Genomic DNA, 56461 nt, shown 5'->3' with positions numbered 1-56461 from the left:
GCCGCCGCGCGCAGCGCCGAGCTGCTTGGCCGCATCGGGCTCGAAGAGCGCGCCGGCAGCAAGGTGCGCGATCTCTCCGGCGGCCAGATGCGGCGGCTGGAGATCGCACGCGCGCTGCTGCACCGGCCGCGGCTGTTGCTGCTGGACGAGCCGACCGTCGGCCTCGACGTCAAGGCGCGCGCCGACATCATCAGCCACGTCCGCCAGCTCGTCACCGAGCAAGGCATCGGCGTGCTCTGGGCCACGCATCTGTTCGACGAGATCATGGCCGGGGACGATCTCGTGGTGCTGCACCAGGGCAAGGTGCTGGCGCAGGGGCCGATGAGCCGCGTCGTCACCGAAGCCGGCGCACAGGACGTCAACACCGCCTTCATGCGCCTGACCGGCGCGCAAGTGATGCCGGGAGGCGGCGCATGAGCAGCATCACCACCCGCGAGTCGCCGCGCGGCTTCTCGTTCCAGGAGTACATGACCTGCCTCACCGGCATCGTCTGGCGCGAGGGTCTGCGCTTCCTGCACCAGCGCGAACGCTTCGTCTCCGCGCTGGTGCGCCCCCTGGTGTGGCTGTTCATCTTCGCCGCCGGCTTCCGCCAGGTGCTCGGCATCTCCATCATCCCGCCCTACGAGACCTACATCCTCTACGAGGTCTATATCGCGCCGGGGCTGATGGCGATGATCCAGCTCTTCAACGGCATGCAGTCCTCGCTCTCGATGGTCTATGACCGCGAGATGGGCAATATGCGGACGCTGCTGGTGAGCCCGCTGCCGCGCGGCTTCCTGCTGTTCTGCAAGCTGCTCGCGGGCACCGCGGTGTCGCTGCTCCAGGTCTATGCGTTCCTCCTGATCGCCTGGTTCTGGGACATCACCCCGCCATCATCCGGCTACCTCACCGTGCTGCCCGCGCTGATCCTGTCCGGACTGATGCTGGGCTCGCTCGGCATGCTGATCTCCTCCGGCATCAAGCAGCTGGAAAACTTCGCCGGCGTGATGAACTTCGTGATCTTCCCGATGTTCTTTGCATCGTCGGCGCTCTACCCGCTCTGGCGGGTGCAGGAGGGCAGCCCTTATCTGTACTATCTCTGCGAGGCCAATCCGTTCACCCATGCGGTCGAGCTGATCCGTTTCGCGCTGTACGGACAGGTCAACTGGATCTCGCTGGCGGTGGTTGCGAGCTGCACAATCGTCTTCATGATCGGTGCGATTCTGGCCTATGATCCCTCGCGCGGGCTGGCGCGACGGGGCCCTGCGGGAGGCGAAGGATGAAGGTTCGGATCGTGACCATGGCCGTTCTGGCGCTCGCCGCCACGGGCGCGGCCGTGCACGCGGCCGATCCGCGCTATCCGGACTGGCCGTGCACGCAGGCGAAAGTGCCGGAGATCTCGCTCGCCGCGGTCTGGGCTGGGCCTGCGCTCGACGATGTCCAGACCAAGTGGAAGGACGATGCCAAGGTCAGCGCGCTGGTCTCAAAACTGTCGGCGCGCAAGACGCCGCTGGACGAGGCCGAGAAATCGGTGAAGGAATTCCTGGCCGGCTCCGCCACCGACAAGACCACGAACGCAAAGCTCCTCTTCGCCGGCCTGTTCGAGACCCTGAATGCCCAGCGCGCCCAGGTCATGATCGGGCTCGAACGTGTCAGCCGCAAGCAGCGCGACGCCGCCGACAAGATCCGCGAGGAGACGCTGGCGCTCCAGGCCCTCCAGGGGGTGACACCGCGCGACGAGGCCAAGGTCGAGGCGCTCAGCAACGAGCTGATCTGGAAGACGCGCATTTTCGAGGACCGCCACAAGGTGGTACGGTTCGTGTGCGAGGTTCCGACCTCGATCGACCAGCGCCTGTTCGCGCTCGGCCGCGTGATCCAGCAGGAAATGGAATAGCGTCAACCTCGCTGACGGCTCCGCAGAAGTTCCCGCGATCTCATTGCAACTATTAACCTTTGCCGCGCTATGTGCCGGAACCAAATCGCTCTAGGATGTCTTGTCGATGTGAATCTCGAAATGCCGGGAGGCCTCGATGGGAACCACCAGATTTATCCTCGCAGGCGCTGCGGTCCTCAGCATGCTCGGATCCAGCGCTTTTGCTGACGACATGACCGGAATGGTCACCAGGATCGACCGTCTCAACGGCACGATCTCGATCCAGCAGACGCAGAAGGGAACGGTCGGCGGCAGCGCAGGCGGCGCCGGCGCGCTCCAGGAGTACAAGACCAAGGACGCCGCGATGCTGGATTCCGTCCACGCCGGCGACAGGGTGAGCTACTCCGCGACCGACAATAACGGCACCGGGACGCTGACCAAGCTGCAGAAGCAGTAGTGTCACCTTCACCTCTCCCCGCTTGCGGGGAGAGGTCGGGTTGCATCGAAGATGCAATCCGGGTGAGGGGAGCCTTCGCGAGTCCGTCCAGTTGACGCCCGGAAAGCTCCACCCACATCGTCATTGCGAGCGGAGCGAAGCAATCCAGAGTCCCTCCGCGGAAACATTCTGGATTGCTTCGCTCCGCTCGCAATGACGAGGACGAGGCAAAGTGTCTCGCTCTGACACCACTCCCGCGGAGACTCCCCCTCACCCCAACCCTGTCAGCGCGAGCGAAGCTCGTCGCGCCCCCGCTTGCGGGGAGAGGGAGAACACCTTCATTGATCCGGCCGCGGCTGCGGCTGCGCTTCTTCGGTCGGCAATGCCGCGCGCTCCCAGCCGTCGGTGCCATCGGGATACCAGGCGATGTTGGAATAGCCGTACGCCAATGCACGCTTGGCGGCGTTCCAGGACATCCAGCAGTCGGCCAGGCAATAGATCACGAGCAGCGCGGCCTTGTCGCCGCGCGACGCTTGCGCGAGGCCGCGCTGCAAATAATCGTCCATAGCTGGCGGCAAATTCCCGTAGCCGGTATCCGGCAGCCACAGGCTGCCGGGAATGTTTCTGCGCGGCGCATCGCGCCAGACGGTGCCTTGGGGAAGATTCTTCGGCTTCGGCGCGCGCGGCATCACGTCGATGAACGCGCCGCTCTTCGCGCGCCAGATCGCCTCGACTTCGGCTGTGGTGAGCACGCGGGCGCCGGCAAGCGTCGCCGGCACCGGCGCGCGGTAATTGTCGGTGCGGTAGCCCTCGGGCTCGAACGGCTCCTGCTGCTGCGCCCATGCCGGCGCCGCCAGAACGGCGGCGACCAGCGTAGCGGCAACGCGCCGCCTCATGGCGCCTTCTTGGCCGTCTCCGCGCCGAGTGGCCGGTCGCTCTCGTCCAGCAAGGGCACGCCGAAGTCGAGCAGGATCTTGTTGATCTCGCCCTGGTTCTCCTGGATCAGCTTGTTGAGCTGCCGCTTCCAGTTCTGGTCGGCGGGACGCACGCCCATGCCGATGCGATAGACCAGCTTCGGACCGGTGGTTTCCTTCACCAGCGGCGTGACGTGGAGCGAGCCGGCCTTCTTGGCATAGAAGCCCGCCATCGGTCCCCATAGCACGCCGGCGTCGATCTTGCCGGCCGAGAGGTCATCGATCATCGCCTGCGCGGAATTGTCGAAGCGCGTATCGATCATCAGCGGATAGGGTTTTGCGGCGCCCATCAGGCCGGCGATCGCCATGTTGGTCGCAGGCGGCGTGCCGGCGACGATGCCGACATGCTTGCCCTTCAACTTCGGGTCCTCAAGCGTGTCGACGTCCTCGAGCCCGCTGCCGGCCTTTGCGACCAACGCATAGGTCGTGCGGTAATAGGGATTGGTGCCCTGCACGAGGTCGTCGCCTTGCGGGAAGCCCATGATGACGTCGCAGCGATGCGCGCCCAGCGTCATCCGCACGAAGCCCGTGGCCTGCGGGAAGAAGACGTAGTCGAGCTTCTTCCCGAGCTTGTCGGCGAACAACTCGGCGAGCTTGTTCTCGAACCCCTCGCCCTTCTCGTTGGAGAACGGCAGATTGCGCGGATCGGCGCAGACCCGCAGCACCTTCGGGTCGACCAGCTCGAACGAGAGATCTCCGGTCTCGCTGGTCTGCGCCATGGCGACGTCGCCCAGCGCACAGGACGCAACCAGACCCCACAGCAAGAACAACCAGCGACGATGTCGTCCGGCCTCCGTCATCGCGCTTCCTCCTCGTTTTGTTTGAATGTTATCCATGCAACGCATGACGCGCCATGTTTTGCCAAACTTTGTGCTGGCTTCCCTTTGTTACAGTGCAATGCAGCAAACCCTTTGAACTGAGGCGGAAAAGTGTCTCACATCGCTTCAAGGATCGCCGCCCTGACCCTGCTCGGGATAGCGACGCTAGCACGCACGGAAGCAGCCGAATTGCCTGTAAGCGAAGTCGCGCCGGGAATCTTCGTACACTCCGGGACCATCGCTTTGATGACGCGCGAGAACGAGGGCGACATCGCCAATGTCGGCTTCATCGTGGGCGCTGATGCGGTCGCAGTGATCGACACCGGCGGCAGCCTCCGCGAGGGCGAGGCGCTGCTGGCGGCCGTGCGGGCCCGTACTGAGAAGCCGATCCGCTACATCATCAACACCCACGGCCATCCCGACCATGTCTTCGGCAATGCGGCCTTCGTGGCGGAAGGAACCAGCTTCGTTGGCCACAGCAAGCTGCCGCAGGCCCTGGCAACGCGCGGGCCCTACTATCTCGACAATTTTAGACGCATCATGGGCGACGAGCTGATCGATCCCGTGAAGATCGTACCGCCCACCCTGCTCGTGTCGGACACGATGACGCTCGATCTTGGATCGCGCCACCTGATCTTGCGGGCCTGGCCCGCCGCACACAGCGACAGCGATCTGACGGTGTTCGACGAGACGACCAACACGCTGTTCACGGGCGACCTCGTCTTTCTCCGCCACATTCCGGTCATGGACGGCAGCATTCGCGGCTGGCTTGCCCTGCTCAAGGAGCTTGAAACGGTTCCGGCAACCCGCGTCGTTCCCGGTCACGGCCCCGTGAGCGATTGGCCTGCGGCGCTCGCCGATGAACGACGTTATCTCACGACGATGCTGTCCGACGTCCGCACACTCAACAAGAAGGGCGCGCCGATCCGAACCGCCGCGGACAAGGCAGCTGAATCGGAACGGACGCACTGGCAGCTGTTCGACGACTACAACGCCCGCAACGCAACCGCAGCATTTTCGGAAATTGAATGGGAGTAGCGGGCGCGCTACGCTATGCCACGATCAGCTTCGCGGACCCTGACTGCTTCGTCCGCACGGGACCACGACCATGACGGGATGCATACGCCGCCTGCCCCTGATCGCCCTGCTTCTCGGCATCGCCTTCGCTGTGCCGGCGCAGGCCGAAGAGGCCTACGATCCCTGGCCGGGCCTGGTGCAGGACATCTTCAGCAACCGTCCCATGAACGACGGCGCCGACGTGATCGGCATCGAGATGCCGTATCGCGCCGAGGATGCCGCCATCGTGCCGGTGACCCTGCGCAGCAAGCTCTCGCCGGGCGATGCCCGCCGCATCCGTTCGATCACGCTGGTCATCGACCGCAACCCGGCGCCGATGGCGGCGAAGTTCGAGCTCGGGCCGGATGCCAATGTCAGCGAGATCTCCACGCGCGTGCGGGTCAACAACTACACCGACGTCCACGCGGTGGCCGAGCTCAGCGACGGCCAGCTCTACGTGTCGAAGACATATGTGAAGGCCTCCGGCGGCTGCTCTGCGCCGGCGGGAAAGAATGTCGAGGAAGCGAAGAACCGGCTTGGGCAGATGCGCTACCGGCAATTCGCGCGCGAGGACGCGCCGGCGAGCCGCGTCCGCGAGGCGCAGATCATGATCGGCCATCCCAACAATTCCGGCCTGCAAATGGACCAGGTCACGCAGCTCTATATTCCCGCCTTCTTCGTCAACCAGTTGAAGCTGACGCAGGACGACAGCCCCGTTCTGTCGATGGAAGGCGGCATCTCGATCTCCGAAGATCCCAATCTGCGCTTCATCTACGTGTCGAACGGCGCGAAGCGCTTCCGCGCGGAAGCCAAGGACACGGATGGGCACGTGTTCCGCAATGAGTGGGATGTGGAGAAGCCGGGGACTTAGTCGCGAGGCTTGCGCTGACTTACCCTCTCCCCTTGTGGGAGAGGGTGGATCGCCGCGTAGCGGCGAGACGGGTGAGGGGTATGCTTCCGCGAGCGACACTCTCAAACGACTGAGCGTGAGGAGAGATACCCCTCATCCGGCGCTTCGCGCCACCTTCTCCCACAAGGGGGGAAGGGATTGCACCGTCTATGCGGCGCTAAATCAGAAACACCTCACCTCGGCCTCGGCCTGCGCCCGCCTCAAATCATTCACCGCCGAATTCGCCTGCTCCGAGGTGCGAAACTGGACGCCGAGATTGCCGCGGACCTGGGACATGCTGAGCGCGGTCTCGGCGGTGACGTAGCGCTCATAGGTGACGATCGAGGCGACCACGTCGATCGAGCAGGAACATTGCTCGATCGCGGCCCGCGTCTCGCCATTGGCCTTCATGCAGCCATAGACGTACTCCGCACGCGCCGACGTCGGATAGTCGTTGGCCTCCTCGGCGCGCGCCGTGGACACGGCCGCCACCAGCACCGCCAATGCGGCGACAATCGGTCGTAGCTGTCCCGCCAGATTCATGAGCGTCCTCCCGCTGGTTGCGACGAAAGCTATGCTATGCGTATTGTCCTGAAAAGCACTCCCTTCGAGGAAACGGCTCACAAGGTGATGAGAGCACTTGGTCGAACATTGGCGCTCGCGGTGACGCTGGCGCTGACACAGGTCGCAAGCGGCCGCGCCGCGGATACCATCCGCCTTGCGGTGCAGAAGACCGGAACATTCTCCTGGGAGCTGGCCGCGATCCGGGCCGGCGGCCTCGACAAGGACGCCGACCTGTCGCTGGAGGTCACCGAGCTTGCGAGCCCCGAAGCCGGCAAGATCGCGCTCCGCGCCGGCAGCGCCGACATCATCCTGTCGGACTGGCTGTGGGTGTCGCGCGAGCGCGCCCTCGGCGCCAAGCTCACCTTCTACCCCTATTCCAGCGCACTCGGCGCGGTAATGGTGCCCGCGGCCTCGCCGATCAAGACGCTCGCCGACCTCAAGGGCCGCAAGCTCGCCGTCGGTGGCGGCCCGATCGACAAGAGCTGGCTGCTGCTGCAGGCGCGGATGAAGCAGGACGGCATCGACCTGAAGTCGGAAGCGACCATCGTTTATGGCGCGCCGCCTTTGATCGCCGCCAAGGCGCTCGACGGCGAGATGGATGCCAGCCTCAATTTCTGGAATTTCTGCGCCCAGCTCGAGGCCAAGGGCTTTCGCCGCCTCGCCGGCATCGAGGACATCCTTCCCAAGCTGGGCGCCAAGGGAGCTGTCTCCGCGGTCGGCTATGTCTTCGACGAGAGCTGGGCGTCAAGCCATCGCGAGGCGGTGGCGCGCTTCATCGCGATGACCCGCAAGGCCAAGCAATTGCTGGTCACCTCCGACGCGGCCTGGGAGAAGATCGCGCCGCTCACCGGCACAAGCGATGCCGTCATGCTCAAGACCTACCGTGACCGTTATCGCGACGGCATTCCGCGCCGGAGCATCGCCGACGAGGAGACGGATGCGCGCGTGCTCTACCGCGTGCTGGCCGAGACCGGCGGCCGCGACCTGGTCGGGCCGGCGGCCGAGCTCGATCCCGGCACCTTCTATCACGCAGTCCCCGGAGACTGAGGTGCTGCGTCTTCTCTCGTTTTCCCTGTTCCTGGCGACCTGGTGGATCGCGGCGCTGTTCGTCGGCGGCGCAAAGCTGCCCTCCCCGCCTGCCGTGCTCAACGTCATCATCGCGGAAGCCTCGAGTGGCGCGCTGTTCCTGCATCTCGGCGCCACGCTGGCGCGCGTCGCACTCGCCTTCGTGCTGGCGATGTCGCTCGGCAGCGCCATCGGTTACCTGATGGGGCGGGTGAAACTCGCCGACCGGCTCGGCGATCCCTGGCTGATCCTGCTGCTCAACCTGCCGGCGCTGGTCGTGATCGTGCTGGCCTATATCTGGGCCGGCCTGACTGAGGCGGCCGCGATCGCCGCAATCGCCATCAACAAGCTGCCGACCGCCATCGTCACCTTGCGCGAGGGCACGCGCGCGCTCGACCGCTCGCTGGACGAGATGGCGAGCGTGTTCGCGATGCCGCGCTGGCGCGCCTTCCGCCATGTCGTGCTGCCGCAGCTTGCGCCCTATATCGCAGCCTCGGCCCGCTCCGGCTTGTCGCTGGTGTGGAAGATCGTGCTGGTCGCCGAACTCTTGGGACGGCCGAACGGCGTCGGCTTCGAGATCGGGGTCGCCTTCCAGCTGTTCGACACGCCGCGCCTGCTCGCCTACTCCCTGACATTCGCGGCCGTCGTGCTCGTGATCGAGACGGTGCTGGTGCAGCCGTTCGAGGCCCGTGCAACAAGGTGGCGACCCCGTGCGGCTTGAGGTCGACATCACAGGCAAGGCGTTCAGGAACGCGGCGGGTGGCACGCAGGACGTGCTGGCGCCGATCAAGTTCGCGCTTCAATCCGGCGAGGTCGGCGTGCTGATCGGACCCTCCGGCTGCGGCAAGAGCACGATGCTGCGTATCCTCCTCGGCCTCGACCGCGACTTTCAGGGGACCATCGCGCGGCCACCGGAGGCGCGGATCGGCATGGTGTTCCAGGAACCGCGGCTGCTGCCGTGGCGCTCGGTCGAGCAGAATGTGCGGTTGGCTGCGCCCGGCATTTCCGATGCGAAGTTGTCGGAGCTGTTCAGGATCCTGGAGCTGGAGGCCCATCGCAGCCACTTTCCCGGCGAATTGTCGCTGGGCCTTGCCCGCCGCGTCGCGCTCGCCCGCGCCTTCGCGGTCGAGCCCGACCTGCTCGTGCTCGACGAGCCCCTCGCCTCGCTCGACGACGCGCTCGCAGGCCGCCTGCGCGACGAGATCGCCACGCTGGTGGCAAGCCGCCCCGTGATGACGCTGCTCGTCACCCACAGTATCGACGACGCGATCCGCCTCGGCGACCGCCTGTTCTTCCTGTCGCCGCGGCCGGCGCGCATCGTGGCCGAGGTGCCTATCGGCATCCCGCGCGACACACGCGGCGAAGCCGAGATTGCGGCGATCAAGGCCGATCTCGCCCGACGAACTCAAGGCGACCGCGCCGAGCGAGATGTCTCATAGCCGGTCGCCCGGCGGACGTGCTAGACAGGCCGGCGGCGGAGTTGATGATGACGCGGACGGTCGCCCTCGCAACGCTTGGTCTTGCGACGCTTGGCCTCGCACTCGTCGCGATGACAGCGCGCGCGCAGGACATGATGCGTGACGTCGACCTCACCTCCCCCGCGATGGTCTCGGCCGAAATGACCAGGCCGGAGGTCGAGGCGGTGCTGGCCAAAGCGAGCGCCGCGCAGCCTGCCGATTTCACCGGCAAACGCCTGTCGGGCCTCGATCTCTCGGGGCTGGACCTGTCCAACGCGATTTTCCGCGCCGCACGGCTCAACAAGACAATACTCCGAGACGCCAGGCTCGACCGTGCGATCCTCGATCAGGCCTGGCTGCTGGATGCGGATCTTACCGGCGCAAGCCTGAAGGGCGCCAATCTGTTCGCGTCGCAAATGGCCCGCGCGCGCCTCGACGGCGCGAACCTGTCGGGAGCGCGCATCGCTGCCGACCTCACCGGCGCAAGCCTGGTCGGCGCCTCGGTCGCGGACGCGCATCTTGGCGCCGATATGCGCAACCAGTCGATGGGGCTGATGCGCGCGGTACTGAGATCCGCCAATCTGGAACGGCTGAACGCGCGCAACGCCGATTTGTCGCGCGTCGATCTTGAATTTGCCTCCCTCAAGGGAGCCGACCTGACCGGTGCGTCGCTCAAAAATGCTCAGCTCGGCGGCGCCGACCTGACCGGAGCCACCGTCACCGACACCGATTTCGATGGCGCTGATCTTACCTCAGCGAAGCTGATCGCACCGAACGGCCTTGACCGCGCCCGGAATTTCGACAAGGCAAAGAACCGCGAGCGCCTGATCAGACAATAACGGCGTCGCCTTGGGTGGACGATCTTTGGGAGGACGATTTGATGCGTTGGGGTCTGGTGTTGATCGCGTTGCTGGCGCTTGCCGGCGAAGCCGCCGCACAAAGCAAGGGCAAGGGCATCCGGCTCTGGAATCTGACCACGGAGACGATCACCGGCTTCCAGCTATCGCCGGTTGGCAAGCCCGAGTTCGGCCCTAACCAGACCTTGAACGACAAGGACAAGGAGGTCGATCACGACGAGCGGCTGCGCATCACCGGCATCGAGCCTGGCCGCTATGACGCCAAGGTCACCTTTCCCAATGCGCGCCAGTGCTTCGTCCTCGGTATCGAGATCAAGGCGGATGCTGTGTTCTCGATCGCCGACAAGGACCTGAAGGACTGCACAAAATAGGACGGCCGCGTCACGCCTTGTCGTTCGGGTGCGGATATTCGCAGCGCCACCGCACCGCCTGCCACTTCGGATGCTCGCCGACCCATTGCGCGATGTAGGGCGGCGCGGCCATCACGCATTGGCGGGGCGACCCCGCATAGTTGAACACCAGATGCTGTTCCTCGCAGGTCGCAGGCGCGAGCACCGCACACACAGTCACCACCAGGTCGATCGGGTTCATGCCGGAATCCTCTCGCGGGACGATGGAATTTAGCACGAAAGGTTACGTTTCAAGGAGAGGGAAGTTTCAAACGGGCGTGAGGGATGGATGGAACAGCCGATCTCTCTGCTGCGCGAGGTCCTGACATGCGAGGCTAGTGCTTAAGGCCTTGACGCTTCCACACCGTCATGGCCGGGCATAGCCGTCCGAAGGACGGCGTCGCTTCCGCTCGCCTATGTCCCGGCCATCCACGCCTTGCTCCCCGGCACAAAGAACGTGGATGCCCGGGACAAGCCCGGGCATGACGACCCCTGCATTAGAAATTCACCCCGAACACCAGCCGCGCCTGATGGCGCTCGAAATTGACGAGGTCGAGATTGGCGCCCGATCCGGCCGGACGGCCCCAGGCCTGCATGCTCCAGCTTAGGGTGAGGCGCGAGCGCTCGGAGAGCTGGAAATAGGCGGTCGGGCCGACGAACAGGGCCTGGCCCGAAAACTCGCCGAGGCCGATGCCCTCGTATTGCCGGAAGTAGCGCAGCTCGCCGCCGAGCAGCATGTTGGGCCGCACCCGCACGAGGCCGGCGAAGGCCGCGCCGATCGTGGAGCTTTTCTCGGACAGTCCCGCCACCTCGAAGCGCGCCCATTCCGGCTGATAGATCAGGTTGAGCGCGCCGATAGCGAAGTTCGGGATCAGTTCGCGGTCGAAGGCGAGCGTGAAGTCGGTGCCGTACATCCGCCCCTTCGCGCCGCTGGTCTCGTCGATCCGGTCGCCGTGGAGCTCGGCGGCGACGGTCAGGCCAAACGGCGCGTGCTCGCGGTCGAGCAGGCGATAGCGCAGGTCGAGCGAGGCGCCCTGGAAATTGAATTGACGGCGATCGTCGATATCGGGGACGCCGGTGATGTCGTGCAAGCTTGCGGTGCCACCGACCTCGATGCGGAAGTTCGGCAACGGCACCACCTCGATCTCGACCTCCTGCGCGAGGGCGCGATAGGTGCCGCCGCCCTTGCCGAATCGCCCCGTGGTCTGGCTCTGAAATTCGCGCTCGCCGGGGTTGCCGACATCGGTGCCGATCATGAAGCCGAAGATGTGCTCGGTATCGAAGCCCTCCTCGGCGCTGGCATATGCCGGTGCGAGCGCGATCGTGCACGCAATCGCCACCCCAAATTTGCGAGCTCCGCCGTGCATCCCGTGTCCTGAAGGCCGCACCGCGTCAAAGCGGCAGCAGCGCTGACCGAGCGCCAGCGTAACACACTGCGGCAAGAGCACGACCGAGATTTTGGACAGAGCGTGTCGAAGCCAGCCCAGGTGTGACTTTTTAGGTGTGACTTTTCAGGTATGAAGTTGCATCGACGACAAAGCGCGAGGCGCAGCCACGAGGGTGCCGAACACTACCACGGCTTCGATAGCATTCGCCACCGAAGCCGTGGCAGGTTCGTCGGTCTTACTTGCGCGCAGCGCAGGCGTACATGTTGATTTCCATGCCGACCGGCACTTCCACGATCTTCGGAGCTTTCCAAGCCATCCGGGGTCTCCCAAGGTATTGAGCGCGACATCGCGCGGGGCAAAACCTAGGGCTGCGTCAGATGCAGCGCAAGCCTGGAAATGAACGGCAGATACAGCGAACTGTCGCATTTAGCCCGCGAATTTCCCTCTCGGGCAAATCACCTTCGCTCCCAGTCAAGCACTGCCGCTCTCAGCGCAACAAGCGCAGCAGTGCGCGGCCGGCGCGCGAGTTCAATTCCTTCGCATCCAGCGTCCCGTCCTTGTCCGGATTGGCGGCATTGAAGCGCTGCTCCACCACGGACAGATATTCGTCGAGCGTGAGAGTCCCGTCGCGGTCGGGATCGGCGGCGGCGAGTTCTTTCGCCGTCAGCCGTCCGCGCAATTCGCGCGCATCCAGCGTGCCGTCGTGATCGGGATCGAGCTTTGCGAACAATGCAGTCGCGGCCTTCTTCACCTCGGCAAGGTCGAGCGTGCCGTCATTGTCGGTATCGAACATCTTGATCGCGTTGCCGGAGGCCGACCACGCCGGACCGGACAGCAGTGCAATCGTGAGCGCAAGCGCAACAGAGCGACGCGAAATCATCAAAACCTCCCTGACCAAGAGCCCCGATTCGAGCGGGATCGAAACAACATAAGTCCACAAGCAAGCCCCGGTTCAAGTCCGGAATTGCAACCTGCGCGCCGCACAACTCGCGGAACCAGACTGCCCGAACCCGGCGGCCTGCGCTCGGCACCGATTCATGCCACGGAATTTTTCCAGCGCCTGCGCACAAGTGAGAGGCGACTGTAAGGTTTCCGTCAGGTGACCGGCACCTGCCGTCTAACATATCGGCGTCTCGATTACGACTTTCGTATTGACGCGTTTTGCATTCCGGCGGAGTGTTGCTGTCGCAGCGTCAAAAGGCGCGCATATTGGGAGGAACGGATGAAACGCTTTGCGATGGCCGCGAGCCTCGTCATGCTTGCATCAACGTATGCAAGCGCCCAGACCACCGAGCAATTGGTCAAGGGTGCGACCGATACATCGAACGTTCTCAACTACGGGATGGGCTACAATCTCCAGCGCTTCTCGACCCTGAAGCAGATCAACAAGGACACCGTCAAGAACCTCGTCCCGGTCTGGAACTACTCCTTCAACGACGATCGCAGCGAGGAATCGCAGCCGCTGGTGTACCAGGGCGTGATCTACGTGACCTCGCACAACGCGACCATGGCGGTCGATGCCAAGACCGGCAAGCAGATCTGGAAGAGCAAGATCGAGTATCCCGCCGAGACGCCGCGCATCGTCTGCTGCGGCATCATCAACCGCGGCGCCGCGCTCTACGACGGCAAGGTGTTCCGCACCACCCTCGACGCCAACGTGATCGCGCTCGACGCCAAGGACGGCAAGGAGCTGTGGCGGCAGAAGGCGGCCGACATCAAGGAAGGCTATTCGATGACGGTGGCCCCGCTGGTCGCCGACGGCGTCGTCATCACCGGCATCTCCGGCGCCGAGTTCGGCACCCGCGGCTTCATCGACGGCTGGGATCCGGCGACGGGCAAGCATCTGTGGCGCACCCATTCGATCCCCTCGCCTGACGAGCCCGGTGGCGACACCTGGAAGGGCGACACCTGGAAGCTCGGCGGCGGCTCGACCTGGATCACCGGCTCCTACGATCCCGTGCTGAACACGGTCTATTGGGGCATCGGCAATCCCGGCCCGTTCAACTCGGCGGTGCGCCCCGGCGACAACCTCTACACCTGCTCCGTGCTGGCGATGGATCCCAAGACCGGCAAGATCAAGTGGCACTACCAGTTCTCGCCGAACAATCCGTTCGACTATGACAGCGTGGCCGAGATGGTCCTCGCCGACATGAATGTCGAGGGCAAGCCGACCAAGGTGCTGATGGATGCCAACCGCAACGGCTTCTTCTACGTGCTCGACCGCACCAACGGAAAGCTGCTCGCGGCCAATCCTTACGTGAAGGTGAATTGGGCAACCGGCATCGACATGAAGACAGGCCGCCCCATCGAGACCGACGTTTCGAAGGACGCGCGCGAGGGCAAGAAGGTCACCGTCTATCCCTCGATCCTCGGCGGCAAGAACTGGGAGCCGATGTCGTTCAATCCGCAGACCGGCCTTGCCTACGCCAACACGCTCGCCTTCGGCGGCAGGTACAAGACCGAGCCCGTCACCTTCAAGCAGGGCGAATGGTATCTCGGCATGGACCTCACCGATCTCTGGGAATGGGGTGACGGCCCGCGCGGTCATCTGAAGGCGATCGATCCCATGACCGGCAAGGCCAAGTGGGAAGCGCCAAGCGACATCCCGCGCTTCTCGGGCGTGCTGTCGACCGCGGGCGGCGTCGTGTTCTCGGGCGCGCTGACCGGCGAGTTCGAGGCCTTCGACGCCGACACCGGCAAGAAGCTCTGGCAGTTCCAGACCGGCTCCGGCATCGAGGGGCAGCCGGTGACGTGGCAGCAGGACGGCGTGCAGTATGTTGCCGTCACCAGCGGCTATGGCGGCGTCTACTCGCTGTTCTCCGGCGACGAGCGGCTTGCCAAGGTGCCGCCCGGCGGCTCGCTGTGGGTCTTTGCAGTCAAGCAGTAACCACGGCACGATGCTGAAGGACGTAGCTCACAAGACGGTGGCGGCCATCGCCACCGTCGCGGTGCTGACGGTCGCGCTTGCTGCGACCGTTCGTGCCGCGGACGACGCAACCGGCAATCCCGTGCAGGCGCAGATCGACCATGGCAAGTCGACCTATGCTTCAAAGTGCTCGCACTGCCACGGTCCCAACATGTTGAACTCCGGCACCATCACGCCGGACCTGCGCGCCTTTCCCGACGACAAGACGCGCTTCATCACCACCGTGAAGAACGGCAAGAACAACAAGATGCCGCCGTGGGGCGATATCCTCAGCGACGACGAGATCGGCGATCTCTGGGCCTTCATCTCGAGCCGGAGGAAGCCATGAGGCGCTGGCTAGCCGCCTGGAGCCTCGCCGCGATCCTCGCGGCCAATGCTGCGCATGCGGCCGATGATCTCTTGAATGTCTGTCTCGACGAGGACCGCCCGCCGCTGTCGGTGCATCACAAGGGCAAGCCGGACTCCGGCTTCGATGTGCTGCTGGCGCAGGCGATCGCGGAGCGGATGGGGCGACCGCTGAAGATCCAGTGGTTCGAGAGCAAGCTGGACGAGGATTCCAGCCCGCAGCTCGAGGCCAATGCGCTGCTCTCCGACGGGCGCTGCTCGCTGGTCGGCGGCTACGCGCTGACGACGGATTCCCTCGTCAAGCCAGGCATGAAGACGGCGCGCCTGCCGGATTTCGCTGGCGCCACGCGCGAGGACCGGCGGCGCCGCGTCGCACTCGGCGTGCTCGCGCCGAGCCAGCCTTACGTCTATTCGCCGATGACGGTGGTGCTCGGGCCGAAGGCGAAGGGGCGCAAGATCGCCGACATCGGCGATCTTGCCGGACTCCGCCTCGCCATCGAGAGCGGATCGCTGGGCGATGCGATCCTGATGACCTTCGACAAGGGACGCCTGATCGACAACGTCACGCATCGCGTCCCCGGCCGCGACGATCTCCTCGGCGCGCTGGCACGTGGCGACTACGACGCGACACTGATCGACCTCGGCCGCTTCGATGCCCATCGCGCCGCGCATCCGGATGCGCCGATCACCGCGTCCGGCTACTATTATCCGATCGGCGCCAATCGCGGCTATGTCGGGCTCGCCGGCGATCCCGCATTGATCGACGCCGTCAACAAGGCGCTGACCGAGCTCGCCGCTGAAGGCAAGATCGCCGAATTCGGCAAGCAGGCCGGCCTCACCTATTTGCCGCCGCGCGAGCCCGCGATCCTCGGCGATGTCTGGATGAAGATCATTCAGCGGTGACGCCTGTTCAGCGAGAGCGGTCGCGCCTCGTTCTCTGCCGTCATGCCCCGCGAAGGCGGGGCATCCAGTACGCCGCCACCCATCGGTCCGAACACAACCGTCTCGGAGTACTGGATCGCCCGGTCAAGCCGGGCGATGACAGCGAGAATGTGGCGAGACTGTCGTCCCACGCCAAAGCACTGATTTCGTTTCCGTGTTATGTGTCGTGCTTCATTTCGACGCGCTGGTGTCATCGTGAACTCCCCGACCATCCCGTCTGCGACCGGTCTGCGCGCCGCCGTCTCCCGGGAAATCAAGACCGGCGAGCTGCTGCGCGCGTTGATCGTCGTCGGTCCGATGGTGGCCGCCTATTTCATCGCGCGCGAGACGGCGCTGCTGAACCTGGGGCTGGTCGCGGTCTCGTTGCTCATTCCCGCGCTGAGGCTGCACCTGCCGCCAAAAGTGATCGCGTGGCACTATCTCGCGATCCTCGTCACCTTTGCCGCGCTTTTCCTTGCAGCGCCCGTCAAACCGCTATTCGTGGTGCTGACGGCGCTTGCCGGCTTCCTTGCAGTGGCGGTGACGCGCAATGGTGAACATTTCCGCACGCTCGGCAATTGGGTGTTTATCCCCGCCGTCTATCTCGCCTGCGAGGTGCGGGAGGGCGTCAGCGCCTCGGAGGCCCTCCGCCATGCCGGCGTGATCATCGTCTCCTCTCCGATCGCACTGGCGCTCGTCTGCGCGATCCAGGTTTACGACCAGCGGCGACGTGACGCTGGCGCGGCGACCTCGTTCGGACCGCCCGCGGCCGAATGGTTTCTGCCCGCGGCGGCGACCGCCATGGCGGTGTTCGCCGCGGCGGCGCTGGTCGAGATCCTCGACCTTGCGCAGGGGCAATGGGTGATGTGGTCGGCTGCAAGCGTCGTGGTCGGCGATCTCTCGGCGTCCACTGGCAAGCTGAAGCAGCGGGCGATCGGCGCGCTCGTCGGCGTGCCACTCGGCTTCCTCGCCGGAATCGTGCTGCCGCAAAGCCGGATCGGCTATGCACTCGCGGTGCTCGCAGCCACCCTCACGCTGATCTCCTTCTCCCGCTACATCGTCGGCTTCGGCCTGCGCTGCTTCTTCATTGCGCTCGCCGCGTCCTTTGCCGGCGGCGCCAGCGGCATTGCGGAGGAGCGCATCGTCAACGTGCTGATCGGCGGCACGTTCGGCCTCGTTGCGGTGGCCCTGACCGAGATCGTCTGGCTGCGCGTCATACGGAAGGCCCGATCGTCCGGGTGACGCGAGGACCGGCGACATTCGAATGCGCCAATCTGTCTCGCCTGTCGCCCATGGCAGCGGCGGCACGATGCAGTACTTTCGGCAAAAATCCGGGAGAGAATCATGTCCGAAAAACTCGATCGCCGCCATTTCATCGCCGCCGGTACCAGCGCACTCGCGATGCCTTTCGTCTCGCGCAGCGCCTCCGCACAAGCTGCGTGGCCGTCGCGGCAGATCCGCATGATTTGCAGCTATCCCGCCGGCGGACAGACCGACCTCCTCGCGCGCGCCTATGGCGAATTCATCTCCAAGCAGGTCGGCAAGACCGTCGTCGTCGAGAACAAGCCCGGCGCCTCCGGCGCGATCGGCACGGCTGAGGTCGCCCGCGCCGAGCCCGACGGCCACACCGTGCTGTGCTCGATCTCGACCACCTACATCATGAACCGGGTGGTGATGAAGAATCCGGGCTACGACATGGACAAGGATCTGGCGCTCGTCAGCGTCATTCCCGGTGCCGGCCTCCTGCTGGTCGCGAACCCCAAGACCGGCGTCAAGACGCTGGAGGATTTCGTCGCGTTCGCGCGCAAGAGCGGCAAGGTCAACTTCGGCACCTACAGTGCGGGCTCGGCCCCACACATGACGATCAACGAGCTCAACAAGCAGTATGGCCTCAACATCGAGCCGGTCCATTACCGCGGCGAAGCGCCGATGTGGACGGGCATGCTGGAAGGCACGCTCGATGCCGCGATGGGCAGTTACACGGCCGCGCAATCCGTCCTGCAAAGCGACCGCGGCACCGTCTTCGCGGTGCATTCGAAGAAGGTCGACGCGATTCCCGCGATCAAGACCCTCCCCGAGCAGGGAGCGACGTCGAAATTCTTTACCGTCAGCGGATTCTCCGGCTGGGCGGTGCCGAAGGCGACGCCGCAGCCGGTCGTCGACCGCCTGGCCGAGCTCTGCGTCGCCGCCAACAGCGACCCCAAGGTGAAGGAGGTTCTCGCGACCTTCGTGCTCGAACCGGCGATCGGCTTCAAGGAGAGCAACGCCCTTTATCAGCGCGAGCTGCCGATCTGGATCGAGAGCGCGCAGTCGCTCGGCCTCGAGCCGGCCTGAACCTTCGAGGCATGACGCAGCGGGCGAGCATCCGCTGTGCGGCCCGGCGTCCGACCAAAGCCTAGTGTCGGAAGCGCATTTTCCCGCTATGATTGTGCGCGCTGCCGGAAGCCCTCACCGGGGCCGACAAGAAGGGCCGATCGTATGACACCGGATGGAGTCGCAGTTGGCGTTATGGTCATCCTGCTCTTTCCGATGGGCTATTTCACCCTGGCCTCGCCCGCCTTCCTGCTGGTGAAGCTCGATATCCAGCCCGTCGCCCAGCTATTGCGTGGGATGTTCAACGCTCACTTTCTGGTCATGCGCGTTGCCGGCGTGATCGGGGCGCTGGCTTTCCTGCTCGACGGTCGCCTGATCGCCGCGATGGGCGTTGGCCTGATCGCAGCCTTGGCCATCTGGGGGCGCCGCTGGTTCATGCAACGGATCGACGACCAGCTCCGCGCGAGGGACGCGGGCGACGCTGAAGCCCCGCACCGGCTGCGCCGGCTGCATTGGAGCGGAATGCTGGGCAACGCGGTGCTGCTCGTCGCTCTCGTGACCAGCATTCCCTACGTCGCCATATCGGCCTGAGAGATATCGCCGCGCGGCCTGCGTCGGCTGCGGCGCTCGCCTAATGCTCGTTCGCGGCCGCGGTGCCGTGCTGCGCCTTGTGGATCGAGGACGGCACCACGCCAAAATATTTCCGGAACACCCGGCTGAAATGCGACGAGCTAGAGAAGCCCCAGGAGAAAGCGACGTCGGTGATGGTCTTGCCGGCGTGGGCCTCGAGCTCCTGGCGACAGTTCTGCAAGCGCGCCTGCCAGATGTAATCGCTCACCGTGGTGCCGCGTTCGGAGAACAGCATGTGCAGATAACGCTTGGAGCAGCCGAGCTCGGCGGAGATCTGGTCGATGCACAGATCCGGATCGCGCAGGTGCTCGCGGATGAAGAACTGCGCGCGCACATACATCGCTTCGGGCCCGACCCGATCGAACATCGTGTCGGCTTCGCGCAGCGGCAGCAGCAAGAGGTCGATCAGCGAATCGGCGACGCCGACCGCGCTGTTCGCCGACAGCTTGGCCGCCTCGTCGAAGGTCGCGTGGACGAAATCGTGGGCGATCCGTCCCGTACCCGTCTTCGCCGACAATTTGCAGGCCGGCATCCGCTGCGATGGGAAGCCGCGGTCGCGCAGCAGCGCCTTCGGCACGATCACCACGTCGTGACGCGTGAAGGCGGGGCTGATGATCGAATGCGGGCAGGAGACGTCATAGGCGATGATGTCGCCCGGATTCAATTCGATGTGGCGGCCTTCCTGCTCGAAATAGGACACGCCGTAGGTCTGGAAGTGGATCTTGATGTACGGGTGCTCGTTGGCCTTGGCGCGCGCGAGCGTGTGCGCGATGCGATGCTGGCTGACCTCGATCTGGCACAGCTTCAGGCGGGAGACCGAGGTGTAGTCGATGCGGCCTTCGAGCGAGGAGGCCTCCAGCGGATCGACGTCGAAATGCCCACACAGGCTGGTCAGCCCGTCGATCCAGCTCTGGATCTGGCGCTTCGGCGTCATTCCAGTCGTCGAGAGCGTATGAATTGTGTCGGACATTAATCCAGCCACTGGTTTGATTCGGAAATTCGACGCGAATCGCGACCAGCGCTGCCGGAGCCCTCAGCCGAGATTGCGTGACGTTCACCTCGAATTTGAGCGGTCTTTTGCAACGAGCGCCATCGTTTCATTGCCACCCTTGAACGTTAATCCTCCGCCTTAGTTGCAGCGCCGTCAAGGGGAACCTGAGCGCTGAACGTGATCCCGACGCGGTGCGGAAGCCGCTGAATTCGCTACTGCAAAATCAAAATCTTCGCGTCCGTGCGCTGTCAAGCAAACCGGCTTCTCTCTTGGGCAAGTTTCCCGTTGACGAAGTCGTTAGGGATTGCGGCAGGAACAAAAAGAACGGGCCGCTCCTGCACGTGGACCCGTGGCTCTCATCAGGAGGAGGAAACACCGCACCATCGTTTCTGGTCCCAATCGCGACCGCCCTGCACGAGCAGACGCCGGACGAGAAGCCCGGTGAATGAGCAACGCTTCGGAAACAATAAACGATACCAACGGAGGAAATGACTATGCGCAAGGTGCTACTGGCGACCTATCTTGGCTCCGCCGCGGCTCTCGCCGTCGGCAGCGCTTCAGCCAATGACGAGCTGATCAAGATGTCGCAGAACCCGAAAGACTGGGTGATGCCGGCGGGCGACTACGCCAATACCCGGTATTCCAAGCTGAACCAGATCAACGCACAAAACGTGGGCAAGCTCCAGGTCGCCTGGACCTTCTCGACCGGCGTGCTGCGCGGCCATGAAGGCGGACCGCTGATCATCGGCAACATGATGTACGTCCACACCCCGTTCCCGAACAAGGTCTACGCTATTGACCTTTCAAACGAGAACAAGATCGTCTGGAAGTACGAGCCGAAGCAGGATCCGAACGTCATCCCGGTGATGTGCTGCGACACGGTCAACCGCGGCCTGTCCTATGGCGACGGCAAGATCATCCTGCATCAGGCCGACACCAACCTCGTCGCGCTCGACGCCAAGACCGGCCAGGTGGCGTGGTCGGCGACGAACGGCGATCCGAGCAAGGGCCAGACCGGCACCTCGGCGGCGCTGGTCGTCAAGGACAAGGTCCTGGTCGGCATCTCCGGCGGCGAATTCGGCGTGCAGTGCCACGTCACCGCTTACGATCTCAAGAGCGGCAAGCAGGTCTGGCGCGCCTTCTCCGAAGGTCCGGACGACCAGATCAAGGTCGACCCGGCCAAGACGACGTCGCTCGGCAAGCCGGTTGGAGCCGACTCCTCGCTGAAGACCTGGCAAGGCGATCAGTGGAAGATCGGCGGCGGCTGCACCTGGGGCTGGATGTCCTACGATCCGGCTCTGAACCTCGTCTATTACGGGTCGGGCAACCCCTCGACCTGGAATCCGAAGCAGCGTCCGGGCGACAACAAGTGGTCGATGACCATCTTCGCTCGCGACGCGGATTCCGGCAACGCCAAGTGGGTCTATCAGATGACGCCCCATGACGAGTGGGACTATGACGGCGTCAACGAGATGATCCTCTCGGATCAGCAGATCAACGGCCAGCCGCGCAAGCTGCTGACCCATTTCGACCGCAACGGCCTCGCCTACACGATGGACCGTGAGAACGGCGAACTGCTGGTTGCCGAAAAGTACGATCCGAAGGTGAACTGGACCTCCGGCGTCGACATGGACAAGAACTCGCCGACCTATGGCCGTCCGAAGGTGCTCGACGCAGCTTCGACCGACAAGGCCGGCGAAGACCACAACGTGAAGGGCATCTGCCCGGCCGCGCTCGGCACCAAGGACGAGCAGCCGGCAGCCTACTCGCCGGACACGCAGCTGTTCTACGTTCCGACCAACCACGTCTGCATGGACTACGAGCCGTTCAAGGTGAGCTACACCGCGGGCCAGCCCTATGTGGGTGCGACGCTCTCGATGTATCCGCCGCAGGGTGAAAGCCACATGGGCAACTTCATCGCCTGGGACGGCAAGACCGGCAAGATCGTCTGGTCGAACAAGGAGCAGTTCTCGGTCTGGTCGGGTGCGCTCGCAACCGCCGGCGGCGTGGTGTTCTACGGCACGCTCGAAGGCTACCTGAAGGCGGTCGACGCCAAGTCCGGCAAGGAGCTCTACAAGTTCAAGACTCCCTCCGGCATCATCGGCAACGTCACGACCTATGAGAACGGCGGCAAGCAGTATGTCGCAGTGCTCTCCGGCGTGGGCGGCTGGGCCGGCATCGGTCTGGCAGCTGGTCTGACCGATCCGACCGCCGGTCTCGGCGCAGTCGGTGGCTACGCGGCTCTCAGCAACTACACGGCACTCGGCGGTACGCTGACCGTGTTCTCGCTGCCGGCGGCGAACTAGCCTCACCTTCGTGTCGCTCCGGCGCGTGGATCAACTCCACGCGCCGGCTCGTCTCCACCTGATGCCTTCGAGGATAATCTCTTGCGTAAAATCTGCTTTGTCATTGCTGCGATAATCTTCGTAACCTCGGGGGGAATTGCTGTTGCGGACGGTCCGGGCGACCCGACCGCGGTCAAGAAGGAAGACGACGGAAAGTGGCTCGATAAGGAAGGAAACCCGACCTACAAGATTTCGGCCGACGGCACCGTGGACTGGTTCACCTATTCCGGATATCGCCGCTATCACTCCGACTGCCACGTCTGCCATGGCCCCGACGGCATGGGATCCACCTACGCACCGGCGTTGAAGGATTCGGTCAAGAGCATGAGCTATGGCGACTTCCTCGGCGTCGTCGCCTCCGGTCGCAAGAACATCTCGACAGCGCAGGAGAACGTCATGCCTGCCTTCGGCGACAACCCGAACGTCGCCTGCTACATGGACGATCTCTATGTCTATCTGCGCGCCCGCTCCGACGAGGCCTGGGGCCGGCAGCGTCCCTCCAAGAAGGAGGAGAAGAACGAGACCTACACCAAGGCGGAAGACGCCTGCATGGGCAAGAAATGAACGCTACGAGGACTGCCGAGACTACTTCTTGGCGTCCTGCGAGAATCTGAGGAGTTTACGATGAAGACACGTGCCGCCGTCGCTTTCGAAGCGAAGAAGCCGCTTGAGATCGTCGAGGTCGATCTGGAAGGACCGAAGGCCGGCGAGGTCCTGGTCGAGATCAAGGCGACGGGCATCTGCCATACCGACGCCTACACGCTCGACGGCTTCGACAGCGAGGGAATCTTCCCATCGATCCTGGGCCATGAGGGCGCCGGCATCATCCGCGAGATCGGCCCTGGCGTGACCTCGGTGAAGCCGGGCGACCACGTCATCCCGCTCTACACGCCGGAATGCCGGCAGTGCAAAAGCTGCCTGAGCCAGAAGACCAATCTCTGCACCGCGATCCGCGCGACGCAGGGCAAGGGCGTGATGCCCGATGGCACCAGCCGCTTCTCCTACAAGGGCAAGCCGATCTACCACTACATGGGCTGCTCGACCTTCTCGAACTTCACCGTGCTGCCGGAGATCGCCGTCGCCAAGATCCGCGAGGACGCGCCGTTCGACAAGAGTTGCTACATCGGCTGCGGCGTCACCACCGGCGTCGGCGCCGTCGTCAACACCGCCAAGGTCGAGCCGGGCGCCAACGTGGTCGTGTTCGGCCTCGGCGGCATCGGATTGAACGTGATCCAGGGCGCCAAGATGGCCGGCGCCGACAAGATCATCGGCGTCGACGTCAACGATTCCAAGGAAGATTGGGGCCGCCGGTTCGGCATGACCCACTTCGTCAACCCGAAGAAGATCACCGGCGACATCGTCCCGCATCTCGTCAACCTCACCGACGGCGGTGCCGACTACACCTTCGACTGCACCGGCAACACCACCGTGATGCGCCAGGCGCTGGAAGCCTGCCATCGCGGCTGGGGCACCTCGATCATCATCGGCGTCGCCGAAGCCGGCAAGGAGATCGCCACCCGCCCGTTCCAGCTCGTCACCGGCCGCAACTGGCGCGGCACGGCCTTCGGCGGCGCGCGCGGCCGCACCGACGTGCCGAAGATCGTCGACTGGTACATGAACGGAAAGATCCAGATCGATCCGATGATCACCCACGTGCTCAAGCTCGAAGAGATCAACAAGGGCTTTGACCTCATGCATGAGGGCAAATCCATCCGTTCCGTCGTCGTCTACTAGCTCACCGCCATCACCCCAAGGAGGATCGACCCATGACTGTTGCACTCCACCCATCGATCGACAACGGCCTCAAACAGGGCAGCGGCAGCTTCGCCGGTGGCACGCTCGCCTGCAAATGCAAGGACCATCAGGTCAAGGTCGGCATCAAGGGCGACGTCGCCCACAACCACGCCTGTGGCTGCACCAAGTGCTGGAAGCCGCAGGGCGCGACGTTCTCCGTCGTGGCCGTGGTGCCGCGCCAGAACGTCACCGTGCTCGAGAACGGCGACAAGCTCCAGATTGTCGACGCCTCCGCGGTGATCCAGCGTCACGCCTGCAAGGCCTGCGGCACGCACATGTACGGCCGCATCGAGAACAAGAACCATCCGTTCTATGGCCTCGACTTCATCCATCCCGAACTGTTCCAGGAGCAGGGCTCGCAGGCGCCGCAATTCGCCGCCTTCGTCTCCTCGGTGATCGAATCCGGCGTGAAGCCGGAGCAGATGGCCGGCATCCGTTCGCGGCTGAAGGAAATCGGGCTCGAGCCCTACGACTGCCTGTCGCCGGCGCTGATGGACGCGATCGCGACCCACGTGGCGAAAGCCAAAGCAGCCTGACGAAGGCCGCCTGAACGAGGCGGCCCGAGCAGGGCCGCCAGACCCACGCCACGTCCGCTCGCTGGTCCCGACCAGCACCAGCGAGCCGGACGGAGGTGGCTTCCCACGATCGCAGCGAAGCCGCCGCTTCTGCACTCTGCTTCTACGAGGGCTATGCGCTCCCTCAGTCCTGGTCTCTGAATGACTGCGCAGTGCCGCCCGCTTCCCGCTTGAAGCCCGCGGTACCTGCGTTTCTCCCTCCCTCGACTGAGGCATCCTGCTTCGTCCGTACAGTCTTTCTGGCGGACGAAGCTTTTTTATTGCGACCTGCTTTGCAGTTGCACAATGCGCGCGGCGCAATGCCGCGCCCTGCTTTTGACAAACCCCAGATGCAATCTCTGCATGCTGAGAACACCCGGCTGTGAACGCCGGGGCCGGCCGATCGCTGCTGCGATCGCGCCGTGACGATGCCGCGCGAAGTTCAATCAAACAAGAACAAAACGGGAGGTATCGAGCACATCCAGACATCGCTAGGCGTTCCTGCCTCCCTCCGGGATTTGCCCGCGCGGGATGACGGCGGGACGTTGCGACGACGCACGAGCCCCGCCGGCGCATGCCGGCGTATTTCAATTCATGCTTATGAAGAGCGAGGGACGATCATGATCAAGGTGAAGATCAACGGCCAGGAACAGAGCTGGGACGGCGACCCGAATCTCCCGCTACTCTGGTTCCTGCGCGACGAGGCCGGGCTGACCGGGACCAAGTTCGGCTGTGGCCAGGCCCTGTGCGGCGCCTGCACCGTCATCGTCGACAAGGAGGCGGTGCGCTCCTGCATCACGTCGGTCAACGACGTCGCCGGACGCGAGGTCACGACGATCGAGGGATTGCATCCGAACGGCGATCACCCGGTTCAAAAAGCCTGGCGCCAGGTCAACGTGCCCCAATGCGGCTTCTGCCAGGCCGGCCAGATCATGCAGGCCGCAGCGCTCTTGATGGACAACCCGAAGCCCTCGCACGACCAGATCCGCGAGGCCATGTCCGGCAACATCTGCCGCTGCGGCTGCTACCAGCGCATCGAGAACGCGGTCCATCTCGCATCCACGGGAGTGTGACATGAATTTCATCGACAATCCCCGGAAGCTCCACAGCTTCGAAAAGAACATCCGTGTCGAGAAGGTCTCGCGCCGCAGCATCCTGAAGGGGCTCGGCATCACCGGCGGCTTCGTGCTCGCCGCGCCCGTGATGTCGCGCCAGGCGTTTGCCTATGAGACCGGCGCCGGAAAGATGCCGCACGGCGTCGTGGTCGATCCGCGCGTGTTCGTCGCGGTCGCGCCCGACGGCATCGTCAGCATCGTCGCCCACCGCTCCGAGATGGGCACCGGCGTGCGCACCAGCCTGCCGCTGATCGTGGCCGAGGAGATGGAGGCCGACTGGTCCAGGGTCAAGGTGCAGCAGGCCCATGGCGACGAGGTCAAGTTCGGCAACCAGGACACCGACGGCTCCCGCAGCACGCGGCATTACCTGATCCCGATGCGCCAGATCGGCGCTGCCGCCCGCACCATGCTGGAGCAGGCCGCCGCCAAGCGCTGGGGCGTACCCGCAACCGAGGTGAAGGCCGTCAATCACGAGGTCGTCCACAGCGCCAGCGGACGCAAGCTCGGCTTCGGCGAGCTCGCCGCCGACGCCGCCAAGGAATCGGTGCCGAGCATCGAAGGCCTCAAGCTGAAGGACCCCAAGGACTTCCGCTACCTGACCAAGGGCCAGATCGGCATCGTCGATCTCCACGACATCACCACCGGCAAGGCGCAATACGGCGCCGACGTACGCCTGCCGGGGATGAAATATGCCGTGATCGCGCGCCCGCCGGTGACCGGCGGCAAGCTTACCTCGTTCGATCCGGACGCGGCGTTGAAGGTGCCCGGCGTCGAGAAGGTGATGCAGGCGCGCGGCTGGCCGTGGCCGTCGAAATTCCAGCCGCTCGGCGGCGTCGCGGTGATCGCGCGCAACACCGGCGCGGCGATCAAGGGCCGCGACGCGCTGAAACTGGTCTGGGACGACGGCGCCAACGGCAAATACGACTCCGTCGCCTACCGCAAGGAACTCGAGGAGGCCTCGCGCAAGCCCGGCCTCGTCGTGCGCAAGGAGGGCGATGCGGACGCCGCCCTGAAAGGCGCCGACAAGGTGATCGTCGGCGAGTACTACGTCCCGCATCTCGCCCATGTCGCCATGGAACCGCCGGTGGCGGTCGCCGACGTCAAGGGCGACAAGGCGGAGATCTGGGCGCCGGTGCAGAGCCCGGGCGGCACCCGCGAGGACGTCGCCAAGACTCTCGGCATCCCCGAGGAGAACGTCACCGTCAATGTCACGCTGCTCGGCGGCGGTTTCGGCCGCAAGTCGAAATGCGATTATGCGCTCGAAGCCGCGCTGCTATCGAAGGAGCTCGGCGCGCCGGTGAAGGTGCAGTGGACGCGGGAGGACGACATCCACAACGGCTTCCTGCACACCGTCTCGGTCGAGCGGATCGAGGCCGGCCTCGACAAGAGCGGCAAGGTGATCGCCTGGCGCCACCGCAGCGTGGCGCCCAGCATCGCCTCGACCTTTGCGGCCGGCACGGTGCACCAGGCGCCCTTCGAGCTCGGCATGGGCCTCGTCGACATGCCGTTCGAGATCGCCAACATCTCCTGCGAGAACCCGGAGGCTGCGGCGTTCACCCGCATCGGCTGGTTCCGCTCGGTGTCGAACATCCCGCGGGCCTTCGCGGTGCAGTCGATGGTCGGCGAGATCGCGAACGCGACCGGCCGCGACCAGAAGGAGACGCTGCTCGCGCTGATCGGCAGCCCGCGGATCGTCAAGCCCGCGGTGAAGGATCTGTGGAACTATGGCGAGCCCCTGGACAGCTACCCGATCGACACCGCGCGCCTGCGCAAGGTGGTCGAGCTGGTGGCCGAGAAGGGCGAATGGGGCCGTCAGGTGCCGAAGGGCCACGGTCTCGGCATCGCGGTACACCGCAGCTTCGTCAGCTACATCGCGACCATCGTCGAGGTGGCCGTCGACGACAAGGGCAAGCTGACGGTGCCGCGGGTCGACACCGCGATCGACTGCGGCACCTATGTCAACCCCGAGCGCATCGCCTCGCAGATCGAGGGCGCGGCGATCATGGGCCTCAGCCTCGCCAAATATGGCGAGATCACCTTCAAGGACGGCAAGGTGCAGCAGAAGAACTTTGACGACTTCCAGCTCGTCAGGATCGACGAGTCTCCCTTGGTGACCAACGTCTACATCGTGCCGCCCGCGTCAGGCACGCCACCGAGCGGCGTCGGCGAGCCCGGCGTTCCGCCGTTCGCACCGGCGCTGATGAATGCCATCTTCGCCGCGACCGGAAAACGCATCCGCGCGCTGCCGATCGGCAAGCAATTGGAGGCGTGAGCGCATGGATGCGCGATTGCGCGGAGATCGTGCTCAAGCAAGAAGGCGCGCGATAGAGGTCTATCGCGCTTAGGAACATCAGGCGGCCTTGCGCCGTTTGCATCGATCTGACTGGAGCAGATCGATGATCAACATCACGAAGGCGCTCGCAGTCTCGTTGCTGTCGGGCGCCTTTCTTTTGACCGCCGGCGGCGCCTTCGCCCAGAGCAACACGACGTCGCCGACCACGGCCACCCGCCCCACCGCGCCGGACCAGAGCTCACCGCCCAATACCACCGCCCCGCCCGCCTCGACCACCCAGACCACCGGGCAGAGCAGCACCGATCCAAAGGTTCAGGAGATGAACCAGAAGGAAAGGGACAAGGTGGATCGCCAGGGGAAGTAGTCGGCTCGCGTCTGCACATCGATGTGCCCTCTCCCCTTGCGGGAGAGGGCGGCGACGCCAGTTGCTACAACCTCGCTTGGGTGAGGGGTCTGTCTCCGCGAATCTCTCACATTATGATGCGCGGATAGAACCCCTCATCCGTCGCGCGCAAAGCGCGCGCCACCTTCTCCCACAAGGGGAGAAGGGAAGACGCCCACGCAAAATGCGGCGGACGTTTCCGTCCGCCGCATTCGCCACCCCCCTTGCTGCTCCGCTTCTTTCGATCCGCCCGCGGAGCTATTTCTTCAGCGCGAACACCCAGACCACGCCGCCCTGCGGCACGTTGGCCTCGATGCCGATGTTGTTGGTCACGAGCGCATCCTGGATCCGCTGCGCGTCCACACCCCATCCCGACTGGATCGCGATGTATTGGGTGCCGTCGATCTCATAGGACACCGGCATGCCCATGATGCCGGAGTTGGTCTTCTGCTCCCACAACAGCTCGCCGGTCTTGGCGTTGAAGGCGCGGAAGTTGCGATCGTTGGTGCCGCCGGCAAAGATGAGATCGCCCGCGGTCGCCGTCACCGAGCCGAACAGCTGCGACTTCGGGAAGTTGTGCTGCCACACCTTCTTGCCGGTGACGGGATCCCAGGCCTGCAGCTCGCCAAAATGATCCGCTCCCGGCTTTGTCTTCAGCCCAATGTCTTCCGGCTTGGTGCCGAGCCAGAGCTCGCCCGGCTTGAGTGCGACCTTCTCGCCGGTGAAGCCGCCGCAGAAGTTCTCGTTGGCGGGCACGTAGACCAGGCCGGTCTTCTGGCTGTAGGCCGCCGACGGCCAGTCCTTGCCGCCCCACAGCGACGGACAGAACTCCACGCGCTTGCCAATCACCGGCTTGTGCGCGGGATCGACGATCGGCTTGCCGGTTTCGGCATCGATGCCCTTCCAGACGTCGGTGGAGACGAACGGCCAGCCTGCCACGTAGTTGATCTTGGTCGGCGTGCGCTCGAGCACCCAGAAGATCGCGTCGCGCCCCGGATGGACCAGGCTCTTGATGTTGCGGCCGTCGCGTTGCAGGTCGATCAGCATCGGCGCTTCGACCTCGTCCCAGTCCCAGGAATCGTTCTGGTGGTACTGGTGAAAGGTCTTGATCTTGCCGTTGTTCGGATCGAGCGCAAGCACCGACGAGGTGTAGAGATTGTCGCCGGGATGGGTCTCGCCCGGCCACGGCGCCGCGTTGCCGACGCCCCAATAGATCGTCTTGGTGTCCTTGTCGTAATTGCCGGTCATCCAGGCCGAACCGCCGCCGTTCTTCCAGTCGTCGCCCTGCCAGGTGTCGTGACCGGGCTCGCCTTCGCCGGGAATGGTGTAGGTCCGCCACAGCTCCTTGCCGTCCTTGGCGTCATAGGCGGCGACATAGCCGCGCACGCCGAACTCGCCGCCGGAGCCGCCGACGATGACCTTGCCGTCGACGATCAGCGGCATCAGGGTCATGTACTGGCCCTTCTTGTAGTCCTGCACCTTGGTGTCCCACACCACCTTGCCGGTCTTGGCGTCGAGCGCGACGACATGATCGTCGGTGGTGGCGAGATAGAGCTTGTCCTCCCAGAGGCCGACGCCGCGGCTGGTCGGATGCAGCTGGAACAGATCGTCGGGGAGCTGCCGCTTGTAGCGCCAGTATTCGTCGCCGGTTTTCGCGTTCAACGCGATCACCTGCCCCATCGGGGTCGCCACGAACATCACGCCATTGTTGACGATCGGCGGCGCCTCGTGGCCTTCGACGACGCCTGTCGCAAACGTCCAGACCGGCGTGAGACCCTTCACGTTCGAGGTGTTGATCTGGTCGAGCGGGCTGTAGCCCTGCCCGTCATAGGTGCGCCGATAGAGCATCCAGTTGCTCGGTTCCGGATTCTCCAGGCGCTGCGCGGTGACCGGAGAATAATTCTCGATCGGGCCAGACACGGCGGCGGTCGAGGCAAGACAGGTGAAGGCGACGAAGCCGGACAGTAACCATTGCTTCCTGGTCATGGACGTTCCCCTTTTTCATCCGTTTGAATTCTTGCGTTGAATTCTTGTCGTTCGTCCCGTCGTCCGCCCATCGGCGGATGCGGCCTCTCGTGACGCGGGCATGACCCGCCACCGTCCATCATCCTGGCTGCGCGCCACCTACCTTTCCGACGAAGTTTCCGGCGACGCTGAGCGAACCGTCAGCGAACGCCAGCGGCAGCGCCGCGAGCCGTCGCGGTGCCGGCCCGAACACGACCTGCGCGCCCGCGCGAGGATCGTATTCGGAGTTGTGGCACATGCACTTGAGCACCTCCTTGTCGCCGACGTCGCTCTTCACCCAGGCGGTGACGGGACAGCCGGCATGGGAGCAGATCGCCGAATAGGCGATGATGCCGTCGACGGCGCGCGCGCGGGTCGGCTCGTCGAGCTCGGTGGGATCGAGCCGGATGAGCAGGATCTCGTTGAGCCGCGAGGCGCTGCGCACGACCGAGGTCTTGGGATCCTTCGGCCAGGCATGCACCGGCGGCCCGCCGGCCGGCAGGTCGGCCGCGGTGATCAGCTTGCCCTCCTGGTCACCTTCGGAGAAGACGAGCACATCGCCCTTCTGTGGCCGTTCGTCGGAGCCGGGCGGGTCCTCGCCTGCGCGCGCCGATGTGGAACAGCCGAGACAGGCAGAGGTGGCGAGCGCGCCCAGCAGCAGCGTTCGCCGCGTCTGCTCCATGGCCGCGTCAACTTCAGGCTCCGCAGGGTTCTCGGAGGATGAGGAATTGATGTTGAATGATGCGCGCGACATGCACGTTAGCAGGCGCTGGAACTCTGCCGAAAACAAGGCGAAGAATTGGCGCCGCAGTGCATCAATATGGCTCTGCTCGCTTTGATTGAACGAGAGTGAACGCGTTCAAACGCATTTTCACAGTTCTACGTCGCACCACGCGAGCGGCATGATGATTTTGCAGACCAGACCGATGATGTTGGAATTGGTGCAACGCGCCATCGCGCGATGTGAGCTGCACGTTTCTCAGGCAGGCATTCTGTATTTCACGATCTGAGCACGTGACGCGGCGAAGCGATGCGGCCTGCGACCGTTGCCGACGCCATTTCAAAACTGTCGGCGATGCGGCGTGCCTTGTCGATGAAGAGCGCGGCCGCCGCGGGCGGACAGACGTCGCGCGCGGTCTGTTCGAACAGATCGAGCCAGCGGTCGAAATGATCGCCGACAAGGCTGAGCGGCAGATGCGCCCGCATCGGCGAGCCATGATAGCGGCCGCTCATCAGCACGACTGACGACCAGAAATCCCCGAGCTTGGCGAGATGCTCGTCCCAATTCTGCACGACCGCGAATACCGGCCCCAGGAGCGCGTCCTCGCGCACGCGCCCGTAAAAGCGCGTAACCAGTTCCGCGATCATCTCTTCGGTAATCCCGGTACGCTCGATCGCATCCTGGGTCAGCAGGTTCCGCCGCACGGCCGCCGCCTCGCGCTCGGCCTTCAGTCGATCCGACATATGCTCTTCGTCCGTTTTCGTCTTCCCCTCTCCCCTTGTGGGAGAGGGTGGCTCGCCGCGTAGCGGCGAGACGGGTGAGGGGTTCTCTCGGCGCACTCCTCAAACATTTGAGTTTGCAGAGAGAGAACCCCTCATCCGGCGCTTCGCGCCACCTTCTCCCACAAGGGGAGAAGGAAGAAAGCTAGAAGCAATTGCGCGCGGCGTCTTTGTCGCAGCGCAAATTGCGGGACGTGCGGCGAGGCTCGAACGCCCCGCCGCCTACGCCGTGTGATCAGGCGCCGTAAGTGTAAAAACCCTGCCCGGTCTTGCGGCCGAGATGGCCGGCATCGACCATTTCCTTCAGCAAGGGGGCCGGACGGTATTTGGGGTCGTTGAAGCCTTTGTAAAAGACCTCCATCACCGACAACATGGTGTCGAGCCCGACGAGATCGGCCAGCGCCAGCGGCCCGATCGGATGGTTGCAGCCGAGCTTCATGCCGGCGTCGATCTCTTCCGCCGTCGCGATCCCCTCCTGGAGAGCGAAGATCGCCTCGTTGATCATCGGGCACAGGATGCGGTTGACCGCGAAGCCCGGGCTGTTCTTGGCCGTGATCGCCACCTTGCCGACGCGCTGGGCGAAATCGAGCGCCTTGGCGTGGGTATCGTCGGAGGTCTGCAGGCCGCGGATGAGCTCGAGCAGCGCCATCACCGGCACAGGATTGAAGAAGTGCATGCCGATGAAACGGTCGGGGCGATCGGTTGCGGCGGCAAGCTTCGTGATCGAGATCGACGAGGTATTGGTTGCAACGAGCGTGCGCGGCGACAGCGTCGCGCAGAGGTCCTTCAGGATCTTGACCTTGAGCTCCTCGTTCTCGGTGGCGGCCTCGATCACCAGGTCGCAATCGGCCAGCTTCGCCCGGTCGGTGGTGCCGGTGATGCGCTTGAGCGTCGCCTCGCGGTCGGCCGCCGACATCTTCTCCTTCTTGACCAGGCGCTCGAGGCTGCCGCCGACGGTCGAAAGCCCGCGGTTCACCGCCGCATCGGAAATATCGACCATCACGACCGAGAGCCCGGCCGCGGCGCAGATTTGCGCGATGCCGTTCCCCATGGTCCCTGCCCCGATGATGCCAACGGTCTGGATCATTGCGTCACATCCTTCTCATCCTTGCGGGCGTGCCGGTAGCGGCCCGGCCCCATTGTTCCTGCATCAGGCTCTAGCACCGCCAGTTGCCGGGTGCGACCTGATCCTGCCCCTTCCTTAAAGCATCCATGGCGGGAATAAAGCCGCAAAAGGGCATGATTTCGAGGCCTCGCAGCCCGTTTGGCCCGAGCCATGCGGCGCAAGCGCCGGCCCAAGAGCCGGCCCGAGAGCGCCGCGGGTGCGGCGAGGACCGGGGTCGATCGGCGGGGGAAGCTGCGGTGTCAGGCCTCGCCTCATTCGAGACGCAGCACCTTGCCGGGATTCATGATGTTCTTGGGGTCGAGGGCCCGCTTGATCGTGCGCATGATGTCGAGCTCGGTCCTGGAGCGATAATGCTGGAGCTCGTCGAGCTTCTCGATGCCGATGCCGTGTTCGGCGGAGATCGAGCCGGCCATGGAGGTGATGAGGTCGTTGACGACCCGCGTGATCGCCGCAGAGTACTGGGTGAGCGTGTCGCGATCCATGCCCTTCGGGCCCATGAAGGAGAAGTGCAAATTGCCGTCTCCGATGTGGCCGAGCGGATAGGGGCGGATCGTCGGCAGGATGTCGAGCACGGCCTTGAGACCCCGGTCGATGAACTCGGGAATCCCTGAGATTGCGACCGACACGTCGTAGCTCAGGCCCGGCCCCTCGGCGCGCGATGCCTCGGCCACACTCTCGCGAATGCGCCACATGTTGCGCGACTGCGCTTCGGTTTGCGCAATCACCGCATCCAGCACCCGGCCCGCCTCGAGCTGATCGGCCAAGAACTGCTCCATCCTGTCCGACATGCCCGCGCCGTCCTGCCGCGGCCGGGCCGACGACCATTCGAGAAGGAGATACCAGTCGGTCTCGGCCTTAAGAGGGTCCTGGGTGCCGGGAATGTGGCGCAGCACCATGTCGGTGCAGGCGCGGCTCATGAGCTCGCAGGAGCCGACATTGTCGTCGGACGCGGCATGCGCCTCCGACAGGATCTCGATCGCCGCCCTGGGATCGCGGATCGCGAGCCATGCGGTGCACACGTCCTTCGGCGCGGGCCAGAGCTTCAGCACCGCCTTGGTGATGATGCCGAGCGTCCCTTCGGCGCCCATGAACAGATGCTTGAGGTCATATCCGGTATTGTCCTTCTTGAGTGCACGCAGCCCGTCCCAGACCTCGCCGCTCGCCAGCACGACCTCGAGACCCAGCACCAAATTTCGCGCATTGCCGTAGCGCAGCACCTGCACGCCGCCGGCGTTGGTGGACAGATTGCCACCGATCATGCACGAGCCCTGGGCACCCAGGCTGAGCGGAAAGAAGCGATCATGACGCGCGGCCGTCTCCTGGAGCGTCTGGAGGATGCACCCCGCCTCCACCGTCATGGCGTAGCCGACGGGATCGACATTCAGCACATGATTCATGCGACCGAGCGACAGCACGATGCCGCGGTGCGCGGGCCACGGCGTGGCACCGCCCATCAGGCCGGTGTTGCCGCCCTGCGGCACGACGGCAATGCCGCTGTCGTAGCAGAGCTTGATGACAGCGGAGACTTCCGCGGTGTTGGCCGGACGCACGACCGCCGCGGCCTGCCCCGCCAGCTCGCCGCGCCAATCGGTCACGAACGGGCGCTTGTCCTGCTCGTCCAGGATCAGGCCCTTGTCGCCCACGATGGCTCGCAAGCGGTCGAGAATGGCTGGCGTCACGGGCGCGGTCGGAATGGAGGGAGCGGTGACAAGGGCTGCACCCGGCATGTGTTCCTCGCTTTGCGGCTCTTCTGCGCAGCCCTGGGGCGCGCCGGCCTTCGTTCTTGTTTTCGATTCTGGACGTTTGCGCGATGAACCTAGCACGAAGGTAGCGTTTGCGGGAACGTCCCCGGCTGCGACGCTTGTGCAGACCTGCCTCGGCTGCCGAACCGGAAGCGCACTTCCGTCGACGCCCGCCGTGCCCTACTGTGCCGCGATCAACCTGGATTGGAGATCATGAGCCGCTTCTGGAGTCCGGTCGTCCGCACGCTTTCGCCCTACGTCCCGGGCGAGCAGCCGAAGCAGGATGGCGTCGTCAAGCTCAATACCAACGAGAATCCCTATCCGCCCTCGCCGCGCGTGCTGGCGGCGATTGCGTCGGCTGCGGAGCGGCTGCGTCTCTATCCAGATCCGCGCGCCACGCACCTGCGCGAGGCGATCGCGGCGTACTGTGATGTTGCGGCCGAGCAGGTGTTCGTCGGCAACGGCTCCGACGAGGTTCTGGCCCACACCTTCCCGGCCCTTCTCAAGCACGACAGGCCGCTGCTGTTTCCCGACGTCACCTACAGCTTCTACCCTGTCTATTGCCGCCTCTATGGCGTAGCTCACGAGGAGGTGCCGCTCGATGCCGCGATGAGGATCGAGATCGCCGGCTACAGGCGGCCATCGAGCGCCATTCTTCTCTGCAATCCGAATGCGCCCACCGGCATCGCCCTTCCGCGCGACGCGATCGCGGCGCTGGTCGCCGAAAATCCCGACCGGCTGGTGGTGGTGGACGAGGCCTATGTCGATTTCGGCGCCGAGAGCGCGGTGCCGCTCGTTGCGCGCCACGACAATCTGCTCGTCATCCAGACCTTCTCGAAGTCTCGCTCGCTCGCCGGCCTGCGCGTCGGCTTTGCCATCGGCCAACCGCCGCTGATCGCGGCGCTGGAGCGGGTGAAGGACAGCTTCAACTCCTATCCCGTCGATTGTCTCGCCATCGCCGGCGCGGTCGCCGCCATCGAGGACGATGAGTGGTTCCTCGAGACCCGCGCCCTTATCGTCTCGAGCCGCGAAGCACTGACCCGCGATCTTGGACAACTCGGCTTCGAGGTGTTGCCGTCGCTCGCAAACTTCGTGTTCGCGCGTCACCGAAACCGGAGCGGAGCCGATCTGGCGGCCGCACTTCGCCAGCGCGGCGTTCTGGTCCGGCATTTCAAAAAGCCGCGCATCGACGATTTCCTGCGCATCACGGTCGGAACCGAGGAGCAATGTGGCCGGCTGATTGAAGCGCTGCGCGGCCTGATCTAATTCAGCAAATGCTGCGGCCGCCGCTTGAACACGACGAAACTTGCAGGGACCAGCCCGTGACGCGCTTTTGCAGCCTCGACCTCGACGCCCCGGAGGCCTACGCCCGAGCACTGAAGTTCAGGCGCGGATGAACGACTTCGCACGATCCGCGGGTGCCGCCTTCGCACTGATCGGCGAGGCCGATTCCGAGCTTATGGGCATCGTCGCCTTGTCGGTGCGTGTCAGCCTGACCGCGAGCATCGTCGCGCTGCTGATCGGTGCACCGTTCGGCGCCTTGCTGGCGATCGCCCGTTTCCGCGGACGTCAGGTCATCATTGTGCTGACCAATGCGCTGCTCGGCCTGCCGCCGGTCGTGGTCGGGCTCGCGCTCTATCTGCTGCTGTCACGGTCCGGCCCGCTCGGGGCGGCCGGCCTGCTGTTCACGCCGGCGGCCATGGTGATTGCGCAGACGCTGCTCGCGACACCGATCGTGGTGGCGCTGGTGCATCGGCCCGCGAGCCTGCTCTGGACGGAGTATGGCGATCTGGCGCGGATCGACGGGCTGTCGCTCCTGCGCAGCATGGGGCTCCTGTTCGCGCTGGGACGGACCTCGCTGCTGACGGCCTTTCTCGCGGCCTTCGGGCGTGCCATCGCCGAGGTCGGCGCCATCATCGTCGTCGGCGGCAACATCCGTGGCTTCACGCGCACGATGACGACCGCCATCGCGCTGGAAACCAGCAAGGGCGATCTGCCGCTGGCGCTGGGGCTCGGGCTGATCCTGCTCGCGCTCAGTGTGGCGGTGTCGACCGTCGCGTTCTTGCTAGTTGGCCGCGTTGGGGAAAAATAGCTGCTCGCCGCCGATCTTGTAGCCGGCAATCGCCTGCTGTCCCTTCGGGGAGACCAGCCAGTCGATGAAGGCCTGCCCATCCTGCGCCTTCACGTTCGAATGCCTTGCCGGATTCACCAGCATGACGCCGTACTGGTTGAAGAGCCGCTTGTCGCCCTCGGTCAGGACGGCGAGCTCGCCGCGGTTCTTGAACGACAGCCAGGTGCCACGATCCGACAGAAGATAGGCGTTCGAGGACGAGGCCATGTTCAGCGCAGGACCCATGCCCTGGCCGATCTCGCGATACCAGCTGTCCTTTCCGGCACCGAGATCGACGCCCGCCTCTTTCCACAATCTCAGCTCGGCCGCGTGCGTGCCGGACTTGTCGCCGCGCGAGATGAACGGCGCCTTGGCTGCCGCGATCTTGCGCAGCGCATCAGCGACGTCCTTGCCGCCGGCAATCTGCGCCGGATCGCTCTTCGGCCCGACGATGACGAAGTCGTTGTACATGACGTCGAAACGCTTCACGCCCTGCCCTTCGGACATGAACTGGTCTTCAGCGGGCCTGTCATGGACGAACACCACGTCGGCATCACCTCGCCGCCCGATATCCAGCGCCTGGCCGGTGCCGACGGCAACGACCTTCACGCTGATGCCCTCGGCCTTCGAGAACAGCGGCAGCAAATAGCCGAACAGGCCCGACTGTTCCGTCGACGTCGTCGAGGCCACGGTGATCGTGCGATCCTGCGCGAATGCGATGGTGGACCAGAGCAGAACCGCTCCGATAGCGACTATTTTTCTCATGCGCCGTCCTTACACCAGATGCCGGATGTTCCAAACTACCCTCGACGGAGCGGCGCAGGGAACCCCGACGTTTGGTGCAACGCGCCGTTGGCGAGGTGCCTCGCGGCGCGTGTCCGCGTTCCGTGCAGTTGCACTGTGGTCGTCCACACCGTGGCCTCATGACGATCGCAGCTTCTCTCGCGAGCGACGCGCGGATGTTCTGCAATTGGTCCCACCTAGATTGACATCGGAGTGACGGCCGGGGCAGTTTTTCACATTGCTGGCGAATCAGCGATTGCCTCACGCCGAGTACCTCTTGGACAACTCCCAGTGCTTTCGAGACTGATATCGTTGTTGCGCCGCATCCCTGCGGTGAAATGGGCGTTTACGAGGCTTCGGCCCTTGCCGCACGGCGGCAGCATCGACGTTTCGCCGATCGCCACGAATGATTCGCCTGCCATCGCCGTCGACGTTGCAGAAGTCGCGCGCACTCCCGACATCAGCATCAAGACCGATGTCAGCGACCCAGGCATCGCGGTCGCAGCGCCGGTCGCCGAGGACGACACCGCGATCTCCGTCATCGCGGAGAGCCCGCCGGCGGCGCAGACAGAGACTACCGGCGTCAGTGACGATTCATCTCCGGCGGTGCCGGCGGAAGCCGAGCCGGCCGTCGTGGAGGAGGCTTCGGTCTCGCCTGTCGACGTGGAGATTGGGCCCGTTGCTGTTCCTGAGCTCACCGCCAGCAACGACCTGCCGGCGGAACTCCCGACGAGCGTCGAGTCGGTCGGCACGGAAGAGGCCTCAGTCCAGCCTGCCGCCATCGATAGCGCGCCGGTCGACATTCCCGAGCTCGCCGTCAGCGGCAGTCCAGCTCGCGAACTCGCGACCGACGTTGAGCCGGTCGTCGCGGCGGAGACAGCGGTCTCGTCTGACGATGGCGCGACCGCTCCGGTTGCTACGCTCGACCTCATCGTCAGCCACGAGCCATCCTCAGACGTCCTCGTCGACATCGAGCCGGCCATCGTAGACGACCCGCAAGTCGCCCTCGCCGACATCGAAGTCGCTGCGGCTGATATCCCTGCCGTGAGCATCGACAGCAGTCCATCCGCCGACGTCGCCACGGAGATCGAGCCGATCCCTGCAAGCGATCCCGCACCGGTCACAGCGGTCGCTACGGAGGACGCTTCTGCCGACACCTCCGGCGTCGTCGCGGACATCGCGCCGGAGCCGATCCCTGCGTCTCCCGCACCAGAGATCCGCAGCGCAGCGAAAGTTCGCGCAAGGGCGACGGAACCCGCCGATCGCGCGGAGCTGATCCGGCAGCGCTGGGCGGAGACCGGGATCAGGATGTGGAATCCGCGGCTTCACGGCACCGGCGATGCCACGCTGAACATCCAGGGCCGTGTCGAGCTGCTGCCGCCCGCGCCCGGCGAGACGATGCCGCGCTACGACAAGCTCGAGTTCAAGATGCTGGGCGGGCAGATCGTCTGCGAGGGCGTCATCGTCGAGGCGCCCGCACAGTCGAGCCATCGCAGCTTTACCCGGCTCGCCGAGCCTGGGAAGCCAGACCGGGTCCGCGAGCCGGTGCGGGAACGCCAGGCCGCTCTCGCCTGACCTTTTCGTCAACGACGACGCTCGCCATATGCTAGGCTGATGTCCTGGATATGGGAGCTCGCATGCCCACAAAATCATTGCGATTGATTGTGATCGTCGCCCTCTGCATCTCGCAGGGAGCCTTTGCCGCTTCCAGCAAGCGGCCGCGCCATGCGCCCGCCACCGATCCGGCCGCCCCCTACAAGGCCGACCGGCTCTCATCCTCCCGCGGCGAGACGATCCTGAACACGCCGGGCCAGACCACCGTGCTGACGCGGCAGGTCCTCGACGACATGAACGCGAGAAGCCTCCGCGACGCCATGCGCTCGACCGCCGGCGTCACGATCGGGCGGTGAGACGCTGAGGCCCGGCGCCGCGCTGGCAGGCGCGCCGTTATTCCCGCGCGGTCCCCGAAATATTCCCGCCACGAAGTCGTTGCTGCCGCACCGCCCACGACGTAGCTTGCGCACCGGTCGACGCAAATGTCGCGTCCGATCGAAACGACAAGAACACTTTGGGAGGCAAACTATGAGAAAGCTCACGGCCGCGCTATGCGCGTTGGTATTGTTCGTACCGGCTGCGCAGGCGCAAACCATCAAGGATTTTCTGGCAGTGGCGATGAAGAAGTGGACGGCGCCGTTCGAGCCGTTCCAGCTCATCGACAACATCTATTATGTCGGAACCGACGGCATTGCCGTCTATGTCATCAAGACATCGCAGGGGCTGATCCTGATGGACACGGCGATGCCCCAGTCCACCGGCATGATCAAGGACAACATCGCGAAGCTCGGCTTCAAGGTTGCCGACATCAAGATCATCCTCAACACGCACGCCCATCTCGACCACACCGGCGGCTTCGCCGAGATCAAGAAGGAGACCGGTGCGCTGCTCATCGCCGGCGAGCGCGACAAGCCGCTGCTCGAAGGCGGCTACTATCCGGGCGACGAGAAGAACGAGGACCTCGCCTTCCCCGCGGTGAAGGTCGATCGCGCGGTGAAGGAAGGCGACAAGGTCACGCTCGGCGACACCACGCTGACGGCACATGCGACGCCCGGCCATTCGCCGGGCTGCACGAGCTGGGAGTTGACCGTCAAGGACGGCAAGGAGAACCGCGAGGTGCTGTTCTTCTGTAGCGGCACGGTGGCGCTGAACCGGCTGGTCGGCCAGCCGACCTACCCCGGCATCGTCGACGACTATCGCGCGACCTACGCCAAGGCCAAGGCGATGAAGATCGACGTGCTGCTCGGGCCGCATCCGGAAGTCTATGGCATGCAGGCCAAGCGCGCGGAGATGAAGGAGGGCGCGCCGAACCCATTCGTCAAGCCGGGCGAGATCGTGACCTACGCGACCGGCCTGTCGGAGGAATTCGACAAGCAGCTCGCCAAGCAGACCGCGGCACTGGAGAAGAAATAGCGGCCGTGCGCGCTCTCACCTCTCCTCCCGCCGGGGAGAGGTGAACCACGTGGGTCGGTTGATCGCGCGGCAATCATCTGCACCGCGCCGTCACCGACGCGCATGGTTAACAGATCGTAGCTGCGGCGATTGCGGACGAACAGTGCCCGAGACACCCGCCTCCGCCGCTGGATATCGTTAACGCCGCCTCACCAATGCACGCGGCCGGAAAATCTGCGGTAGCGTGCAACCTGCGCTGGCTTCCCTGGGAACCCGATCTAACGCGCCCTTTACCCCCGCCGTGCAAGATCCCCGCGTTTTGAAAGGATCCGGGGCGCGTATTGCAATGCCTGCTGTCGATTTGAAATCACACTTTGCCGCCGCCATGCAGCTGTTTCGCGTGCCGGCCGACAACCCGGATCTGACGCGCGCGCAGTTCGACGCCTTCTCCAAGCAGATCCCGCTGCTCTACTTCATCCTCATGAGCAACACGATCGCGGTCGCCTATACGTATGTGAACGTGGCGCCGGATTGGCTGACGATGATCGTGCCGAGCGTGCTGACCGTGCTCGCCGCGCTCCGGACCTACTGGTGGCTGCGCCAGCGTCACCTCGTGCGCAGCGACGCCGACATCCTACGCAATCTGCGCGCCACCAACTGGCTGACCGTGCCGATCGGTGCCGGCTTCACCGCCTGGTCCTTCGCGCTCTACCCGTACGGCGATCCCTTCGCCAAGAGTCAGGTCGCCTTCTACATGGCGGTCACTGTGATCGGCTGCATCTTCTCGCTGATGCACCTGCGCTCGGCGGCGCTGATCGTGACGTTGATCGTCGACGTGCCCTATGTGCTGTTCTTCTTCGCCACGGGCGAGCCGACATTGAAGGCGATCGCGGTCAACAACCTGCTCGTCTCCGGCGCGATGGTGACGGTGCTGTTCATCTATTTCCGCGACTTCGCCGATCTCGTGTCGAGCCGCAAGTCGCTGCTGGCGCAGCAGGCGGCCACCCAGGCGCTTTCGGACGAGAACTTCCGCCTCGCAAATCTCGATTCCCTCACCGAGCTGCCGAACCGCCGCCGCTTCTTCGCCGAGCTGTCGAGCGCCTTTGCCGATGCCGAGCGCAGGAATGTTCGTGTCGCGGTCGGGATCATCGACCTCGACGGCTTCAAGCCGATCAACGACAACTACGGCCACAGCGTCGGCGACCGCGTCCTGATCGAGGCGGGCCGGCGCATCCGCGAGGTCTGCGAAGGTTTCGGCCCGCACCGCGTCGAGTTCGCGCGGCTCGGCGGCGACGAGTTCGGCCTCGTGGTGTGCGGCGATCCCGACGACGACGATCTGATGCGGCTCGGCCAGCGGATCGGCGACCTGGTCAAGCTGCCCTACCAGCTCGACACCGCCCATACCGGGCTGTCGTGCTCGATCGGCTTTGCGCTGTTCCCGCATTCGGCGACGACCGCGGAAGCGCTCTACGAATGCGCCGACTATTCGCTCTATCACGCCAAGCGCCACCTGCGCGGCCGCACCGTGATCTTCTCGAGCGAGCTGGAGGCCGAGATTCGCAGCCGCGGCGTCATCGAGAATCTGCTGCGCACCTCCGACTTCGATACCGAGATGGAGCTGGTGTTCCAGCCGATCGTCGATGCCATGAGCGAGCACACCGCAGGCTTCGAGGCCCTGGCGCGCTGGCACAGCCCTCGCCTCGGCCAGGTCTCACCGGCTGATTTCATCCCCGCCGCCGAGCGCATCGGCCTGATCCGGCCGCTGACGCAGGCGCTGCTCGTGCGCGCGCTGGCGACTGCGAAGACCTGGCCCGACGATCTCTGCCTGTCGTTCAATCTCTCCGCCCACGACATCTGCTCGCCCGAAGGCATCCTGCCGTTGATCAACATCATCGAGAAGAGCGGCGTGCCGACGCGCCGGATCGATTTCGAGATCACCGAGACCGCTGTCACCTTCGACTTCGTGCGCGCTCAGCAGTCGATCGCCGCACTGAAGGCGATGGGCTGCGGCATTTCGCTCGACGATTTCGGCACCGGCTATTCCTCGCTGAGCCACGTGCACCGGCTGCCGCTCGACAAGATCAAGGTCGACCGCAGCTTCGTCGCCGACATCAACGAAAATCCGGTCAGCCACAAGATCATCAAGTCGCTCACGGGCCTGTGCGACGACATGGAGATCGCCTGTGTCGTCGAGGGCGTCGAGACCCGCGCCCAGCTCGACAGCCTGCGCCGGCTCGGCTGCGACTACATTCAGGGCTATTATTTCGCAAAACCCATGCCGCGCGATGCGATCGACGACTACCTTACGAAGGAATGGCAGCGCCTCGACGGAGCGACGCACGGGACCAAGGTCCTGGCCTGAGGCGCGGCTACTTCGCCAAACTCGGCAGATCGAGCCCGCTGGCGCGGGCGCAATCGATCGCGGTCTCGTAGCCCGCATCGGCATGGCGCATGACGCCGCTGGCCGGATCGTTCCAGAGTACGCGCTCGATGCGCTTTGCAGCTTCCGGCGTGCCATCGGCGACGATCACCATGCCGGCATGCTGGGAATAGCCGATGCCGACGCCGCCGCCATGATGCAGCGACACCCAGGTCGCGCCGCTGGCGCAATTGAGCAGCGCGTTGAGCAGCGGCCAGTCGGACACCGCATCCGATCCGTCCTTCATGGCCTCGGTCTCGCGGTTCGGGCTTGCCACCGAGCCGCTGTCGAGATGGTCGCGGCCGATCACGACCGGCGCCTTGAGTTCGCCGCGCGCCACCATCTCGTTGAAGGCAAGGCCGAGCCGGTGACGATCGCCGAGGCCGACCCAGCAAATCCGAGCCGGCAGGCCCTGGAATTTGATGCGCTCCTTGGCCATGTCCAGCCAGTTGTGCAGATGCTTATCGTTCGGCATCAGCTCCTTGACCTTGGCGTCGGTCTTGAAGATGTCCTCGGGATCGCCCGACAGCGCGGCCCAGCGGAACGGCCCGACGCCGCGGCAGAACAGAGGGCGGATATAGGCGGGAACGAACCCGGGGAAATCGAAGGCGTTCTTCAGGCCCATGTCCTGCGCCATCTGGCGGATGTTGTTGCCGTAGTCGAGCGTCGGGATTCCTTGCGCGTGGAAGTCCAGCATGGCCTGGACATGCTCGACCATCGAGGTCTTCGACGCGCGCTCGACTGCCTTCGGATCGGAGGCGCGTCTTGCCTCCCATTCGGCGAGCGTCCAGCCTTTGGGGAGATAGCCGTTGATCGGATCATGGGCGCTGGTCTGGTCGGTGACGATGTCGGGCTTGACGCCGCGACGCACCAGCTCCGGAAAAATCTCCGCGGCATTGCCGAGCAGGCCGACCGAGACCGCCTTCTGCGTCCTGGCAGCATCGGCCATGATCGCGAGCGCTTCGTCGAGCGTTGCAGCCTGGCGATCGAGATAGCCGGTGCGCAGCCGCATCTCGATGCGGCTCGGCTGGCATTCAACCGCGAGCATCGAGGCGCCGGCCATGGTCGCGGCCAGCGGCTGCGCGCCGCCCATGCCGCCAAGGCCGGCGGTGAGGATCCATTTGCCGGCCAGGCTGCCGCCGTAATGACGACGACCGACCTCGACGAAGGTCTCGTAAGTGCCCTGCACGATGCCCTGGCTGCCGATATAGATCCAGGAGCCGGCCGTCATCTGGCCGTACATCATCAGACCCTTGCGGTCGAGCTCGTTGAAATGGTCGAGCGTCGCCCAATGCGGCACGATGTTGGAATTCGCGATCAGCACGCGCGGAGCATCGGCGTGGGTGCGGAAGACGCCGACCGGCTTGCCGGACTGGATCAGCAGCGTCTCGTCGTCTTCGAGCTTGCGCAACGCCGCCGTGATCCGGTCAAAGCTCTCCCAGTCGCGCGCGGCACGGCCGATGCCGCCATAGACGACGAGCTCGCTCGGGCGCTCCGCGACATCAGGATCGAGATTGTTCATCAGCATGCGCAAGGGGGCTTCCGTCAGCCAGCTCTTGGCGCTGATGTCGCTGCCACGGGGCGCGCGGATGGTGCGGTCGTTGTCCAGTCGGCGGTTCATGCGGAACACCTCTTCAGGCAAGTCTCGGAAATGGATCAGATGAGAGCACGCCGATCGCAGCCGCCGGCAGCGCGTCGGCCTCGACGAGTGCGGCTGCCTTGGCGAGATCGCCGGCCATGTAGCGGTCGGCACCGAGCGCGGGCACCTGTTCGCGAAGCGCGGCGATGACGGCGACGAGCGGCGCGCTGGTCGCATGCGGCGCGCGCAGCGTAATGCCTTGCGCGGCGACCAGGAGCTCGATGCCGAGGATGGCGGCGAGATTGTCCGCCATATCGGCGAGGCGCCGCGCCGCATGCGCCGCCATCGACACGTGGTCTTCCTGGTTGGCGCTGGTCGGCGTCGAATCGATCGAGCAGGCGAGCGCACGCTGCTTGTTCTCGGCATAGAGCGCGGCCGCCGTGACCTCGGCGATCATGAAGCCGGAATTGATGCCGGGATCGGGCGTGAGAAACGGCGGCAGACCGAAGTTCAGCGCGGGATCGACCAGCGTCGCGATGCGCCGCTCGCTGATCGCGCCGATTTCTGACAGCGCCAGGGCGAGTGTATCGGCCGCAAACGCCACGGGCTCGGCGTGGAAATTGCCGCCGGAGACGATCTCGCCGGTCTCGACCAGGACGAGCGGGTTGTCGGTGACGGCATTGGCCTCGACGATCAGGGTTCGCGCAGCCTGCGTGATCAGGTCGAGCGCGGCACCTGCGACCTGCGGCTGGCAGCGCAGGCAATAGGGATCCTGCACACGTTCGTCGCCTTCGAGATGCGACAGGCGGATGTCGCTGCCGTCGAGCAGCGCAGTCAGCGTCGCGGCTGCGGCGATCTGCCCGGCATGGCCGCGCAGCGCCTGGATTTCAGGGCGGAACGGCGCCGTGGAGGCCATTGCCGCATCGACCGACAGCGCGCCGGTGACGAGCGCTGCGCGGGCCAGATGAAACGCGCGCAGCACGCCCGAAATGGCATAGGCGGTCGAAAACTGCGTGCCGTTGATCAGCGCGAGCCCTTCCTTGGGGCCGAGCGTCAGCGGCGCAAGCCCGGCAGCAGCGAGTGCCTCGCCGCCCGACACGGTCTTGCCGTCGACAATCGCCTGCCCCTCGCCGATCATGACGGCCGTCATGTGCGCGAGCGGCGCGAGGTCACCGGAGGCACCGACCGAGCCCTGCTGCGGCACCAGCGGACAGACACCCAGCGCCAGCATTCCCTGCAACTGCTCGATCACCTCGCGGCGAACGCCGGAGGCGCCGCGCCCCAGCGAGACGATCTTCAGCGCCATCATCAGCCGCACGATCGGCTCCGGCGTCGCCGGACCGACACCGCAGCAATGCGAGACGATGAGGTTGCGCTGGAGCAGCGCGGTCTGGTCGGGCGGGATGCGCTTCGAGGCGAGCTTTCCGAAGCCGGTATTGATGCCGTAGACGGGAGCGTCTGATCGCGCCGCCTTGGCGACGATCGCCGCGGCCGCCTCGACACGCGGCCAGAACGACGGATCGAGCACGACGGGCTCTCCGGCAAGCACGCGCGCGAGATCGTCCAGGCTGACCGTTCCCGGTTTGACGACGATCGCGGCGCCCTGGTCCGTCACTGTCCCCTCCATACCCGGCGGTGCAGCGGATTGAAGCCGATGCGATAGACGAGCTCGGCGGGACGCTCGATATCCCAGATCGCGAGATCGCACCATTTGCCGGCCTCTAACGTTCCGGTCTCCTGGAGCAGGCCGAGCGCCCGCGCGCCTTCGCGGGTGGCGCCGGCGAGGCATTCGGCCACCGTCATCCGGAACAACGTCGCCCCCATGTTCATCGCCAGCAGCAGCGAGGTCAGCGGCGAGCTGCCGGGATTGCAGTCGGTTGCGAGCGCCATGTGAACGCCGTGCCTGCGAAACGCCTCGACCGGCGGCTTTTGTGTCTCGCGAATGAAATAGAAGGCGCCGGGCAGCAGCACGGCCACCGTTCCGGCCTTCGCCATCGCGGCCGCACCTGCTTCATCGGTATGCTCGAGATGATCGGCCGACAGCGCGGAGAATTTTGCCGCGAGCGCAGCACCGCCGAGGTTCGACAATTGGTCGGCATGGAGCTTGACTGGCAGCCCGAGTCCCCTCGCCGTCTCGAACACCCTCGCCGTCTGCTCGGCCGAGAACGCAATGCCCTCCATGAAGGCATCGACGGCATCGGCAAGGCCGGCCTTTGCGACCGCGGGCAGCATCTCCTTGCAGACGAAATCGATGTAGCGATCCTTGTCACCATCGGCCTCGGGCGGCAGCGCATGGGCGCCGAGGAAGGACGTGCGGATCGCAACCGGCCGCTGGCGGCTGAGGCTGCGCGCAGCCGCGAGCTGCCGCATCTCGGTCTCGGCATCGAGGCCGTAGCCCGACTTGATCTCGACCGTGGTGGCGCCCTCACCCATCAGCGCATCGAGCCGCGGCAGCGCGCTTGCGACGAGCTCGGCCTCGCTCGCCTTGCGCGTCGCGGCCACAGTCGAGACGATGCCGCCGCCGGCGCGCGCGATCTCCTCGTAGCTTGCACCCTTCAGACGCAGCTCGAACTCGTGCGCGCGGTTGCCGCCATAGACCAGATGGGTGTGGCAGTCGACGAGGCCCGGCGTGATCCAGCGCCCCGCGCAATCCGTCCGCTTGATGGCATCGGCGTCAGCCGGAAAGTCCGCCACCGCACCCGCATAGACGATGTGGCCGCCGCGCGCGGCAATCACGCCATGCTCGATCTCGCCGAGATCGGGGCGATCGGCCCGCATCGTGGCGAGGCGGGCATTGTGCCAGATCCGGTCGAAGCGCTCTGCCATGCAACTGTCCCTTCGCGGATGTCCCTGCGCCCTGGGATGCTTGACTTATATGTCTAGACATATAATCGTAAGCCGGTTCTGTCCAGCCGGCGTGTAATCATGACCCGACTGCATTTCGCCTCCGCGCTCCTGCCCTCGGGCTGGGCCAATGACGTGCAGGTGGTGATCGCCGCCGGCGCGATCGCGGCGGTGACAGCGGGCGTGGCACCGGCCGCCGGTGACGAGCGCCACCAAATCGCGCTTCCGGGGCTGGCAAGCCTGCACAGCCACGCCTTCCAGCGCGGCATGGCGGGACTTGCGGAACAGCGCGGCGACTCGACCGACACGTTCTGGACCTGGCGCGAGACGATGTATCGCTTTGCGCTGGCGATGACGCCGGACGATGTCGCGGCCGTCGCAACGCTGCTTTATGTCGAGATGCTGGAGCAGGGTTTTACCCGCGTCGGCGAATTCCATTATCTGCATCACGATCGCGACGGCTCGCCCTACGCCGACCTCGCCGAGATGGCCACGCGCATTGCACAGGCCGCCGAAGCGTCGGGTATTGCGCTGACGCTGCTGCCGAGTTTTTATGCGCATGGCTCTTTTGGGGGCGCGGCACCACATGCCGGCCAACGCCGCTTCATCTGCTCGGTCGATCGGTTCGCCGCGCTGATGGCTGCGTCGCGTAGAGCGATCGCAGCATTGCCAGGAGCCAATATCGGCATCGCGCCGCACAGTTTGCGCGCGGTGGCGCCGGACGAGCTCGCGGCGATCATTCCGCTCGCCGACGGCGGCCCTGTGCACATTCACGCCGCAGAGCAGGTCAAGGAAGTCGAGGATTGCCTGGCCTGGTCGAGCCGGCGGCCGGTGCAATGGCTGCTGGAGCACGCACCGGTCGATCAACGCTGGTGCCTCATCCACGCGACCCACACGACGAACGAGGAGGTCATCGCGCTCGCCAAGACAGGCGCGGTTGCCGGCCTCTGCCCCATCACCGAAGCGAGCCTCGGCGACGGCATTTTTCCAGCCCGCGAATTCCTCGATACCGGCGGCCGGTTCGGCGTCGGCACCGATTCCAATGTCCTGGTCGGTGTCGCCGACGAGCTGCGCCAGCTCGAATATGGCCAGCGGCTGAAGCATCGCCAGCGCAACGTGCTCTCCGGCGGCGCGGGCGCCTCGACCGGACGCACGCTGTTCGATCAAGCCCTCGCCGGCGGCTCGCAGGCACTTGCGCAGCCGACCGCCGGTCTGACCCCGGGCGCGCGCGCCGACATCGTCACGCTCGACTCCGCGCATCCGTCGCTCGCAGGGCGTCAGGGCGATGCGGCCATCGACGGCTGGATCTTTGCGGCAGGCAGCGGCGCGATCGATTGCGTCTGGGCCGGCGGCGACAAGGTCGTCGCGAGCGGACGGCACCGGCTGCGTCAGGCCGCGCGCGAGCGCTTCAACGCATCGGTGCGGAGGCTCCTCGCATGAGCCTCGCTACAGACGGCGCCGACCAGCCGACGCTCTACAAGCGCATCCGCGCCGATATCGAGAAGCGCATCTTGACCGGCGAGTGGCCGCCGGGTCATCGCATTCCGTTCGAGCACGAGCTGGTGGCACGCTACGGCTGCTCGCGCATGACCGTAAACAAGGCGCTGTCGGAACTCGCGCAGGCCGATCTGATCGAGCGGCGGCGGCGCGCCGGCTCGTTCGTGCGCCGGCCGCAGCATCAGTCGGCGGTGCTCAAGATCGCCGATATCCGCGCCGAGATCACCGCACTCGGCCGCGCTTATGGATACGAGCTGATCCATCGCAAGCTGCGCATGGCGACCGCCGCCGACCGCGACCGTCTCGGGGTGAAGAAGGCCGGCAAGGTGGTCGCGATCGCCTGCCGCCACAGCGCCGACAACGTGCCGTTTGCCGTCGAGGACAGGCTGATCGATCTCTCATCCGTGCCGAATGCTGCGACCGCGGACTTCTCGCGCGAACCGCCGGGCTCGTGGCTGCTTCACCATGTCCCATGGACAGAGGCCGAGCATACGATCAGCGCCATCGTTGCGGACGATCGCGCGGCGCAGGCGCTCGACATCGCCGTCGGCGCGCCCTGCCTCGTGATCGACCGCTACACGTGGCGCAGCACACGCACGATCACCGCGGTGCGGCTGCTCTATCCCGGTGACTCTCACCGCCTTGTCGCCCGATTCAAGGGAGGCTGAGAGACCAATGTCGGCACAATTCGTGCAACGCTTCGGGCAACAGTCTGCATGGACCGACACGAACAGATCAACAGGACGTCAATCCATCGATCGGCAAGAGGACGACAATCATGCGTAATTCGAAAGTATTCGTGACAATCATTGCCCTTGCGGCCTCCACTCCGGTGCTCGCCGACGACGTCAAGGTCGGCGTCGGCATCTCCGGATGGACCGGCTTCGCGCCGCTGACGCTGGCGAAGGAAGCCGGCATCTTCAAGAAGAACGGCCTCGACGTCACGATCAAGAAGATCCCGCAGAAGGACCGCCACCTTGCGATTGCCTCCGGCGACATCCAGTGCGCGGCGACCACGGTCGAAACCTGGATCTCCTGGAACGCCAACGGCGTCGCCACCAAGCAGATCTTCCAGCTCGACAAGAGCTATGGCGCCGACGGCATGGCCGTGCGCAACGACATCGCCGCGATCAAGGATCTGAAGGGCAAGACGGTTGCGGCCTCCGCGCCGGGCACCTCGCCGTATTTCGCGCTGGCCTGGATGCTCAAGAAGAACGGCCTCACCACGAAGGACGTGACCGTGGTGAATCTCGAGCCCGCCGCGGCGGCGCAGGCCTTCGTCTCCGGCCAGAACGACGCCGCGATGACCTACGAGCCGTATCTGTCGACCGTGCGCGCCGCACCCGACAAGGGCAAGATCATCGCCACCACGCTGGACTATCCGATCGTGATGGACACGTTTGGCTGCACGCCGAAATTCCTCAGCGAGAATCCGAAGGCCGCGCAGGCGCTCGCCAACAGCTATTTCGAGGCACTCGACATGATCGCCAAGGACCAGGCCAAGGCCTATGAGATCATGGGCGCGGACGTGAAGCAGACCGGCGAGCAGTTCGGCAACTCGGCGAAGTACCTGCGCTGGCAGGACAAGGCGGCGAACCAGAAGTTCTTCACCGGCGACTTCCTGACCTTCAACAAGGACGCGGCCGAGCTCCTGCTCGAGATCGGCATCATCAAGGCCGCGCCGAAGGTCGAGGACCTCTACGACGCCAGCTTCATCAAGTAACTTCTGCAAGCTGCCGGTTCCGCCAGGAGGCGGAGCCGGCGCCTGATCGACTATTCGGATAGACAGTTTGATGCGTCCCCTGGATCCCGTGACATCGAGGCAGCGCGTGGCCTATGGCCTCGCGTTCTTCGTGCTGTTCGTTGCCCTCTGGTCGTGGGCGACCTTCGGCGGCCATGTGTCGAAGACCTTTCTCGCCAACCCGTTGACGATGGTGCAGGAAGGTTTCGACCTGCTGACGAAGCAAGGCTTCGTGTTCGACATCGGCATGACGATCTGGCGCGTCGTTGGCGGCTTCGCGCTCGCCGCGATCATTGCAGTGCCGTTCGGCGTGCTGATGGGCGCCTACAAGCCGGTCGAGGCCTTTCTCGAACCGTTCGTCTCCTTTGCGCGCTACCTGCCCGCCTCCGCCTTCATCCCGCTGCTGATCCTGTGGGCAGGCATCGGCGAGCTGCAAAAGCTGCTCGTCATCTTCATCGGCTCGGTGTTTCAGGTGATCCTGATGGTCGCGGTGACCGTCGGCGCGACGCGCCGCGATCTGGTCGAGGCGGCCTATACGCTCGGGGCCAGCGATCGCGGCATCATCCGCCGTGTGCTGCTGCCCTCCTCCGCGCCCGAGATCGCCGAGATCCTGCGGCTGGTGCTGGGCTGGGCCTGGACCTATGTCATCGTCGCCGAGCTGATCGGCTCGTCCTCCGGCATCGGCCACATGATCACCGACAGCCAGGCGCTGCTCAACACCGGCCAGATCATCTTCGGCATCATCGTGATCGGGCTGATCGGCCTCGTCTCCGACTTCCTGTTCAAGGCGTTCAATGCCTGGCTGTTTCCATGGAAGCTCGCATGACGACGCTGAAGATCGAACAGGTCTCACGGACCTTCCCTGCGCGCCACGGCAATGCGCCGACGAGAGCGCTCGAGCCGACCGACCTCACCATCGGCAACAACGACTTCGTCACCATCCTCGGCCCCTCCGGCTGCGGCAAGTCCACGCTGCTTCGCATCGTCGCCGGCCTCGACCGGCCGACCGGCGGGCGCGTCACGCTCGACGGGCGCGAGGTGACCGGCCCGGGCGCGGATCGCGGCATGGTGTTCCAGTCCTACACGCTGTTTCCCTGGCTGACGGTGCGCGAGAACATCGCCTTCGGCCTGCGTGAGCGCGGCGTGTCGCAGGACGAGCGGCACAAGATCGCCGACGCCTTCATCCGCCAGGTCGGATTGTCCGGCTTCGAGAACCACTGGCCCAAGCAGCTCTCCGGCGGCATGCAGCAGCGCACGGCAATCGCCCGCGCGCTGGCCAATGACCCCAAGATTCTGCTGCTCGACGAGCCCTTCGGCGCGCTCGACAACCAGACCCGCGCCTTGATGCAGGAAATGCTGCTCGGGATCTGGGAGCGCGACCAGAAGACCGTGCTGTTCGTGACGCACGACATCGAGGAGGCGATCTTCCTCGGCAGCCGCGTCGTCGTCATGAGCGCGCGCCCCGGCCGCATCAAGGCCGAGATTGCCATAGACCTGCCGCATCCGCGCTCCTACAAGATCAAGACCACGCCGGAATTCGTCCAGCTCAAGGAACGGCTGGTCGAGGAAATCCGTACCGAGGCGTTGAAGGTTGCCGAACATGCCTGACAATCGTCCTTCCGTCGACGGCGCGCGCGTTCTCGCCGACCTCAACGCGCTCCGCGCCATCGGCGCCTACAAGACCGGCGTGCACAAGCCGACCTTCTCCGAGCCGCACAAGCTTTCACTGGACTGGCTGGTGCAGAAGCTGCCCGATGCGCGTCTCTCCGCCGCTGTGGACGGCATCGGCAATGTGTTCGGGACGAGCACCAAGCCCGGCCCGAAGCTTCTGGCGGGCTCGCACCTCGAAAGCCAGAACTACGCCGGCTGGCTCGATGGTCCGCTCGGTGTCGTCTACGCGCTCGAGGCCGCGCGGGTGCTCAATGCCGATCCCTCCGTGCAGGGCGCGGTCGAAGTCGCCGCCTGGTGCGACGAGGAAGGACACTTCGGGCATTTCCTCGGCTCGCGCTCCTATGTCGGGCAAGTGACCGAGGCCGATATCGATGCTGCGCGCGACCGCAACAGCGGCCGCACCATGCGCGATGCGCTCGCCGACATGGGGCTCGCCGGACGCCGGCGCATCACCGCCGAGCCGGGACGGCACGTCGGATATCTGGAGGCGCATATCGAGCAGGGCGACACGCTCGAAAGCGGGCGGCTCGCGGTCGGCGTGGTGACCTCGATCGTCGGCATCTGGCAGTACCAGATCAATTTCGTCGGCGAGCAGAACCACGCCGGCACCACCCGCATGGCTGCACGCAAGGATGCCGGCCTCGCGCTGGCCAAATTCTGCGTCGCGATCGACGAGCGCTTCCCGGCCGCGTGCGGACCGCGCACGGTCTGGACCACGGGCCGCATCACGCTCGATCCGGGCGCGCCAAGCATCATTCCGGGTGGCGCCGAAATGCTGTTCCAGATCCGCGACGACAACCCGGCGGTCATCGCACGGCTGGAGGGATTGCTGAAGGCCATGGCGGACGAGGTCAAGGCGAGCGGTCGCTGTACCGTGACCGTGGAGAAACTGCGGACCGGTGCTCCCGCCATGATGAACTCCGGTTTTCAGGACGCGATCGAAGCTGCGAGCAAGGACGTCGCCGGCGGACGGTCCATCCGCATGCCCAGCGGCGCCGGCCACGACGCGCAGTTGCTCGCGACCGTCATGCCCGCGGGGATGCTGTTCGTGCCGTCGATCGGCGGCATCAGCCATCACTGGACCGAGAACACCGCGGACGCCGACATCGTCACGGGCGCGCAGGTGTTCGTCGACGCCTGTCGGCGAATCCTCGGGGGTTAGGCGTCTGATGCCGGCATCATGACCGCGGGCGAACCCGATACCGAGGCTACGACGGGCTATTGGCAGGATCTGACGCCGGAGGTCCCCGCACGTTTCCCGGCGACGCCCCCTTATCGCTTCGGGTATCCCGCCACCCTGCCCTGCGGCCGCGTCCTCGTCTTGCCGCTGCGCGGGTTGCCCGCTGGCGATCGCGCCGTTGCCTCGCTCATTGCCAATCAAGCTTCAAACCTCGTTGTCGCGGCGCTGGCGGACCATATGGCGACGCAGGCGCGCACATTCGATGCCGAAATCGTTGTCGGGCTCCCGACCCTTGGTCTTGCCTTCGCATCAGAGGTCGCCGAACGGCTCGGACAGCCGCGCTATGTCCCGCTCGGCTATTCGCGCAAATTCTGGTACGACGACGCGCTGTCCGAGCCCGTGAGTTCAATCACCAGCCCCGACGCCAGCAAAAAGCTGCGGCTCGATCCGAACCTGCTGTCCCTGATCGAGGGCCGCCGCGTGGTGCTGGTCGACGATGCGATCTCGACCGGCGCGACTGCGCTCGCGGCGGTGCGCCTGTTGCAGAAGGTCGGCGTCGAAATTGCCGGCATGGTCGTCGCGATGAAGCAAACCAATCGCTGGCAGGCCTCGACCACGGCGCTTCCGGTTCGCGCAGTCTTCGGGTGCCCGCTCTTCCAACGTGGCGAGGGCGGCTGGATACCGCTAGCGGAGACGCAACCCGACATCCCCTGATTGGTCAGGCGATTGCGATCATCGGCACGTGGGCCATCGCGGGGCATGTGTCTTGAGCAGGATCGGGCAAAACCTGACCGCTTTGGGAAAGATCGCAGGTCCGCATCGCGGCTAGAATCCGGCTCGCAGATGCGAGAGATCCACCATGGCCGAAAGCCCGAACGATGCCGCAACGCCCGCCTCCATCGTCGACGCCCTGAAGGCCGTCGCCGGCAATCCGCCAAAGGTCCGCGCCAGCTTCGCCAAGGGCTGGTGCGTTCGCGGTACCTACACCCCGTCGGACCGGGCGGGAGAAGTCACGCGATCGCAGAGCTTCACAGGGCCATCGCGCGTGCTGGCGCGCTTCTCGGTCGGCGGCGGCAATCCCAACGTAGCCGACACCAACAATCTGGTGCTGCGCGGCTTCAGCTTCAAGCTTGGCGACGGCGATCACCGCTCGGATATTCTCGCGGAAAGCGCGCCTGTGCACTTTGCTCGAACGCTCGACCAGATGCTGGCCTTCCTCGAGGCGCGCATCCCGGGACCTGATGGCAAGCCGGACATGGCGAAGGTCAAGGCTTTCTCGGCGGCCAATCCCGAGACGCTCAACCAGGCGAACTACGTCGCGGCACGTCCGCTGCCCGGAAGCTTTGCCGGCACGACCTATTGGGGCGTGCATTCCTTTCCGGCGACCAATGCGGAGAACGAGACGCGCTTCATCAAGTTCAAGGTCGTCCCGGCCCGCGGCGAGATCACGCTGACCGAGGACGAAGCCAGGACGAAGCCAGCCGACTTCCTGCACGACGATCTCGGCACGCGGATCGCTGCGGGTAATGTCCGCTTCAACGTGATGGCGCTGCTCGACCGCCCCGGCGACCCCACCTTGGACGTGACCATGCGCTGGCCGGACGAGGATCATCGCGAAGAGGTGCGCCTGGGCACGATCGTGATCACCGGCTTCGAGCCGGACGAGGCCTGCGACGCCTCCATCTTCAATCCGGCCAATCTCGCCGATGGCATTGGTCATCCGCCGGACGAGATCTTTGCCGCGCGGCGGGCCGCCTACGCGATCTCACTCGCGAAGCGCCGCTGAGGACGGAAGGCGCCCGGCTTCACGTCTCGCCGTTCGACGCGCCGAGCGACTCGCGGCGCCACGCTGCCGGGCTGACGCCGACGATCGAGGAAAACACGCGCGTGAAGTGACTCTGGTTGGCAAACCCGGCCGAGATCGCGATCTCCGACAGCGGCAGGTCGCGGACGCTCATCAACTGCTTGGCGGCCTTCACGCGTTGCTGAAGCAGCCATTGGTGCGGCGGCACACCGACCGAAATTCGAAACGCGCGGGAGAAATGGCTGACCGAAAGATCGAGCTCGGCCGCGATCCTCTGCAACGAGAGCTTGCCGCCGAGGTCCGACTCGAGCCTCTCGCAGGCGCGTTTCGCCTGCCATGGCGCGAGACCGCCGCGCGCGAGCCCGGACGTGCGCTGGAGCCCGCCATAGGTCTGGGCGACATGGGCGGTCAGTCCGAGCATCATGTGATCGATGAAGAGCTGATTGGCCTCGTCCGGCCGGCGCAGGCCCTCCTGCAGCGACGCGCCGATGTGGCGGACGATTCGGTCGTCATGGCCAACACCGATCTGGCAGTCGAGCTCGTCGACCCGCGGCGCGTTGCACTGTTCGGCGATGCTGTCGAGCGCCGAACGTGGAATGTAGAAGAACAGGGAATGGAACGGCTTGTCGATCACGTAGCGCGGATCGCGCTTGAGGTCGTACAGATAGGTCGTCCCCGCCCGGACGTCCGCCGTCATGATGCATTTGCCGCGCTCCCAGAGCTCGCAATCCGGGTAGTCGTGGAGCTTCAGGCTGACGAGAAAGGCGTCTTCGGCGGCGAGCGATCCGGACAGCCCGGACTCCGGGTGGTCGTTCCGGGTTTCGGTGATCGCAAGCTCGGCGCTGCGCAGCGAGCGGGTGACCAGCGAGGGCGGCGCATCCTTCAAGCGCAGGAACTGCCCGAGCCTCTGTCCGTAGGCGCCTGCCTGTGTCATCGGGTCATTCCTTCTGCGGAAGTCCAAGTGCAGGCCACAGCGCCCCGCGATTTCCCGAATGCATTACGACATCCGCCAATGACTGTCCACGCGCGCACGAGGCGAACGGCAGTCGCTCCGACGCACCCACACCGCGAAACAGGACGATTTCGCAGCAACTTCAACGCAGTTTCATGTTCCGCCCATCCGGAAAGCCGATCACGCATTTTCACGAATGCACGACAAAA

56 protein-coding genes (1 of these 56 cut by a window edge) are annotated in these 56461 nt (G+C 65.1%); 38 read left to right on the top strand and 18 right to left on the bottom strand.

The annotated features are described in order from the left end of the window. The 4 genes from XI08_RS35270 to XI08_RS35255 all read left to right on the top strand — a co-directional run. Positions 1-417, top strand: partial view of an ABC transporter ATP-binding protein gene (locus XI08_RS35270; protein WP_271577939.1) — the 3' portion only. It extends 393 nt beyond the left edge of the window; only the last 417 of its 810 coding nucleotides appear in the window; its start codon lies off the left edge, out of view; the stop codon is at positions 415-417. Continuing rightward, the gene (locus XI08_RS35265; RefSeq protein ID WP_271577938.1) at positions 414-1262 is read left to right on the top strand and encodes an ABC transporter permease; all 849 of its coding nucleotides are present in this window, start codon (positions 414-416) and stop codon (positions 1260-1262) included. The genes XI08_RS35270 and XI08_RS35265 overlap by 4 nt, the downstream gene beginning before the upstream one ends. Continuing rightward, on the top strand, positions 1259-1873 hold the full coding sequence (locus XI08_RS35260; protein ID WP_271577937.1) for a hypothetical protein: 615 nt from the start codon (positions 1259-1261) through the stop codon (positions 1871-1873). The genes XI08_RS35265 and XI08_RS35260 overlap by 4 nt, the downstream gene beginning before the upstream one ends. 136 nt (positions 1874-2009) lie before the next feature. Next, positions 2010-2309 (top strand): copper-binding protein, encoded by a 300-nt coding sequence (locus tag XI08_RS35255; RefSeq protein WP_135176681.1) that lies wholly within the window; start codon positions 2010-2012, stop codon positions 2307-2309. A gap of 317 nt (positions 2310-2626) precedes the next feature. Here the strand turns inward: XI08_RS35255 and XI08_RS35250 are convergent, their stop codons facing one another. Together XI08_RS35250 and XI08_RS35245 are read right to left on the bottom strand one after the other, a co-directional pair. Further along, positions 2627-3184: a PQQ-dependent catabolism-associated CXXCW motif protein gene (locus tag XI08_RS35250; RefSeq protein ID WP_271577936.1), complete on the bottom strand. Its 558-nt coding sequence runs from the start codon at positions 3182-3184 to the stop codon at positions 2627-2629. After that, positions 3181-4062, bottom strand: coding sequence for a substrate-binding domain-containing protein (locus tag XI08_RS35245; protein ID WP_271577935.1), 882 nt, complete (start codon positions 4060-4062; stop codon positions 3181-3183). Before XI08_RS35245 ends, XI08_RS35250 begins: the two co-directional genes overlap by 4 nt. Positions 4063-4191: 129 nt before the next feature. On the opposite strand from XI08_RS35245, the gene XI08_RS35240 reads away from it, so the two are divergent. Then, positions 4192-5118 (top strand): quinoprotein relay system zinc metallohydrolase 2, encoded by a 927-nt coding sequence (locus XI08_RS35240; protein WP_271577934.1) that lies wholly within the window; start codon positions 4192-4194, stop codon positions 5116-5118. Between the two features lie 70 nt (positions 5119-5188). Then, entirely contained in the window at positions 5189-6007 is an 819-nt protein-coding gene (locus tag XI08_RS35235; RefSeq protein ID WP_271577933.1) for a quinoprotein dehydrogenase-associated SoxYZ-like carrier, read from the top strand. A 201-nt stretch (positions 6008-6208) separates the two neighbouring features. Here XI08_RS35235 and XI08_RS35230 read toward each other — a convergent pair whose 3' ends face one another. After that, positions 6209-6568, bottom strand: coding sequence for a hypothetical protein (locus tag XI08_RS35230; RefSeq protein ID WP_167771181.1), 360 nt, complete (start codon positions 6566-6568; stop codon positions 6209-6211). A gap of 87 nt (positions 6569-6655) precedes the next feature. On the opposite strand from XI08_RS35230, the gene XI08_RS35225 reads away from it, so the two are divergent. From XI08_RS35225 to XI08_RS35205, 5 genes are read left to right on the top strand one after another with little or no spacing between them, the layout of a single operon-like run. Beyond that, complete coding sequence (locus XI08_RS35225; protein WP_271577975.1) at positions 6656-7636, top strand: ABC transporter substrate-binding protein; 981 nt, start codon at positions 6656-6658, stop codon at positions 7634-7636. 1 nt (position 7637) lies between these two features. Further along, positions 7638-8375: an ABC transporter permease gene (locus tag XI08_RS35220; RefSeq protein ID WP_135176688.1), complete on the top strand. Its 738-nt coding sequence runs from the start codon at positions 7638-7640 to the stop codon at positions 8373-8375. Further along, the gene (locus tag XI08_RS35215) at positions 8365-9093 is read left to right on the top strand and encodes an ABC transporter ATP-binding protein (RefSeq protein WP_271577932.1); all 729 of its coding nucleotides are present in this window, start codon (positions 8365-8367) and stop codon (positions 9091-9093) included. The genes XI08_RS35220 and XI08_RS35215 overlap by 11 nt, the downstream gene beginning before the upstream one ends. Before the next feature lie 47 nt (positions 9094-9140). Beyond that, positions 9141-9950: a pentapeptide repeat-containing protein gene (locus XI08_RS35210; RefSeq protein ID WP_271577931.1), complete on the top strand. Its 810-nt coding sequence runs from the start codon at positions 9141-9143 to the stop codon at positions 9948-9950. Positions 9951-9991: 41 nt separating this feature from the next. Continuing rightward, the gene (locus tag XI08_RS35205) at positions 9992-10339 is read left to right on the top strand and encodes a hypothetical protein (protein ID WP_271577930.1); all 348 of its coding nucleotides are present in this window, start codon (positions 9992-9994) and stop codon (positions 10337-10339) included. Positions 10340-10349: 10 nt separating this feature from the next. Here the strand turns inward: XI08_RS35205 and XI08_RS35200 are convergent, their stop codons facing one another. The 4 genes from XI08_RS35200 to XI08_RS35185 all read right to left on the bottom strand — a co-directional run bounded on the left by XI08_RS35200 (position 10350) and on the right by XI08_RS35185 (position 12625). Then, positions 10350-10559, bottom strand: a complete 210-nt coding sequence (locus XI08_RS35200) for a hypothetical protein (RefSeq protein WP_271577929.1) — start codon at positions 10557-10559, stop codon at positions 10350-10352. 295 nt (positions 10560-10854) lie between these two features. Then, entirely contained in the window at positions 10855-11724 is an 870-nt protein-coding gene (locus tag XI08_RS35195; protein ID WP_442869889.1) for a hypothetical protein, read from the bottom strand. Between the two features lie 256 nt (positions 11725-11980). Next, entirely contained in the window at positions 11981-12061 is an 81-nt protein-coding gene (pqqA, locus tag XI08_RS35190; RefSeq protein WP_012029362.1) for a pyrroloquinoline quinone precursor peptide PqqA, read from the bottom strand. Between the two features lie 171 nt (positions 12062-12232). Further along, on the bottom strand, positions 12233-12625 hold the full coding sequence (locus tag XI08_RS35185) for an EF-hand domain-containing protein (protein WP_027546467.1): 393 nt from the start codon (positions 12623-12625) through the stop codon (positions 12233-12235). 342 nt (positions 12626-12967) lie between these two features. Here XI08_RS35185 and XI08_RS35180 point away from each other — a divergent pair, with 342 nt between their 5' ends. From XI08_RS35180 to XI08_RS35155, 6 genes are all read left to right on the top strand, one after another. Continuing rightward, complete coding sequence (locus tag XI08_RS35180) at positions 12968-14632, top strand: methanol/ethanol family PQQ-dependent dehydrogenase (RefSeq protein WP_271577927.1); 1665 nt, start codon at positions 12968-12970, stop codon at positions 14630-14632. Positions 14633-14642: 10 nt separating this feature from the next. Continuing rightward, a complete protein-coding gene (locus XI08_RS35175; protein WP_271577926.1) occupies positions 14643-14999 on the top strand; it encodes a c-type cytochrome in 357 nt (118 codons plus the stop codon). Beyond that, a complete protein-coding gene (locus XI08_RS35170; RefSeq protein ID WP_271577925.1) occupies positions 14996-15919 on the top strand; it encodes a substrate-binding periplasmic protein in 924 nt (307 codons plus the stop codon). The genes XI08_RS35175 and XI08_RS35170 overlap by 4 nt, the downstream gene beginning before the upstream one ends. Before the next feature lie 234 nt (positions 15920-16153). Beyond that, positions 16154-17179: an FUSC family protein gene (locus XI08_RS35165; protein ID WP_271577924.1), complete on the top strand. Its 1026-nt coding sequence runs from the start codon at positions 16154-16156 to the stop codon at positions 17177-17179. A gap of 102 nt (positions 17180-17281) precedes the next feature. Further along, a complete protein-coding gene (locus XI08_RS35160) occupies positions 17282-18271 on the top strand; it encodes a Bug family tripartite tricarboxylate transporter substrate binding protein (protein WP_271577923.1) in 990 nt (329 codons plus the stop codon). A 144-nt stretch (positions 18272-18415) separates the two neighbouring features. Beyond that, entirely contained in the window at positions 18416-18841 is a 426-nt protein-coding gene (locus XI08_RS35155; protein ID WP_027546461.1) for a hypothetical protein, read from the top strand. 40 nt (positions 18842-18881) lie between these two features. Here the strand turns inward: XI08_RS35155 and XI08_RS35150 are convergent, their stop codons facing one another. Beyond that, a complete protein-coding gene (locus tag XI08_RS35150; RefSeq protein WP_271577922.1) occupies positions 18882-19850 on the bottom strand; it encodes a helix-turn-helix domain-containing protein in 969 nt (322 codons plus the stop codon). A 515-nt stretch (positions 19851-20365) separates the two neighbouring features. Between XI08_RS35150 and xoxF5 the strand changes: the two genes are divergently transcribed. The 7 genes from xoxF5 (at position 20366) to XI08_RS35115 (ending at position 28336) form a co-directional block, all read left to right on the top strand. Then, positions 20366-22177: a lanthanide-dependent methanol dehydrogenase XoxF5 gene (xoxF5, locus tag XI08_RS35145; RefSeq protein ID WP_027546459.1), complete on the top strand. Its 1812-nt coding sequence runs from the start codon at positions 20366-20368 to the stop codon at positions 22175-22177. Positions 22178-22258: 81 nt separating this feature from the next. Then, positions 22259-22780, top strand: a complete 522-nt coding sequence (locus tag XI08_RS35140; RefSeq protein WP_442869888.1) for a c-type cytochrome, methanol metabolism-related — start codon at positions 22259-22261, stop codon at positions 22778-22780. Between the two features lie 60 nt (positions 22781-22840). Then, positions 22841-23950 carry an S-(hydroxymethyl)glutathione dehydrogenase/class III alcohol dehydrogenase gene (locus tag XI08_RS35135; RefSeq protein WP_011088955.1) on the top strand — a complete coding sequence of 370 codons (1110 nt, stop codon included), beginning with the start codon at positions 22841-22843 and terminating at the stop codon, positions 23948-23950. A 32-nt stretch (positions 23951-23982) separates the two neighbouring features. Further along, positions 23983-24546 carry an S-(hydroxymethyl)glutathione synthase gene (gfa, locus tag XI08_RS35130; protein ID WP_027546457.1) on the top strand — a complete coding sequence of 188 codons (564 nt, stop codon included), beginning with the start codon at positions 23983-23985 and terminating at the stop codon, positions 24544-24546. Positions 24547-25184: 638 nt separating this feature from the next. Then, positions 25185-25637 carry a (2Fe-2S)-binding protein gene (locus XI08_RS35125; protein WP_027546456.1) on the top strand — a complete coding sequence of 151 codons (453 nt, stop codon included), beginning with the start codon at positions 25185-25187 and terminating at the stop codon, positions 25635-25637. 1 nt (position 25638) lies between these two features. After that, positions 25639-27951: a xanthine dehydrogenase family protein molybdopterin-binding subunit gene (locus XI08_RS35120; RefSeq protein WP_027546455.1), complete on the top strand. Its 2313-nt coding sequence runs from the start codon at positions 25639-25641 to the stop codon at positions 27949-27951. A 124-nt stretch (positions 27952-28075) separates the two neighbouring features. Beyond that, complete coding sequence (locus XI08_RS35115; RefSeq protein ID WP_271577921.1) at positions 28076-28336, top strand: hypothetical protein; 261 nt, start codon at positions 28076-28078, stop codon at positions 28334-28336. 276 nt (positions 28337-28612) lie between these two features. On the opposite strand, the gene XI08_RS35110 is transcribed toward XI08_RS35115, so the two are convergent. The 5 genes from XI08_RS35110 to XI08_RS35090 form a co-directional block, all read right to left on the bottom strand. Next, positions 28613-30340, bottom strand: coding sequence for a methanol/ethanol family PQQ-dependent dehydrogenase (locus XI08_RS35110; protein ID WP_271577920.1), 1728 nt, complete (start codon positions 30338-30340; stop codon positions 28613-28615). A 118-nt stretch (positions 30341-30458) separates the two neighbouring features. Then, positions 30459-31112, bottom strand: a complete 654-nt coding sequence (locus XI08_RS35105) for a QcrA and Rieske domain-containing protein (protein ID WP_271577919.1) — start codon at positions 31110-31112, stop codon at positions 30459-30461. A 245-nt stretch (positions 31113-31357) separates the two neighbouring features. Continuing rightward, a complete protein-coding gene (locus XI08_RS35100; RefSeq protein WP_271577918.1) occupies positions 31358-31822 on the bottom strand; it encodes a group III truncated hemoglobin in 465 nt (154 codons plus the stop codon). A gap of 271 nt (positions 31823-32093) precedes the next feature. Continuing rightward, positions 32094-32945, bottom strand: a complete 852-nt coding sequence (locus tag XI08_RS35095; RefSeq protein WP_011088963.1) for a 3-hydroxybutyryl-CoA dehydrogenase — start codon at positions 32943-32945, stop codon at positions 32094-32096. A gap of 290 nt (positions 32946-33235) precedes the next feature. After that, positions 33236-34711, bottom strand: coding sequence for an FAD-binding oxidoreductase (locus XI08_RS35090; protein ID WP_271577917.1), 1476 nt, complete (start codon positions 34709-34711; stop codon positions 33236-33238). Between the two features lie 228 nt (positions 34712-34939). On the opposite strand from XI08_RS35090, the gene hisC reads away from it, so the two are divergent. Beyond that, positions 34940-35992: a histidinol-phosphate transaminase gene (gene hisC, locus XI08_RS35085; RefSeq protein WP_271577916.1), complete on the top strand. Its 1053-nt coding sequence runs from the start codon at positions 34940-34942 to the stop codon at positions 35990-35992. A 127-nt stretch (positions 35993-36119) separates the two neighbouring features. Next, entirely contained in the window at positions 36120-36818 is a 699-nt protein-coding gene (locus XI08_RS35080; protein WP_271577915.1) for an ABC transporter permease, read from the top strand. On the opposite strand, the gene XI08_RS35075 is transcribed toward XI08_RS35080, so the two are convergent. Then, positions 36792-37601, bottom strand: a complete 810-nt coding sequence (locus tag XI08_RS35075; RefSeq protein ID WP_271577914.1) for a substrate-binding domain-containing protein — start codon at positions 37599-37601, stop codon at positions 36792-36794. The genes XI08_RS35080 and XI08_RS35075 overlap by 27 nt on opposite strands. 309 nt (positions 37602-37910) lie before the next feature. Between XI08_RS35075 and XI08_RS35070 the strand changes: the two genes are divergently transcribed. The 4 genes from XI08_RS35070 to XI08_RS35055 all read left to right on the top strand — a co-directional run bounded on the left by XI08_RS35070 (position 37911) and on the right by XI08_RS35055 (position 42927). Further along, positions 37911-39194 carry a hypothetical protein gene (locus XI08_RS35070; RefSeq protein ID WP_271577913.1) on the top strand — a complete coding sequence of 428 codons (1284 nt, stop codon included), beginning with the start codon at positions 37911-37913 and terminating at the stop codon, positions 39192-39194. Positions 39195-39256: 62 nt separating this feature from the next. After that, positions 39257-39529: a TonB-dependent receptor plug domain-containing protein gene (locus XI08_RS35065; RefSeq protein WP_271577912.1), complete on the top strand. Its 273-nt coding sequence runs from the start codon at positions 39257-39259 to the stop codon at positions 39527-39529. Between the two features lie 172 nt (positions 39530-39701). Further along, positions 39702-40586, top strand: a complete 885-nt coding sequence (gene blaBJP / locus XI08_RS35060; RefSeq protein WP_271577911.1) for a BJP family subclass B3 metallo-beta-lactamase — start codon at positions 39702-39704, stop codon at positions 40584-40586. A 325-nt stretch (positions 40587-40911) separates the two neighbouring features. Beyond that, a complete protein-coding gene (locus XI08_RS35055) occupies positions 40912-42927 on the top strand; it encodes a putative bifunctional diguanylate cyclase/phosphodiesterase (RefSeq protein WP_271577910.1) in 2016 nt (671 codons plus the stop codon). Positions 42928-42934: 7 nt separating this feature from the next. Here XI08_RS35055 and hutU read toward each other — a convergent pair whose 3' ends face one another. From hutU to hutI, 3 genes are read right to left on the bottom strand one after another with little or no spacing between them, the layout of a single operon-like run. Further along, entirely contained in the window at positions 42935-44605 is a 1671-nt protein-coding gene (gene hutU, locus XI08_RS35050) for a urocanate hydratase (protein ID WP_271577909.1), read from the bottom strand. Between the two features lie 13 nt (positions 44606-44618). Continuing rightward, on the bottom strand, positions 44619-46178 hold the full coding sequence (gene hutH / locus XI08_RS35045; protein ID WP_271577908.1) for a histidine ammonia-lyase: 1560 nt from the start codon (positions 46176-46178) through the stop codon (positions 44619-44621). Continuing rightward, positions 46175-47389, bottom strand: coding sequence for an imidazolonepropionase (gene hutI / locus XI08_RS35040; RefSeq protein ID WP_271577907.1), 1215 nt, complete (start codon positions 47387-47389; stop codon positions 46175-46177). Before hutI ends, hutH begins: the two co-directional genes overlap by 4 nt. Before the next feature lie 99 nt (positions 47390-47488). Here hutI and XI08_RS35035 point away from each other — a divergent pair, with 99 nt between their 5' ends. The 8 genes from XI08_RS35035 (at position 47489) to XI08_RS35000 (ending at position 55282) form a co-directional block, all read left to right on the top strand. After that, positions 47489-48847 (top strand): formimidoylglutamate deiminase, encoded by a 1359-nt coding sequence (locus XI08_RS35035; protein ID WP_271577906.1) that lies wholly within the window; start codon positions 47489-47491, stop codon positions 48845-48847. Continuing rightward, positions 48844-49572, top strand: coding sequence for a histidine utilization repressor (gene hutC / locus XI08_RS35030; RefSeq protein ID WP_027546434.1), 729 nt, complete (start codon positions 48844-48846; stop codon positions 49570-49572). The genes XI08_RS35035 and hutC overlap by 4 nt, the downstream gene beginning before the upstream one ends. Before the next feature lie 110 nt (positions 49573-49682). Beyond that, complete coding sequence (locus XI08_RS35025; protein WP_271577905.1) at positions 49683-50627, top strand: ABC transporter substrate-binding protein; 945 nt, start codon at positions 49683-49685, stop codon at positions 50625-50627. A gap of 70 nt (positions 50628-50697) precedes the next feature. Beyond that, complete coding sequence (locus XI08_RS35020; protein ID WP_027546432.1) at positions 50698-51471, top strand: ABC transporter permease; 774 nt, start codon at positions 50698-50700, stop codon at positions 51469-51471. Next, entirely contained in the window at positions 51468-52253 is a 786-nt protein-coding gene (locus XI08_RS35015) for an ABC transporter ATP-binding protein (protein WP_027546431.1), read from the top strand. The genes XI08_RS35020 and XI08_RS35015 overlap by 4 nt, the downstream gene beginning before the upstream one ends. Further along, positions 52246-53478, top strand: a complete 1233-nt coding sequence (locus tag XI08_RS35010; protein ID WP_271577904.1) for a Zn-dependent hydrolase — start codon at positions 52246-52248, stop codon at positions 53476-53478. Before XI08_RS35015 ends, XI08_RS35010 begins: the two co-directional genes overlap by 8 nt. A gap of 18 nt (positions 53479-53496) precedes the next feature. After that, complete coding sequence (locus XI08_RS35005) at positions 53497-54210, top strand: phosphoribosyltransferase (RefSeq protein ID WP_271577903.1); 714 nt, start codon at positions 53497-53499, stop codon at positions 54208-54210. A gap of 145 nt (positions 54211-54355) precedes the next feature. Next, positions 54356-55282, top strand: a complete 927-nt coding sequence (locus tag XI08_RS35000) for a catalase family peroxidase (RefSeq protein ID WP_271577902.1) — start codon at positions 54356-54358, stop codon at positions 55280-55282. A 19-nt stretch (positions 55283-55301) separates the two neighbouring features. On the opposite strand, the gene XI08_RS34995 is transcribed toward XI08_RS35000, so the two are convergent. After that, complete coding sequence (locus tag XI08_RS34995) at positions 55302-56234, bottom strand: helix-turn-helix domain-containing protein (protein ID WP_271577901.1); 933 nt, start codon at positions 56232-56234, stop codon at positions 55302-55304. Positions 56235-56461 lie beyond the last annotated feature (227 nt).

It is taken from the genome of Bradyrhizobium sp. CCBAU 11361 (assembly GCF_028128935.1).
Lineage (GTDB): Bacteria > Pseudomonadota > Alphaproteobacteria > Rhizobiales > Xanthobacteraceae > Bradyrhizobium > Bradyrhizobium niftali.
The sequence above is the reverse complement of the archived record's forward strand: the minus strand, read 5'-3'. Positions and strand labels throughout refer to the sequence as shown.

Coding starts and splice junctions, on each gene's coding strand:
- XI08_RS35265 (WP_271577938.1), top strand. CDS start 414: ATGAGCAGCATCACCACCCGCGAGTCGCCGCGCGGCTTCTCGTTCCAG.
- XI08_RS35260 (WP_271577937.1), top strand. CDS start 1,259: ATGAAGGTTCGGATCGTGACCATGGCCGTTCTGGCGCTCGCCGCCACG.
- XI08_RS35255 (WP_135176681.1), top strand. CDS start 2,010: ATGGGAACCACCAGATTTATCCTCGCAGGCGCTGCGGTCCTCAGCATG.
- XI08_RS35250 (WP_271577936.1), bottom strand. CDS start 3,184: ATGAGGCGGCGCGTTGCCGCTACGCTGGTCGCCGCCGTTCTGGCGGCG.
- XI08_RS35245 (WP_271577935.1), bottom strand. CDS start 4,062: ATGACGGAGGCCGGACGACATCGTCGCTGGTTGTTCTTGCTGTGGGGT.
- XI08_RS35235 (WP_271577933.1), top strand. CDS start 5,189: ATGACGGGATGCATACGCCGCCTGCCCCTGATCGCCCTGCTTCTCGGC.
- XI08_RS35230 (WP_167771181.1), bottom strand. CDS start 6,568: ATGAATCTGGCGGGACAGCTACGACCGATTGTCGCCGCATTGGCGGTG.
- XI08_RS35225 (WP_271577975.1), top strand. CDS start 6,656: ATGAGAGCACTTGGTCGAACATTGGCGCTCGCGGTGACGCTGGCGCTG.
- XI08_RS35210 (WP_271577931.1), top strand. CDS start 9,141: ATGACGCGGACGGTCGCCCTCGCAACGCTTGGTCTTGCGACGCTTGGC.
- XI08_RS35205 (WP_271577930.1), top strand. CDS start 9,992: ATGCGTTGGGGTCTGGTGTTGATCGCGTTGCTGGCGCTTGCCGGCGAA.
- XI08_RS35200 (WP_271577929.1), bottom strand. CDS start 10,559: ATGAACCCGATCGACCTGGTGGTGACTGTGTGTGCGGTGCTCGCGCCT.
- XI08_RS35195 (WP_442869889.1), bottom strand. CDS start 11,724: ATGCACGGCGGAGCTCGCAAATTTGGGGTGGCGATTGCGTGCACGATC.
- pqqA (WP_012029362.1), bottom strand. CDS start 12,061: ATGGCTTGGAAAGCTCCGAAGATCGTGGAAGTGCCGGTCGGCATGGAA.
- XI08_RS35185 (WP_027546467.1), bottom strand. CDS start 12,625: ATGATTTCGCGTCGCTCTGTTGCGCTTGCGCTCACGATTGCACTGCTG.
- XI08_RS35180 (WP_271577927.1), top strand. CDS start 12,968: ATGAAACGCTTTGCGATGGCCGCGAGCCTCGTCATGCTTGCATCAACG.
- XI08_RS35175 (WP_271577926.1), top strand. CDS start 14,643: ATGCTGAAGGACGTAGCTCACAAGACGGTGGCGGCCATCGCCACCGTC.
- XI08_RS35170 (WP_271577925.1), top strand. CDS start 14,996: ATGAGGCGCTGGCTAGCCGCCTGGAGCCTCGCCGCGATCCTCGCGGCC.
- XI08_RS35160 (WP_271577923.1), top strand. CDS start 17,282: ATGTCCGAAAAACTCGATCGCCGCCATTTCATCGCCGCCGGTACCAGC.
- XI08_RS35155 (WP_027546461.1), top strand. CDS start 18,416: ATGACACCGGATGGAGTCGCAGTTGGCGTTATGGTCATCCTGCTCTTT.
- XI08_RS35150 (WP_271577922.1), bottom strand. CDS start 19,850: ATGTCCGACACAATTCATACGCTCTCGACGACTGGAATGACGCCGAAG.
- xoxF5 (WP_027546459.1), top strand. CDS start 20,366: ATGCGCAAGGTGCTACTGGCGACCTATCTTGGCTCCGCCGCGGCTCTC.
- XI08_RS35135 (WP_011088955.1), top strand. CDS start 22,841: ATGAAGACACGTGCCGCCGTCGCTTTCGAAGCGAAGAAGCCGCTTGAG.
- gfa (WP_027546457.1), top strand. CDS start 23,983: ATGACTGTTGCACTCCACCCATCGATCGACAACGGCCTCAAACAGGGC.
- XI08_RS35125 (WP_027546456.1), top strand. CDS start 25,185: ATGATCAAGGTGAAGATCAACGGCCAGGAACAGAGCTGGGACGGCGAC.
- XI08_RS35120 (WP_027546455.1), top strand. CDS start 25,639: ATGAATTTCATCGACAATCCCCGGAAGCTCCACAGCTTCGAAAAGAAC.
- XI08_RS35115 (WP_271577921.1), top strand. CDS start 28,076: ATGATCAACATCACGAAGGCGCTCGCAGTCTCGTTGCTGTCGGGCGCC.
- XI08_RS35110 (WP_271577920.1), bottom strand. CDS start 30,340: ATGACCAGGAAGCAATGGTTACTGTCCGGCTTCGTCGCCTTCACCTGT.
- XI08_RS35105 (WP_271577919.1), bottom strand. CDS start 31,112: ATGTCGCGCGCATCATTCAACATCAATTCCTCATCCTCCGAGAACCCT.
- XI08_RS35100 (WP_271577918.1), bottom strand. CDS start 31,822: ATGTCGGATCGACTGAAGGCCGAGCGCGAGGCGGCGGCCGTGCGGCGG.
- XI08_RS35095 (WP_011088963.1), bottom strand. CDS start 32,945: ATGATCCAGACCGTTGGCATCATCGGGGCAGGGACCATGGGGAACGGC.
- XI08_RS35090 (WP_271577917.1), bottom strand. CDS start 34,711: ATGCCGGGTGCAGCCCTTGTCACCGCTCCCTCCATTCCGACCGCGCCC.
- hisC (WP_271577916.1), top strand. CDS start 34,940: ATGAGCCGCTTCTGGAGTCCGGTCGTCCGCACGCTTTCGCCCTACGTC.
- XI08_RS35080 (WP_271577915.1), top strand. CDS start 36,120: ATGAACGACTTCGCACGATCCGCGGGTGCCGCCTTCGCACTGATCGGC.
- XI08_RS35075 (WP_271577914.1), bottom strand. CDS start 37,601: ATGAGAAAAATAGTCGCTATCGGAGCGGTTCTGCTCTGGTCCACCATC.
- XI08_RS35065 (WP_271577912.1), top strand. CDS start 39,257: ATGCCCACAAAATCATTGCGATTGATTGTGATCGTCGCCCTCTGCATC.
- blaBJP (WP_271577911.1), top strand. CDS start 39,702: ATGAGAAAGCTCACGGCCGCGCTATGCGCGTTGGTATTGTTCGTACCG.
- XI08_RS35055 (WP_271577910.1), top strand. CDS start 40,912: ATGCCTGCTGTCGATTTGAAATCACACTTTGCCGCCGCCATGCAGCTG.
- hutU (WP_271577909.1), bottom strand. CDS start 44,605: ATGAACCGCCGACTGGACAACGACCGCACCATCCGCGCGCCCCGTGGC.
- hutI (WP_271577907.1), bottom strand. CDS start 47,389: ATGGCAGAGCGCTTCGACCGGATCTGGCACAATGCCCGCCTCGCCACG.
- XI08_RS35035 (WP_271577906.1), top strand. CDS start 47,489: ATGACCCGACTGCATTTCGCCTCCGCGCTCCTGCCCTCGGGCTGGGCC.
- hutC (WP_027546434.1), top strand. CDS start 48,844: ATGAGCCTCGCTACAGACGGCGCCGACCAGCCGACGCTCTACAAGCGC.
- XI08_RS35025 (WP_271577905.1), top strand. CDS start 49,683: ATGCGTAATTCGAAAGTATTCGTGACAATCATTGCCCTTGCGGCCTCC.
- XI08_RS35020 (WP_027546432.1), top strand. CDS start 50,698: ATGCGTCCCCTGGATCCCGTGACATCGAGGCAGCGCGTGGCCTATGGC.
- XI08_RS35015 (WP_027546431.1), top strand. CDS start 51,468: ATGACGACGCTGAAGATCGAACAGGTCTCACGGACCTTCCCTGCGCGC.
- XI08_RS35010 (WP_271577904.1), top strand. CDS start 52,246: ATGCCTGACAATCGTCCTTCCGTCGACGGCGCGCGCGTTCTCGCCGAC.
- XI08_RS35005 (WP_271577903.1), top strand. CDS start 53,497: ATGACCGCGGGCGAACCCGATACCGAGGCTACGACGGGCTATTGGCAG.
- XI08_RS35000 (WP_271577902.1), top strand. CDS start 54,356: ATGGCCGAAAGCCCGAACGATGCCGCAACGCCCGCCTCCATCGTCGAC.
- XI08_RS34995 (WP_271577901.1), bottom strand. CDS start 56,234: ATGACACAGGCAGGCGCCTACGGACAGAGGCTCGGGCAGTTCCTGCGC.